Consider the following 56,989-nt stretch of genomic DNA (forward strand, 5'->3'; position numbering starts at 1 on the left):
CCGCGGCGAGTGAAACACGTGTCAGCGCCTGATGCCGGCGTCTCTCGGCGCCGGCGGCCACGCGATGTCGACCGGAGGAGGGCACGCTGGGACCTCTCGCTTCAGGGGAATGACAATTCTCCCAACACCCCCCTTACATAGCGCAAGTCAACAGAGAACTTGTTATAGACGCTCAAGCGGCACGAAGTTACGCACACTTTGACAAACGCCGTCACTGGCCGCCGCGGCGGCCAGCCGTTCCGCGCCCGGCACACCGTACGAGGTGGTCCGCTGCCGCACCGGCCGACCGGTCGGGGCGACCATGGCGGTGAGTTCGGTGATCGTCTTGAACGAGCCGTTCTCCGATCCGGCCATCCGGCTGATCGTCTCCTCCATCAGCGTGCCGCCCAGGTCGTTGACCCCGCCGGAGAGCACCTGGCGGCACAGGTCGTCGCGGAGCTTCACCCAGGAGCACTGGATGTTGCCGATCGCGCCGTGCAGCAGGATGCGGGCCAGTGCGTGCACGGCCCGGTTCTCCCGTGCGGTCGGCCCGGGGCGGGCGATCCCGGCCAGGTAGATGGGCGCGCTGTGGTGCACGAACGGCAGCAGCACGAACTCGGAGAACCCGCCGGTCTCCTCCTGGATGCGGCGGATGAGGCGGATGTGCCGGACCCAGTGGGCGTGGGTGTCGACGTGGCCGTACATCATCGTGGAGGTCGTCGGGATGCCCAGCCGGTGGGCGGTGGTGATGACCTCCACCCACTCGGCGGCGGGCAGCTTGCCCTTGGTCAGCACCCAGCGCACGTCGTCGTCGAGGATCTCCGCCGCGGTGCCCGGCAGGGAGTCCACGCCGGCCTCCCTGGCCGCGGCCAGCCAGTCCGCGACGGACAGGTTCGTCCGGCTGGCGCCGTTGACGACCTCCATCGGGGAGAAGGCGTGCACGTGCATCTCCGGCACCCGCGCCTTGACCGCGCGGGCGATGTCGAAGTAGGCGGTGCCCGGCAGGTCGGGGTGGATGCCGCCCTGCATGCACACCTCGGTCGCCCCGGCCCGCCAGCCCTCCTCGGCCCGGTCGGCGACCTGGTCGAGCGAGAGCGTGTAGGCGTCGGCGTCGGTACGGCGCTGCGCGAAGGCGCAGAACCGGCAGCCGGTGTAGCAGACGTTGGTGAAGTTGATGTTCCGGTTGACGACGTAGGTCACCTCGTCGCCCGCGGCCTCGCGGCGCAGGCCGTCCGCGATCCGGCAGAGCTCGTCCAGCCCCGCGTCGTCGGCTCCCGCTCCGTCGGGCCCCCCGGCCAGGCCGAGCAGGGCCAGTGCCTCGGCCTCGGTCAGCCCCGCGGGGTCGGCCTCCGCCCGGCGCAGCGCCCGCAGCACGTCACCGGAGACGGCGCGACCGCCTCCGGAGCCGTCCGACTGCGCGGTGGCGGGCAGGCGCTCCTTCAGCGCCTCCCAGTCCCCGTAGACGTGGTCAAAGTCGTCGCGGCGGTCGGCGGTGCGCCCCTCGGCGTCGACGGCGGTGTGCAGGTCGGTCCGGCCGGAGGAGGCGAAGCCGCCGTCGGGCTCCTGCCAGGGGCGGCCGGTGATCTCGGCGCCCTCCCTCGCGAGCCCCGTGGCCGGGTCGGCGAGGGCCGCGACGTGCGCGGCAAGCCGCGGGTCGAGCCAGGGCTCCCCGGCGAGCACGTACTCGGGGTAGATCGTCAGCCGCTCGCGCAGGGTGAACCCGGAGGCGGCCGTGCGTGCGGCGAGCTCGTCGATCTGCGGCCAGGGGCGCTCGGGGTTGACGTGATCGGGAGTCAGGGGCGACACCCCGCCCCAGTCGTCGATCCCGGCCCGGATCATCAGGTCGTACTCGGCGTCGACCAGGTTCGGCGGGGCCTGCAGGCGCGTCTTCGGCCCCAGGACCAGGCGGGCCACCGCGATCGTGGCGGCCAGTTCCTGCAGGTCGGCGTCCGGCATGCCGCGCATCGCCGTGTCGGGCTTGGCGCGGAAGTTCTGGACGATGACCTCCTGGATCCCGCCGTACTCGCGGGCCGTCTTCCGCAGCGCGAACAGCGACTCGGCCCGGTCCTGCACCGTCTCGCCGATGCCGATCAGGATGCCGCTGGTGAAGGGCACGTTGGAGCGTCCGGCGTCCTCCAGCACGCGCAGCCGTACGGCGGGGTCCTTGTCGGGCGAGCCGTAATGGGGCTGCCCCTTCTCCTCGAACAGGCGGCGCGAGGTGGTCTCCAGCATCATGCCCATCGACGGCGCGACCGGCTTGAGCCGCTGCAGGTCGCGCCAGGTCATCACGCCGGGGTTGAGGTGCGGGAGCAGGCCGGTCTCCTCCAGCACCCGGATCGCCATGGCCCGCACGTAGGAGAGCGTGTCGTCGTAGCCGTGCGCGTCCAGCCACTCGCGGGCCTGGTGCCAGCGGTCCTCGGGCCGGTCGCCCAGGGTGAACAGCGCCTCCTTGCAGCCCGCGGCCGCGCCCTGCCGGGCGATCTCCAGGACCTCGTCGGGGCCGAGGAAGGCGGACTCCAGCTTGTGCGGGGCGGTGGCGAACGTGCAGTAGCCGCACCGGTCCCGACAGAGCCGGGTCAGCGGGATGAAGACCTTGCGGCTGTAGGTGATGATCCCCTGCCGCCCGACGGCCTCCAGCCCCGCGTCCCTGACCCGTCCGGCGTGGCCGAGCAGGGTCTCCAGGTGGGAGTCCCTGGCGTGCAGCAGGACGGTGGCTTCGGACGGGTCGAGGGCTTTGCCGTCGCGCGCCCGGGCCAGGGCCCGGCGCATCGCGGTGTCGGTGGGAGTGACGCTCATGTACGCACATTAGGTCAACGCCGCAGGACCGGAGTCCCTGGCCTCCGTCCACCGATCCCCGGCCGGGCCGGAGACCGGCGGCACCACACGGTTTCCTCTAAAAATAATAAGAATTGACATAGAAGGCGCAGAGATGGTCTGCTGGTGTCATGCCGCCGCCGGGCGCACCCCGGCCGGGCGTGCAGGGACCCGGGGCGCCACCCCGGCGGGCGTCCCGGGTCCCGGCGGCCGCCCCGGCGCCGGAACGGCCGGGCACCCGGACACGGGAGCGACCGGGCGCCCGAGCACTCCAGCACGGAAAGTTGAGCATTGCTAAACGACCAACGCAAGCAAGTATCGATGGACGTAAATGCTTGTGCTTGCATAGATTAGAGACATCGCACCGGAACCTCCCACAGGAGCAGGAAATGATCTGGTTCTTCATCGCCCTCGCCGCCGTCGCCGTCCTCGCCCCGCTGATCGGAGCCGACACGCGCGACGGTCGTGACTGGAGACCGTCCGACCCCGAGCCCTACGGACCCGGAGCCCGCGGCTTCAGAATGAGCGGTAGTCCCGTGCCGGCATCCGCGGCCCGCGAGCGGGCGGCCGCGCACCGGCCAGCCTCAGCAGTCGGCTGACCCGGTGGCGGTGCCCCCGGTAGGGGGCCAGCAGCCGGAGCATGCCCGCGTCGTCGACCTTCTCCCCCGCCAGCGACCACCCCACCAGCGACGGCAGGTGGTAGTCGCCCACCGAGACCGCGTCGGGGTCGCCGTGGGAACGCTGGCGCACCTCGGCCGAGGTCCACGCCCCGATCCCGGGCAGCGCCCGCAGCAGCCGGTCCAGCTCCGCGCTGTCCCCCGCCGCCTCCAGCTTCACCGCGTGCCGGGCGGCGTTCGCGATCGTCCTGGCCCGTACGGCCTCCGCGCCGGCCCGGTGCCAGTCCCACGACGGGATCGACCGCCAGACCTCGGGCTCGGGGAAGACCCGCATGCCCTCGGGGGCGGGCCCCGGCGCGGGCCCGCCGTACTTCAGGAGCAGCCACCGCCACGCCCGCCGGGCTTCGGCCAGCACGACCTTCTGCTCCAGCACGGCGGGCACCAGCGCCTCCAGCACCCGGGAGGTCCGGCAGATCCGCAGACCGGGGTGGCGCCGGGCCGCCTCGCGCAGCACGCGGTGCCCGGGGACGAACCCCGACGGGTCGTCCTCGGCCCCCAGCAGCGCGGGCAGCGTCTCCAGCAGCCATTCGGCCCCCGGCCCCCAGGCGGTCCCCACCACCTCCCCGCCGCGCCGGGCCACCCGGAGCGTGCCGGGGCCGCCGGGCGTCCGGCAGGTCCGCCAGACCGCCCCGTCGGGCGTCCTCCGCCAGGCCGGGTCGCCGCTCCCGCGCCGGCACGGCCGCAGGACCAGCTCGAGGTCGAGCGGCCCGTCCCAGCGCAGGCACCGCTCGGTCGCGGTGACGCTCACCGGCGGCCTCCGGGCGTCGCCGGGGAAGCCGCGCCGCCCGCCCGCGGCGCTCCGGCACCGCCGGTGAAGCGGTGACGCCCGTCCATCCCGCTCAGACGTCGCTGGAGAAGCGGACCGCGCACTCGGGGAGCACGACGCCGGGCCAGACCCGGCTGCCCGCCAGGAGCTCGTTTCCGGCGCCGACCACGGCGCCGTCGCCGATGACCACGTCGCGCAGGACCGTCCCGGACGAGACGCGGGCCCCGATGCCGACCACCGAGTCGACCACCTCCGCGTCGGCGTGGACCACGCAGTCGTCGCCGAGCACGCTCCCGGTGATCCGGGCCCCGGACTCCACGACCGCGCGGGCGCCGACCACCGACCCGCCGGAGACCTTGGCCTCGGGCGAGATCATCGCGCCGGGCAGCGCGAGGAAGTCACCGGGCGGACCGGGCAGCGCGGGCGAGGCCAGGCGGCCGAGGACCAGGTCGCGGGAGCCCTTGACGAAAGCGGCCGGGGTGCCCACGTCCAGCCAGTAGGACGCGTCGGCGTAGCCGAGCACCAGGGCCCCGTCCTCGATCAGCCCGGGGAAGGTCTCCCGCTCGACCGAGACGACCCGGCCCGCCGGAATGGAGTCGATCACCGAGCGGGTGAAGACGTAGCAGCCCGCGTTGATCAGGTTGGTCACCGGGTTCGGGGTCTTCTCCAGGAAGGCGGTGACCCGGCCCTCCTCGTCGGTCGGCACGCAGCCGAAGCGCGAGGGGTCGTCGACCTCGGTGAGGTGCAGCGTGACGGCGGCCCCGCGGGACACGTGCCGGGCGACCTGCTCGCCGATGTCGTGCCCGGACAGGATGTCGCCGTTGAGCACCAGCACGGGCGCGTCCGGGCCGCAGGTCAGCGCCTCGGCGGCGTTGCGGATCGCGCCGCCGGTGCCGAGCGGGGTCTCCTCGGTCATGTACTCGATGGAGAGCCCGAACGCCGAGCCGTCCCCGAACGCCTCGGAGAACATCTCCGCCCGGTAGGACGTGGCGAACACGATGCGGCCCACGCCGAACGAGCGGGCCCGCGCGAGCTGGTGCGCCAGGAAGGGGACCCCCGCCGTGGGCAGCAGCGGCTTGGGGGTGCCCAGCGTCAGGGGACGCAGCCGCGTCCCCTGTCCTCCGACGAGGAGGATCGCCTCAAGATCCGACAAAGGGGTCTCCGCCATTCCGAGAGGTTAGCCCACTGTTCGACAGGCCGTTGGTAGGGATCGCTCCCCCGACCGGCCGCGTGGAACCCGACGTTCCCACTTCGCCTCACCCTACGGGGAGAGTCCCCGGAAGCGTGGGATCAACCACGTGTCTTTTCACCGGCCGCCGTCACGCCCGGATGCTCCGCCCGCCGCGCCGCCAGCCCGGCCGCGCCCGCGCAGACCAGGTCGCCTAGGACGATCACGATCCGCGAGCAGAGCGCCGCGGTGATGGCCGACCCCCGGTCCAGCACGGGCGCCAGCACCGCGACCATCGCCACCTCGCGCACCCCGGCCCCGGCCGGGACCACGAACGTCATGATCCCCAGGCACCAGGACAGCGCGAAGGCCCCGACCGAGAAGACCGCCACCGACGGGCCGGACGGGCCCAGCTCGTACAGGATCGCGGCCAGGTGCAGGCCGTACGCGGTCCAGCCGAGCAGCGCCCAGCCCAGGGCGGTGAGCATCCCGCGCCGGGTGAGCGGGCGCTCCAGCGGCTCGCGCCCGAGCCGGCGCAGCCCGAACCCGATGACCGCGTTGACCACCCGCGGTTCGAGCGCCACCGCGAGCACGGGCACCAGCAGGAACGCCCACGCGTACGGCGCCGCGGAGCCCGGCAGGGCGGCGAGCAGCGTCACCGCCGAGACCAGCAGCCCGCTGCCGAGCTGGACCGGCATCGTCAGGAAGAACGCCGCGGCGCTGCGCGGCCGGGGCACGCCCAGCTCGCGGCCCATCTCCATCTGGGCGACGACCGGCCAGAGCGAGCCGGGGATGTACTTGCCGAGCTGGCCGACGAAGAAGACCTTCGCCGCGGGGCGGAGCGGCAGCGGCGAGCCGAGGTCGGCCAGCAGCGCCCGCCACGTCATCATCCCGCCGCCCAGCGCCGCGACCACCGCGGCCACCGAGAGCGCAAGCGCCGGCCACGACAGCCGGGCGAACCCGGCCCGCACGGCCTCCCACTGCCCCGCCACCGCCCACGCGCCGAAGCCCAGCGCGACGAGCAGGAACCCGATCCGGACCAGCCGCTTCACAGCGGGACGACCGGGTCCGGGGGCTGCGGCAGGCGCACCCCCGCCGGGCGCCGGGTGCTCTTGGTGGCCACCCACAGGTAGGTCGGCACCACCGGCAGCAGGGCGCGCAGCACGGCGCGGGGCAGCCGGGACAGCACGGCCTCGGCGGCGCGGCCGACGGCGCCGGGGAACAGCTCGGAGCCGGCGAAGGCCGCCGGGGTGGCCAGCACCGGGAACGTGTAGTCCCAGACCCGCAGGCCGCGGACCATCCTGCGCAGGCCGCGCCGGGTCCGGTAGCGCTCGTAGTAGCTGTCGGCCCGGCCGGACAGGCGCACGTAGCGGTCGGCCAGCGCGGGCGGCAGGTAGGACAGGAACGGCAGCTTGTAGTGCGGCTCCATCACCCCGAGCCGGTTGCCCAGGCCCAGGTAGAGCACGCCCTCGTCGGACAGCACCCGGCGCATCTCCGCCATGATCGCGTCGGGGTCGACCACGTGCTCGTAGATGTGGTTGAAGACCAGCACGTCGATCGAGCCGTCCGGGAAGGGCAGCGCGGTGCCGTCCGCGCAGACGAACTCCACCCGCTCGCCGAAGCGCGCGGCCGCCTTGCGCAGGCCCGGCACGTCGATGTCCACGCCGAACGTGCGGGCGGCGCCCGCCTCCGCCAGCTCGTCGGCGATGAACCCCGCCGAGCAGCCGATGTCGGCGACGGTCAGCCCCTTCAGCACGTCGGTGTCCCGGCCGAGGAAGTGGCCGAGCACGGCCACGATCTTCGCGGCCTTCCTGCGGCGCTTCTCCTCGTCCAGCATCGCCGCCTGGAACTCGGAGTACTCCAGCTGCGCCTGCCGCTCCGCACCCGCCCTGCCCGTCGCCATCCGCTCCACCGTTCCTCGTCCGCCTGCTTGCGCGCGGTGCCCAAGGCTACCGGCGAGCCGCGACCCTACCGCCGGGTAACCTCCACGTCGTACCCTGAGCGGATGCTCAGCCGTCTGCTCAGCCGCCTGCGGACCAGCCGCCTGCTCCGGGTCCTGCTGGCCCTGGTCGCCCTGGCCTTCGCCGGGTACGGCCTGCACCGCAACTGGGACGGCACCGTCTCCGCGCTCGCCCGGCTGTCCTGGTGGTCCCCCGCCGGGGCGTTCACGGCGGTGATGACCGGGGCCGGCCTCATGATGGTCGCCTGGCAGCGGGTCGTCGCCGGGCTCGGCTCGCCGTTCCCGCTCGGGGTGGCCGCGCGGGTGCTCTTCGTCGGCCAGCTCGGCAAGTACGTCCCCGGATCGGTCTGGGCCTACGCCGCGATGATGGAGCTGGGCCGCGACCACGGCTGCCCGCCCCGGCGCACCTTCAGCGGCACCTCGATCGCCCTGGTGGTCTCGCTCGGCTGCGCGGTCGCGCTGGCCGCCGCCACGCTCCCGTTCACCGCCCGGTCGGTGGCCGAGCAGGCGTGGTACCTCGCCCTGGTCATCCCGGTGATCGTCGTCTGCCTGCACCCGAGGGTCCTGACCTGGGGCCTGAACCTGGTCCTGCGCCTGGCGCGCAGGGACCTCCTCGACGAGGTGCTGCCCGGCCGCGCCCTGCTGGGCGCCGTGGCGTGGACGGTCTGCGGCTGGCTGGTCTACGGCCTGCACGCCTGGCTGGTCATCGGCGACCTGACCGGCGACTTCTCCCCGTCCGCCTACCTGCTCGGCGCCGGGGCCTACGCGTTCGCCTGGGCGAGCGGCCTGCTCGCCGCGTTCGTCCCGGCGGGCGTGGGCGTGCGCGAGGGCGCGATGGTCCTCGTGCTCGCGCCCTCGGTCGGCACGGGCAACGCCGTGGTCGTCGCCGTGCTCTCCCGCCTGGCCTTCACCTTCACCGATGTGGCCTGGGCCGGGATCGGCTTCCTGCTGGGCCGCCGGGCCGCTCAGCCGCCGGTTCCGGAGGCAGCCGAGACCAGCGCCTCGACGTACGCCGCCCAGTAGGGCCCGGGGTCCACGGGCTTCACCCCGGCGCGCAGCCGCTCCGGCTCGCCGGGCGCGTAGAACCGCGCCAGGACCTCGCGCAGCGACTCCACCGAGCCCGGCTCGGCCAGCAGGCCGTCCACCCCGTCGGTGACGTGGTCGCCGAGCGTGCCCACCCTGGTGGCGATCACCGGCACGCCCTGCTCGTGGCCGAGCCACACCTGCTGGCTGGCCGTACCGCTGCGGTAGGGCAGGACCAGCGCGTCCACGTCCTCGAACAGGCCCGGCACGTCCTCAGCGGCCACGTAGCCGGGCCGCAGCTCCACCCGGCCGGTCAGCCCGAGCTCGGCGACCAGCGCCTCCGTCTCGGCCTGCCCGCCCCAGAACTCGCCCGCCACCCGCAGCGCCACGCCCTCGGGCAGCGCCCGGATCAGCACGTCGAGCCCCTTGTACGGCCGCACCAGCCCGAAGAAGAGCAGCCGCCGGTGCACCCGCCGCCCGGCGTCCGGCTCGGCCCGCTCCCGCGCCCCGACCCCCGCCCCCGCGGGCAGGTGCGGCGCCATCTGCGCCGTCGTCACCGGCGCGGGCGCCAGCCCGCGGGCCAGCTCCGCCTGCGCCCGGGAGTGGACCAGCGCCCCGTCCACCCGGCGCAGCAGCGCCCGCATCAGCGGCGTGTCGTACGGCTTGCGCTCGTGCGGCAGCACGTTGTGGCACAGCGCCACCACACGGGGGGCCACCGCCTTCGCCCCGCGGCGCAGGCCGTACAGGATGCCCAGGTACGGCGGGACCTGCACCGGGCTGAGCACGGCCAGGACCACCAGGTCGGCCGAGCGCAGCCGCCGCCCGCAGGCGACCCAGCCGTCCGGGCGGCGCCAGTCGAGCACCCGGCGGACGTTCCCGAACGGCTCGCCGTCGGGGGTGTCGGCGGTCTGCCGCCCCGGATAGAGGAACGAGGGGTACTGCGCCCGCCACGACTCGATCACCACGTCGTGCCCGGCGGCCCTCAGCCGGTGGGCGAGCTCGGTGGTGTGCGCGGCGCCGCCTCCCTTGTAGGGGTAGGTCGGCCCGACGATCGCGATCCGCATGCCGCTTCCGCCCCTACTCGCTGCGGGAGCGCACGATGAGGTCGGCCAGCAGCGCCAGCGAGCCGATCAGCAAGCCCGTCACGAAGATGATGATGGTGTTGTTGGCCAGGTAGAACGGGGTCTTGACGTTGTCGTAGACGCCCTTCGCCAGGCCGATGCAGACCAGCCAGATGGCGGGCGGCATGAGGACCTTGAGCGGGTTGAAGTACATGACCATCCGCAGCACCTGCAGGATGTAGCGGTAGGCGTCGGAGACGAAGCTGAACTTCGACTTGCCGGCCCGCTTGCTGTACTCGATCGGCAGGTAGTAGACGTCGTGCTGGTTCGACAGGAACGACAGCGTGATCGTCGTGACGCAGGAGAACCCGGGCGGCAGCAGCCGCAGGTACGGCTTGGCGACCGACTTGCGGAAGGCCCGCAGGCCCGAGTTGAGGTCGGGGATCCGCTGCCCGGCCAGCCATTCGGCGATCTTGCGGATGACCCACTTCGCCGGGACCCGCAGGAACTTGTGCGAGCCCTCCTCGGTAGTGCGCGCGCCCACCACCTGGTCGATCCCGGGGTCCTTGTCGAGGATCTGGACCAGCTCGGGGATGCGCTCGTTCGGGTAGGTCATGTCAGCGTCGGTCCACACGACGATCTCGCCGCGCGCCTCCTGGCTGCCGATCCGGCGGACCGTGCCCGACCCGCCGTTGCGGTGGAACGCCCTGATCCGCATGTGCGGGAAGCGCGGCGCCGCCTCCTTCAGCCGGGCCAGCGTCTCGTCGGTGGAGCAGTCGTCCACGGCCACGAGCTCGTAGGTGTAGCCGCTGCCGTCCATGGCCCGGCAGATGCGCTCGACCTCGTCGATGACGTGGTCCTGCTCGTTGTAGCAGGGCAGGACGATCGTGACGTACGGCGTTGCGTCCACAGCTGGTCCACTCTCGGGGGTCTCGGGCGTGCTCACGGCAGGCGAGGATACTCTGCCCGGCCGCACCCCGGACCCACATCACCCGCTTCGGGCGCTCCCGGCGCCGTCGCCGGCGGGCCGCTACTCCCTGGGCTCGACGCGGTACACCGCGCTGACCCCGGGCAGGGACTTCAGCGCCTTGGCCGCGGCGGGGAAGGCGGCCGGGTCGGAGAGCTTCACGTAGAAGGCCTCCCTGGACAGGTCGACCCGGAACAGCCTGCCGCCGGCCGGTTCCTCCGGGTAGTAGTGGCGCATCAACCGGGCGTGGTGCTCCCGGTCCTGGAGGTAGACCGTCTCGGCCTCCGGCAGCGTCCAGATCCGGTCGAGGACCGCCTGCCGCTCCGCCGCGCTCACCGCGCCGGTCACCCCGGCGGGCCGGTTCTCCGGGCACGCGTACCGGGACCAGTCGTCCGTCCCGCACAGGGCGACGGCGAGATCGGCCCTGCCCCACCAGAAATCCGTGGGATCGCGCTCGACCCGGTCGACCTCGGGCATCGCCTTCACCCGCCGGGCCACCGCCGCGAAGTCCCCGCTCCGGCGCAGGACGGCCCTGACCGTGGGGAAGGGGACCACCTCCCCCGAGGGCTCCTCGCCCAGGTCCGCGTAGTGGGCCAGCGTCTCGCGGCGGTTCTGCTCACCGCTCACGAAGACGACCTCGGCCAGCTCCGGCATCGCCCGCATGCGCTCGGCGAGCGCCCGGCCCTCCGCGTCGGTGGCCTTCCGCCGTCCGGGGCAGCGGCCCCCTCCTCCGGGACCGTAGCCCTCGCACAGGACGACCGTGAGCCCCCGTTGCTCCGGGAGCGCCGCCTCGGGCGGGGGCAGCGGCTCGAAGGAGCGCTCGTACAGGTACCGGCCCCCGAATCCGGCCGCGCCGAGCACCAGCAGCACCGCGGCGCAGACGGACAGGATCCTGACCAGCCCGGCGTGCGCCCGCACCCACGCCTGGAGCCGCGGCTCCCGGTCCGGGTCACCGCCGCCGAAGGAGAGCTCTTCATGACCCGACGACATCGCCGCCCCGCCCCGCCGCGAGCGAGTGCCCCTCGGGGTGCCCCTCGGCGCGGACCGGGGCCACCGACCGGACGCCGGGCAGGGACTTCAGCGCCGCGGCGGCCGCCGGGAGGTCGGCCGGGCCGGAGAAGCGGACATAGAAGGTCTCGTAGGACCTGTCGAACCGGAACAGCGGGTCGCTTGCCGGGCGCTCGGGGTGGTAGTGCCGCAGCAGCCGGATCCGGTGGTCGCGGCTCTCCAGGTAGACCGTCTCGGCGCCGAGCAGCGCCCAGATCCGGTCCAGGACCGCCCGCTTCTCCGCCGCGCTCGCGGAACCCGTGGCCCCGGCGGGCCGGTTCTTCGGGCACGCGTACCGGGACCAGTCGTCCGTCCCGCACAGGTGCACGGCGAAGTCGGCCCTGCCCGCCCAGAAGTCGGTGGGGACGCGGAGCACCCGGTTGACCCCGGGGAGCTCCCTGAGCCGCTCGGCCACCGCGGCGAAGTCCGCACTCCGGCGGAGCGTCCCCTCGACCCGCGCGTGCAGGAACGCGAGGTCGATCTTCTCCGGCTCGCCCGCGTCGGTGTAGTAGGCCAGCGTCCTGCGGCGGTCCTCCTCCTTGCTGACGAGGACCGCCTCGGCCAGCTCGGGCATCGTCCTCATCCGCTCCTCGACCGCCCGGCCGTCGGCCTCCGTCGCCTCGCGCCGCTCCCGGCACGCCCACGCCTCCGCGCCCAGGCCGCACAGGTGGGCCGCGATCCGCACCTGGGCGGGGAACGGCGCGTCCGGCGGGGGCAGCGGCTCGCGGGACCGCTCGTACAGGTGCCGGCCCCCGGCTCCCGCCGCCACCAGCACGGCCACCACCGTGAAGCAGACCGCCAGCGCCCGGACGTGCGCCCGCGCCCACGCCTGCAGCCACGGCTCCCGATCGGGATCACCGCTGCCGAAGGAGATCTCCTCATACCCGGACGACATTTCCCTGACTATGCCAAATACCTCACATTCCGGCCATACATCACCGCCGGCACATCAGGGCACGGCCGTCCAGACGTCGACCGACAGGGACCAGGTGCCGTTCGGCGCCTCGGTGAGGGAGCGCTCGTCCTGGCGGGTGCGCAGCGCCATCACCCGGACCGGCGTGCCGTACGGCGCGAGCTGGCCCGCCTCGGCGGCCAGGAGGACCGGGGTACGGCCCGCCGCCCGGATCCGGCCGATCAGCCGGGTCACGTCGGCCGGGGACGGCAGGTCGGTGCCCGGGACGACCTCGGCCCGGGCCGCGGGCACACCGCAGACCCCCCGGACGAGCTGGGTGAACCGGTCGGCGGTGACCCGCTCCACGATGAGCGCCGAGGCCTCCGGCGGGAGGGAAGCGCACAGCGCCTCGACCGCCGCGCGCTCCCCCCGCCCGACCGGCGTGAACGCGGTCCCGATGGAGGTGACGGCGGCGGGCGCGACCAGCAGCACCGCGCCGAGGACGGCGGCGCCCCTGCGCGCGCCGGGGCCGTGCCCCCGCTCCCGGACCGCCCGGAGGATCCGCTTCAGCCCCCAGACCGCGAGCAGGATCAGGCCGGGCAGCACGACCGGGACCAGCCTCCGGGCGGCCCACGGGTGGTCGGGGGTGATCGCCGGGCGGTAGAGCGTGGTGACCGTGGTCCAGCCGATCACCGCCAGCGGGAGCAGCCAACCGCCCGCCCTCCCCCGCACCAGCCTGCGGGCCAGTACGGCGGCGGCCAGCGTGGCCAGCAGCACGGCCGGGACCCCGACGTACCAGGCCGCCCAGTGCAGCGAGTCCTCGTAGTAGAGCCGGGTGCCGTCGACGGCGAGCCCGTTCGCCGCCTGCGTCTTCTCGATGAACTCCGCGGTCGTCCGGTCCTCGCGCGTGACCGCCTCACGGGTCACGGTCTGCAGCCACGGCCGGACCGCGAAGGCCGCCATGACCGCCGCCACCAGCCCGGCCGCGGCCTCCGGCAGCCACCGGACCCGCGCGGCCCGCCGGAACGGGCCCGCCAGCCGGGGCGCGAGCGCGGCGGCGGCCAGGGTGAGGAGCAGCACGGCGCCGCAGACGGCCAGCAGGGGCTTCCACGACGCTTCGAGATAGGCGAGGTACGGCTCGGCCAGCAGGAACGCGGCGGCGAAGCCGAGCCCGGCCCCCGCCAGCAACCCGCCGAGCAGCGGCGGGCCGAGCCTCCCGCCCGGCGCGCCCGCCCGGCGCAGGGCGATCAGCAGGCCCGCGTAGGCCAGCACCGGCAGCACGTCCCGCAGACCGTCGATCCGGACGAGCACGGCCAGCCCGAAGACCAGCCCGGCCGACGCGGCCCCGAGCCGGGAGCGCGCGTCCAGCAGCAGCGACAGCCCGCCGAAGAGCAGGATCAGCGACGGGATCTCGCTGAAGGTGGTCCGCGAGGTGTAGAGCACCGGCAGGCAGACCGCGAGCGCCAGCGCGGCGAGCGGCGCCCACCGGGCCCCGGCCAGCCGGGCGGCGGTCCCGGCGAACACCAGCACGGCCAGCGCCCCCAGCACCGGCGGGGTCAGCAGGAGGCCGGGCAGCCCGCCCAGCCAGTGGCCGATCGCGTAGAGCATCGGCGGGCCCGGCATGAACTGCGGCACCACCGCGCCGCCGTGGTCGAAGAAGCCCACGCTGTCGAAGCGGAGCGCCGCGTCCGGCCCGCCGAAGGCCGCCTCGCCGTACGGGATCGGCAGCGCGCCGCGGGTGGCCAGCCAGACGGCGTACTGCGCGTAGGTGGCGGGGTCGCGGCGGACGACCAGCTGCTCGCTGTGCAGCAGCGCGTTGAGGACGCCCGAGCCCGCCGCGACGGCGAGCACCCCCGCCACCTGCCACCGGGTCGCCCCCTCGATCCCGGACGCCCTCCCCGGCCCGGACCCGCTGCCGGACGCGGACCCGGGCGTGACCCCGGCCCTGGACGCGGCTCGGCTCCCGGGTCCGGACCCGGGCGGGCGGCGCAGGCCGTACTGGCACAGCAGCGCGGCGGCGGCCAGGCCCAGCGGGACCGCGGCGGGCGGCCGGAACCAGCCGAGCAGCAGCAGCGGGAGCCCGGCGAGCAGCCAGCCCGCCAGCACGAGCGCGGGCGCGGCCGAGGCCACGGCGAGCACCCGGCCCGCCGAGGGCCTGCGCACGCGTTCCGGCCAGGTGGTCCTCATGATCCTCTCCGCAGGGTAGTCGCGACCCGCCGGTACGGCCCCGCCCGCCGGAGCCGATAGCGTACGCGCAACGCGCGAAGGGGGCGGTGGGTGGCCGGAGTGGCACGGGGACGTCGGTGGCTCACGGACGGACGCGCGGCCCGGGAGCACGAGCCGGTCCCGGAGGCGCCCGACCGCTCCCGGAGACGCCGGTGGTCCCCATGGGCGCCGGGCCGCGTGCGGGAGCGCCGGTGGTCGCCGGAGGTCCGGAACCGCGCCCGCGAGCACCGCTGGTTCCCGGAGGTCCGGAACCGCGCCCGCGAGCACCGCTGGTTCCTGGGGGTGCTGGGCCTGGGCGCCGTCCTGCGGGTGATCACGATGCTCGGCTACCGGCCGGCGATCTGGTTCCCCGACTCCTACACCTACGTCGTCACCGCGCTGAAGCCCCGCCCGGACCTGGTCCGCCCCGCGGGATACTCCATGTTCCTGCGCCTGCTGGAGCCGCTGCACAGCTTCGCCCTCGTGGCCCTGGTCCAGCACCTGGTCGGGCTCGGGATCGGGGTCCTGGTCTACCTCGCCGCCCGGCGGCTGCGCGTCCCCGGCCGGGCGGCGGCGCTCGCCTCCGCGCCCGTGCTCCTGGACGCCTACCAGATCGAGCTGGAGCACCTGCTGGTCTCCGACACCCTCTTCGCCGCGCTGGTCGTCGCGGCGGTCCTCCTCGCCCTGTCCCGCGAGGTGACGCGGCGTACGGCGTGCGGGATCGGCCTGCTGGTCGCGGCGGCGACGCTCACCCGGACGGTCGGCCTCCCGCTGGCCGCCCTCTTCGCGGCCTGGCTGCTGTACCGGGCGCGGGGCCGCACGGTGGTCGCCGGGGTGATGCTGGCGGCGGCGGTGCTGCCGGTCCTGGGGTACGGGGCGTGGTTCCACGCGACCTACCAGCGGGTCGGCCTCGTCGGCGCGAACGGCGTCTTCCTCTACTCCAAGACGATGGCGTTCGCCGACTGCGCGGTGATGAGGCCCCCGCCGGACCTGGCGGTGCTCTGCGACCCCCGGCCCCCGGCCGAGCGGCCTCCCTCCCAGGAGTACATCTGGAGCGCCGACGCCCCGCTGGTCCGGCTGCCCGGCATCACCTTCAGCCGGGAGAACGACGCCCTGGCCGGGCGGTTCGCCTCACTGGCCCTGCGCAGCCAGCCGCTCGACTACCTGGGCTCGGTCGCCGGGGAGCTGGCCCGCTCCTTCACCTGGGACCGCCCGGTCTACCCGGACGCGGAGGTCTACGGCTACTACGAGTTCCCGGCCGAGCCGCCCCCGCCGCCGGGCCGCTACCCCGCCACGGTGGGCGCCGAGTTCGCGCAGCGCTACGAGCGGGGGCCGATCGGCACGGAGATCGTCGAGCCGTACGCCGGCTGGATGCGGGCCTACCAGGACGCGGTCCGGCTGCCCGGCACGGCGCTGCTGGCGATCCTGGTCGCCCCGCCGGTCCTGGCGGGCCTGCGGCGGTGGCGGCGGTGGCGGCGGAGGGCGGCGCGGGAATCCGGGCGGGCGGCCTGGGCGTTGCCATGGGCGGTGGCGCTGCTGCTGCTGGTGATGCCCGCGGCGACGGCGGAGTTCGACTACCGGTACGTGCTCCCGGCGGTGCCGGTCGCGTGCCTGGCGCTGGTTCTCGCGGCCGGTAAACCTAATTTGCCAAACATTCCATGAAATGTCCGAATTTGAGTATGCTGGGCGACCGGATCATCACGGTGGCGAGCAAGAGGATGGGCATGACCAAGTTCAGCCCATCACAATCCCTCGCACCGGCCGTGTGTCCTACTCTTTGGGCGCGATGAGCGAGCAGAGGCAGCACGACGCGTTGCCGCCAGTCGAGGAGGGTGCATGAGCGACCACCGGCATGTCGCCGTGAAGGACCGGACGCCTCCGTCCGGCCCGGGTCCCCGCCGCTCCCGGCGCGGCGGCGACGACGGCCCTCCCCCGGCGGAGACCTCGCCGAGCGCCGCGCCCCCCCGCGGCAGGAGCCGGTCCGCCCGGCGGATCGGCGCGGGCGGCTGGGCCAGCATCGGCCTGACGGGCCTGCTGGTGCTGGGCACCCTGGGCGGCTACAAGGTCTACCGGGACACCTTCGGCGGCATCTCCACGGTCGACGTCAACAAGAAGCTGGGCGAGAACCGCCCGGTGAACGCCACCGGCGCGCTCAACGTGCTGCTGGTCGGGTCGGACACCCGCGAGGGCGACAACCTCAAATACGGCCAGAAGATGCTCAACGCGGGCAAGCGCACCGACACGATCATCCTCATGCACATCTCCCCCAACCGCGACAAGGCGACGCTCGTCAGCTTCCCCCGCGACTCCATGGTGGACATGCCCGCCTGCGAGGGCGACAGCGGCAACCAGGTCGCCGCCCGGCACGCGATGATCAACACCGCCTACAACGACGGCGGCATCACCTGCACCATCGCCGCGATCGAATCCCTCACCGACATCCGCATCGACCACTTCGTCGAGGTGGACTTCACCGGCTTCAAGAACATCGTCGACGCCCTCGGCGGCATCCGGGTCTGCCTCAAGACCCCGGTGGACAGCAAGAAGGCCAAGCTCACCCTGCCCGCGGGCTGGTCCAACCTCAACGGCGAGAAGGCCCTGGGCTACGTCCGGCTGCGCGACTACGGCGACAACAGCGACATCCAGCGGATCAAGCGCCAGCAGGTCTTCCTCACCCAGGTCGTGAAGAAGGCCACCAGCAGCGAGCTGCTCACCGACGTCGGCAAGCTCACCGGCTTCATCTCCGAAGCCACCAAGTCGGTCAAGATGGACCCGGAGCTGGCCGACGACCAGCAGGCCCTGATCGACATCGCGATGAGCGCCAAGGCGCTGACCGCCAGCGGCGTCAAGTTCATCACCGTGCCCTGGGGCGCCGACCCCGCCGACAAGAACCGCGTCGTCTGGCGGCAGCCGGCGGCCAGCGAGCTCTTCGAGTCGATCAAGAACGACACCGAGGTGACCCCGACCGCCTCCCCCACGGCCTCCGCCAAGCCCGCCGTCAAGCACGAGCAGGTCCGGGTCCAGGTCCTCAACGGCACCGACAAGCCGGGCCTGGCCTCGGAGGTCGCCGGCAAGCTCGCCGCGCAGGGCTTCGTGGTGACCCAGGTCGGCAACGCCCGCCCGGCCACCGGCAACGTGCCGAACACCTCGGTCCGCTACGCCAAGAAGGACACCGCCGAGGGCCCCGCCTACGCCGACGCGCTGGCCGCCCGCCTGTCCGGCGAGAAGCTGCCCGCCACCGCGGGCAAGGTCAAGCCCATCAGCGCCGACAAGTACTCCCCGGCCACCGCGATCACCCAGTCGCCCACCGGCCCGGTCGTCCAGCTCGTCATCGGCGACGACTGGAAGGGCGTCCGGGTCCCCACCAAGATCCCCGACTCCCTCAAGGACCAGGTCGTCGACACCAAGACCAACCCCTGCCAGTGACGGGCGGGGCCGTACCGGAAAGCGCGGATTCCTCCGTCTCGGGAAGGGTCACGATTTCCCGCGAACCCCGGGGAACCCCGTTCCTCGTGCGACAGGTGGCGCACGGTCGGTTTATGGTGGGCAGGTCGGCGAGGCGAACCCACGGGGCCCACGCGGCCGCATCCTCCGGGGCGTCCCCGCCAGCGTGCCCGACCCCCGTCTCCGACAGATAGCTGAGCGTTTCCCCCGTGAGCGACACCCGATCCTCCTTCCCGGTTCCGGCCTCCAGGGACGACGGCGCCCAGGGCGCCGCCCCCGCGGGGCCCGCCGACGGACGTGGCCGGACCCCCGCCCCGTGGCCGATGCCCGGACACGCGCAGCCGTCTGCGGCGCCCTTCCCGCCGTCCGACGCCTCCTGGCCGGATCCGCCGGACTCCGGGCAGCCCGCCTCCGGCTGGGGGAGCCGCCGCAGGCCCGCCGAGGAGGAGCCCGGCGAGGTCACCGCGTGGGGCTACCCGCCGTACCGCGAGGCCCGGCCCGGACCCCGCGAGCCCCAGCCGCCCGCGCCGCGCGACCCGCTGGACGTCGGCACACCCCTGCCCGCGCCCCCGGGCCCGCCCGCCCCGCAGGCCGCGGGACGCGCTCCCGCCCGGGGTCAGCAGCACGACGCCTGGGGACAGCAGCACGACACCGCGCCGGACCCGCACGCCCTTGCCCGGGGGCAGGAGCACGACGCCGTACAGGCCTCCGGACGGGCCGTTCGTGGGCAGGAGCACGACGCCCTGCAGACCCCTGAGCGCGCGCCCGCGTGGGCTCCGCAGCCGTCCCCCCGGCAGACTCCTCCGGACCGGCCCTTCTCGGCCTGGGAGACCTCTCCCGGGCGGGATCCGGCCGCCCCGTTCGCGGGCGCCGCCACGGTGACGGAGCGGCCCCCCGGCGGGGAGGACCTGCCCGCCGACGAGCCGGCGGCCCCTCCGGCGAGGAAGAAGCGCGAGCCGTACCTCGACAACGTGAAGTTCGTCCTGATCGCCCTGGTCGTGGCCGGGCACTCGCTGGTCCCGACGATGGACGCGCACTCGGCCAAGTCCGCGTACATGTTCATCTACACGTTCCACATGCCGGCGTTCGTGCTGATCAGCGGCTACCTCGGCCGGAACTTCTGGAACTCCAACGCGAAGATCAACAAACTCGTCGACACCATGCTGGTGCCGTACGTGGTCGTGGAGATCGGCTACGCGGTGCTCCGCTACGCGCTGGGCCAGAAGTGGACGCTGACCATCATCGACCCGGCCTGGCTGAACTGGTATCTCCTGGCCCTGGTGCTCTGGCGGATCTCCACCCCGATCTGGACCCGGATGCGGCAGCCCCTGCTGGTCGCGGTGGTCATCTACATGGTCGCCGGCTTCTCCGAGATCTCCGGCGACTTCAGCATCGACCGCTTCTTCGGCCTGCTCCCGTTCTACGTGCTCGGCCTGATGCTCAAGCCCGAGCACTTCGACCTGCTCAAGCCGCTCTGGGTCAAGATCGTCTCCGGGGTCGTGGTCGCCGGCGGCGCCGGGGTTGCGATCTTCCTCGCCCCGCACGTCAACCTCAAGCCCGTCTACTTCCGCTACAGCTTCAAGTCGATGGACATGAGCTGGTGGGTCGGGCTCGGCGTGCGCGGGGCCATGCTGGTCGCCGCGCTGGCGCTGTCGGTCGCGCTGCTGGCGCTGGTGCCCCGGCGCGAGACCTGGTTCTCCGACCTCGGCACCCGCACGCTCTACGCCTACCTCCTGCACGGCGTCGTGGTGCTCGTCGCCAAGGACCAGGGCTGGCTGGACGTCTCCTGGCTGCACGGTCCCCTGGGCGTGCTGGCCATCATGTCGAGCTCCGTCGCCCTGGCCATCGTCCTGTGCCTGCCGGAGACCCGTACGGCCTTCAAGTGGCTGCTGGAGCCGCGCCTGGTCTGGCTCTACCGGCGGCCCGCGGAGTCCAGGGGCACCGGCGGGGAGCCTCCGGCGCCCCGGGAGAGTTCAACCCCGGTTCCCCGGTAGTTCACGCGACGCACCCGGTGACGACGGAACCACCGCTCAACATCGGGATATGCGGGTATGTTTCGGGACGGTCGTCCATCACCCCGAAGACGCCCGGATCATGCATCGGCAGATCCGGGCGCTCCTCGACGCCGGGCACGAGATCACCTACGTCGCGCCCTTCAGCGACTGCAACGTCACCCCCGATCCGCGGATCCGGGCGGTCGACGTGCCCCGCGCGGCCGGCCGCCGCCGGCGGCGCGCGCTGGGAGCCGCCCGCGCGGCGCTGGAGCGCGGGGTCGAGGGCGCCGACCTGCTGGTCGTCCACGACGTCGAGCTGCTGCTCCGGCTGCCCCGGCGCCGCCCCGCCACCGTCTGGGACGTGCGGGAGGATCCCCGGGACCTCGCCGCCGACCTGGCCGCCGACGCCCGCCTCCCGGCGGGCCTGTTCCGGTCCCTGCCCGCGCTGGTGCGCCGGATCGAGTCCCGTGCGGAGCGCCGCCTCCACCTCGTCCTGGCCGGGGAGTCCCACCGGGAGCGCTTCGGCGGCCCCCATCCGGTCGTCCCCGACACCGCGCGCGTGCCCAGGCGGCCGCCGCTGCCGCCCGGGCACCAGAGCCGGGTCGTCCACCTCGGCCGGATCTCGCACTCCAGGGGCGCGGCCGAACTCGTCGAGCTCGCCCGCCGACTCGCCCCGCACGGGATCAGGCTGGACCTGATCGGCCCCGCCGACGGCGGGACCCGGCCGCTGCTGCGCGACGCGCAGCGCGAGGGCCTGCTCGACTGGTACGGCCACGTCCCCGACCGGCACGCCCTGCGGATGGCCGAGGGCTCGATCGCCGGGCTCTCGTTCCGGCACGACTCCCCCGGCCGGGAGCGTCCGGCACCCACCAAGATCATTGAATACATGTCCCGGGGGATCCCGGTGGTCACCACCCCGGTCCCGGCCGCGGCCGCCCTGGTCGACCGGGTCCGCTGCGGCGCGGTCGTGCCCTTCGGGGACGTCGGCGCCGCGGTGCGGGCCGTGCTGGCGCTGCGGGACGACCCCTCCGGCGCGGCGGCTACAGGCGCCCGCGGGCGCGCCGAGGCGGCGCTGCACCACGACTGGTCGGCCCACGCCGCGGCCTTCGTCAACCTGCTGGAGGAATGGGCCGGGGAACCGGTGACGGCGGGCCGGGAGCTTGGTTCACTGGAACCATGGCACGCCATCTGATCCAGGGACGCGACGTGAGCATGCCCGTGCGCGTCCGGGACGCCACGGTCTGCAGCGCTTCCTATCTGGTGCGGGCCGACGCGGCCCGGGCGGTGCTCGCCTACTCGGGGCTGGACGCCGCCGAGGTCCTGCCCGGCAGGGCCCTGTGCACGCTGGCGTTCGTCGACTACGCCGACGGGGACCTGGACGCCTACCACGAGTTCGGCGTCGCCTTCATGATCCGGCCGCCCGAGGCGGGCCCGCCGCCGCGCCGGGGGCTGCGCGCCAACCTGGCCGAGCTGCGCCGCTCCGGGGCCGGGTTCTTCGTCCACTGGCTCCCGGTCGACCAGGGCTTCACCCTGGAGGCGGGCCGGTCGATCTGGGGGTTCCCCAAGGAGCTCGCGGACATCGACCTGCGGCTGGCCTCGCCGTACAAGCGGTGCATCGTCCGCAAGGACGGCCGCCTGGTGCTCGACCTGCTGGTCAGGCCGGGGTTCCGGGTGCCGGCGCCCGGCGCCGCGACGCCCGCCGACGCCTACAGCCACCTCGACGGCGTGACCCGGCGCATCCCCTGGTCGGTCTTCCCGCGCGGGGTGCGGGCGCGCCCCGGCGGCGCGCTGGTCCGCCTGGGCAACCACCCCGTCGCCAGGGAGCTGAGCGAGCTCGGCCTGCCCAAGCGGGCTCTGATGACCCTCACCGTCGACCACACCGCCATGGCCTTCGGCGAGGCCAAGGCGCTCTGAGGCGGGTCGGGAGGCGGGTCGGGGCCTCCTGGGCGTCCGAGCCCTCCGCAGGCGAGGCACGTCCGGGCCCTCTGCGGGCTCCGCAGGCCGGGAGTCGGATCCGGGCGCTCCGCGGTGGTCCCGGGAGGCCCTGGCCGCCCAGGGGGCTCCGAGCGCGCCGGGGACGACCCGGTGTCGGCAGGACCGGACAGGTCAGACGATGGGCGGGCGGCCCAGGCGGAGCATGCGCCAGGCGGTCTTCCAGCCCATGGGGCGGCGCTCGCCGGCGGGCTCCCGCAGGCCCTCGCGGAACCCCTGGAACCAGGCTTTCAGCGCCGGGCGGGAACGCTCGCGGACCAGCGTGAGGACGACCCAGTTGAGCAGGTAGAGGAACGCCAGGGGCCAGGGGAGGTTGCGGCGGGCCAGCCAGACGCGGTTGCGCGCGTTGAGCCGGTAGAAGTCCGCGTGGCGGGTCGGCGGGACCTGCGGGTGGTACATGACGGTCTGCGCGTCGTACTCGATGCGGTAGCCCTCGCCGAGCAGCCGCCAGGCCAGGTCGGTCTCCTCATGGGCGTAGAAGAACCGCTCCGGCAGGCCGCCGACCTGGAGGAACGCCGAGCGGCGGATCGCGCAGGCGCCGCCCAGGAAGGTGGTGACCGGGGAGGACCGCTCGGGGTCTCCCGCCCGCAGGCGGGGGACGTGGCGGCGCTGCCCGGCGCCGCCGTCGGGGTCCATCACCCGGAAGGAGACGACCGCGAGGTCGTGCTCGGTGGAGAAGCGCTCCCGCAGATGGGAGACGAGGGTCCGCTCGCCGTACCAGCCGTCGTCGTCGAGGAAGAGCACCACGTCGCCGGAGCACTCCTCGACGCCGCGGTTGCGCCCCGCCGGGATGCCCGCGTTGTGCGAGAGCCGGACCGTCTTGATCGTCGCCGACGAGCCGGGGGGCACGCCGACCGAGAGCTCGGGGACGTCCGCGCCGTTGCCGACGATGACCACCTCGACGTCGCCGTCGTCCTGGTTCAGCGCGGACTCGACCGCCCGGTCCAGCTCGGGGATCCGGTTGCCCATGGTGAGGATGACGCACGAGATCTTCAACGGGTCATCGCCTTGACGCGTCGAGAGCACGTGCGGGACATACTTTCATGATCACCGAGTCTGCTGGGGCGGACGATTGTGGCTGAACCGCGGTCTGGCGATCCACCAGGGGACAAGCGTATCGGAAGCGTCGGCGAACACCCACCGAACGGCAAGGTGTCCGCACCTACGACGCACCGGGACGCCGTCCGGTTCCTCATGACAGCCGCCGGGACGCCAGGATGCTGACCAGGTGCAGGACCATCTGCAGGGCGGCGACCGCCACGCAGGCCACCGCGAGCACCCGCGTCGCGGCCAGGCCGCCGCTCACCAGGTCCCAGACCGCGGCCACCACGACCAGCAGCGAGAGCTCGACCGCCTGCACGACGCGGTGGAACTTCAGCGCCGCCGCCGCCTTGCGCGCCAGGCCCAGGCCGCGCGACCGGAACTGCTCGGCCGAGGACTCCGTCGCCGCCACCAGACCCGAGCGGGCCCGCGCGACGTCGACCAGGTCGGTCTCCGCCTTGATCAGGATCGCGCCGAGCGCCGCGCCGAAGCCGGCCACGGTGTACCAGTCGGGGAGGGTCTCCGAGGCCCGGAAGCCCAACCCGATCAGCAGGGCCGCCTCGGCGAAGTAGTGGCCGACCCGGTCGAGGTAGACCCCGGTGATGGAGGTCCGCCGCGTCCAGCGGGCCAGCTCCCCGTCGGAGCAGTCGAGCAGCAGGTAGACCTGGACCAGCAGGGCCGCGCCCACCGCCGCCCCGAGACCGGGCAGCGCCAGGACGGCGCCCGCCGCCAGGCCGCACAGGATCATCAGCCAGGTGGTCTGGTTGGGCGTGATCGGCGTCTTGGCCAGCACCCAGGTGACGTAGATCGACAGTTTGCGCATGTAGAGCACGCCGGCCCAGTGCTCGCCGCTGTTGCGCTCCATGGTCGAGTGCGGCTGGGCCACCGCGCGGAGCTCAGCGACCGACGGCCCGGACATAGTCCTCCACCCGATCCCTGATCTCCGACTCCGACAGGCGCAGGTGCTCCAGGATCGTGTAGCGCCCGGGGCGGGTCGAGGGCGCCAGCTCGACCGCCGCCGTGAACTGCTCGGCGCTCAGCCCCACGTCGCCGGGGGTGACCGGGAGGCCGTGCCCGCGCAGGCAGTCGACGACCTGGGTCAGCCGCACGGGGTCCTCACGCAGGAAGAAGCAGAAGGCCGCTCCGATCCCGGCGAGTTCGCCGTGATTGGAGGTGCCGGGATAGAGCTGGTCCACGGCATGAAGGATCTCATGGTCTCCGCCGCTCGAGGGACGGGACGACCCGGCGACGACCATCGACATCCCGGACAGGATGAGCGACTCGGCCAGCACGGTCAGGAACGCGTCCGACTCGATCGAGTCGCGGCGGCCGATGACGGCCTCCGCCGAGGTGCGGGCCATCGAGCAGGCCAGGCCGTCGATCGGCTCGCCCCGCTCGGTGCTGCCCAGCTGCCAGTCCTCGATCGCCGAGAGGTTGCTCACCACGTCGCCGACCCCGGAGCGGACCAGCGCCGGGGGCGCGTCGTGCACGAAGTCCAGGTCCACCATGATGGCCAGCGGCATGGGCACGCCGAAGGAGCCCTTGCCGCTGTCGTGGGTGAGCGAGGCCACCGGCGAGCAGATCCCGTCGTGCGACAGGTTGGTGGCCACCGCCACCATCGGGATGCCGGCCAGCGAGGCGGCGTACTTCGTCGCGTCGATCGTCTTGCCGCCGCCGATGCCGACGACGGCCTCGTAGGCGCCCTTGCGCAGGTCCGCGCCGAGCGTCACGGCGGCGTCGACGGAGCCGTCCGGCACCCGGAAGACCTGGGCCTCGCCCAGGGAGGGCGCGATCACCGAGGCGATCCTGTCCCCCTGGCCGGCGCCCACCGCCACCGCCACCCGCCCGGAGGTCGCCACCCGGCTGTCGGCCAGCAGCGAGCCGAGCTCCGCGATGGCGCCCCGCCGTACCTCCATGGTCAGCGGGGCGGGGAGCATCCTGGCTAGTATCGGCACGCGATCTCCCGCGCCTTCGCCAGGTCGTCGTGGTTGTCGACCTCGACCCACGGGACGTCGCCGATGGGGGCGACCGCGATCTTCTCGCCGCGGGCGACCAGCTCCTGGTAGCCGTCCTCGTAGTACAGCTGCGGGTCGCGCTCGAAGGTGGCCTGCAGCGCGTCGGCCAGGCGCGCGCCGACGCCCGGGCGGATCAGGGTCGCGCCGATGTACTCTCCCGCCGCGGAGGCGGGGTCCATCAGCTTGGTGATCCGCTCCAGGTGGCCGTCGCCGTCGAGGACGACCTTCATCTCCTCGTCGGCCAGCTTCTTGACGTCGTCCACCGCGAGCAGGATGTCGCTCGTGGCCGGGGCCGACAGCAGCGTGTGCTCGACCGAGACCGGGTGCACGGTGTCGCCGTTGACCAGCAGCACGCCCTGATCGAAGTAGTCGCGCGCGCACCACAGGGAGTAGGCGTTGTTCCACTCCTCGGCCTTGTCGTTGTGCACGAGGGTGAGCTTCACACCGTGCCGCCGCTCCAGCTCGGCCTTGCGCTCGTGTACGGCCTGCGCCTGGTAGCCGACGATGACCACGACGTCACGGAGGTCGGCGGCCGCGAGGTTCCGCAGCGAGATGTCCATGATCGTGGTGTCACCGTCGACCGGCACGAGCGCCTTGGGCAGCGTGTCGGTGTACGGCCGCAGGCGTCGTCCGGCCCCGGCGGCCAGCACCATTCCCAGCAACGTGCACTCCTCATCCAAGTGAGACCCTCGGCGGGTTCTCCTGGCCCCAAAGGTTAGTTCCCTTTGACCCCTGATCGTGTAATCCGGGGTTCACCAGGCATTCTCCTCCCGGCGCCCGGCCTCCGCGGGGCCCGTTCCGGGGCGCGGGACCGCCGCCCAGTAGGTGAGGCTCTCCCAGCAGAACAACCCCCACAGGTAGAGCGAGAGGAGCACCAGGAACGGCGTCGCCTGGCCGATGAGCCCGCCCAGGGCGACCAGCAGCATCCGCCCGTCCCAGCCGAGGCCGGCCGCGGCCAGCCAGGGCGGTGGATGGGCGTCCTGGCGCACCCGGTTGACGACGTCGTAGTGGTGGAAGGCCACCGCGCCGAGCAGCGCGAAGACCAGCCACGGCGGCACGTCGTGCGCGAACCCCACCGAGGCGGTGAAGCCGTACTCGGTCAGCCGCAGGATCGGCGGGACCAGCCAGTCGAGCCGCCCGTCGTGCCGGTGGGAGCTGCCCGGCCCGGCCAGCAGCAGCACCACGACGGGGGCGAACACCGCCAGGTCGTCGCTTCCGGCCACGCCGATGCTCAGCAGCACGCCGGTCACGAACATCCCGACGAGCGCGGGCGGCAGCGGCGGGATCTGCCCGGACACCAGGGCCCCCATCCCCCGGGACGGCACGCCGTCGTCGCGGTGGGTCGCCACGGTGCCGCGCGGCGGGGCCGCGCGCGGAAGCGGTCCCGGAGCGGGGCTCGCGGGGGAGGCGTTCATCGCGCCATCGACCTGCCCATCCGGCCTCCGAGCATGTAGAGGGTGGCCAGGCCGCCCCAGGCGAGCAGGGACAGGAAGGTCACCCGGGCGTCGAACACCGCCGCGGTCACCGCGATCAGTGCCATGCGCTCCCCGATCGGGAGGACGATCGCCCTCTTGAGCCAGCGGGCGAAGGCGTCCCGCTCCAGGCGGCGCGAGAGCCCGGCGACGCCGCCCGCGTCCCGTCCGGCGTCCGGCCGTCCGGCGCCCCGTCCCGTGTCGGCGTCCTCGTCCCCGGGCGCACCGGAGGGCGGGCCCGGGGCCGGGGCCTGCGCGGGGACCAGCGGCGGTCCCGTCCCGGCGCGGACTCCCGGCAGGGCCCGGCCGGCGGCCGTGCGGGCCGCCGCGTCGGCGCGGGCGCCCGAGTAGGCGGAGTCGACCATGTGCCGGAGCACCTGCAGGATCAGCGCGGCCACGGCGAGCGTCCAGATGTCGCGCACCGCGGCGGCCCGGGCGGCCCCGCCGGCGGCCACCGTACCCGCCACCGTACCCGCTGCCGCGCCCTCCACCGTGCCGCCCAATGTGCCTCCCACTGTGCTCACTGCCGTGCCCGCGGCGTATCCGGCGGCGAGACCCGCGTAGACGGCGTACTCCTTGACCCGGTCGAAGGTGGCGTCCAGCCACGAGCCGAGCGGGGAGAACGCGCGGGTGTAGCGCGCCAGCTGGCCGTCCACGCAGTCGAGCACGAACGACAGGTAGAGCAGGACCGCCCCGGCGACCCGCGCCTCGCGCGTCCCCGCCGAGAACCAGACGGCCGAGAGCGCGGCCAGGCCGACGGAGAACCCGGTGACCGCGTTCGGCGTCAGCCGCAGCCCGGCGGCCAGCCGGACCAGGTGCGGCGACCAGGAGCTCACGAAGTAGGTGGTGAAGAAGCCGTCGTCGCCCTTGACCGCCGCCTCCAGGCGGGCGCGGTCCTCGTCCACCTCGGTCAGGCGCCGCACGGCGGCCTCGGCCGCGATCCTGCCGGCCACCCGGTCGCAGTGGAGCCGTCCCGGCCCGGCCGCACGCACGGCGACGCCCGAACGGACCAGACCGGCCAGGAGCAGCTCGCCCGCCCCCGCGCCGCCGGGCCCGGACCCGCCGGGACCCCCGGGTCCCTCGGCCTCGGCCCGCGCGGCCAGCTCCTCCGCGACCTCGGCGAGGCTCGCCAGATCGCCGTCGCCCACCTGGAGCACCCCGCGGAAGGTGCCGTTGGCCCCGGCGACGCGCCGCCCGGGGAGGCCCGCGGCCACCACCCGGCCGTCCTCGACCCGGACGGGCGGGTGCAGCGGGCCGTCGCCGTCCTCCTCCACCGCCACCACCGCCCCGGTGCCGCGCGCGGGATGGTCCAGCAGCACGGCCAGCGACTCGGTGTGGGCCACCAGGTCACCCGCCAGCACGGCCACCGGCCCCGTGGCCTCACGCGCCACCCGGGCGATGCGGCGCAGGTCGTCGGCGAGCCCCGCCGAACCGTGCGACCCGATCAGGTGGGTGCCGTCGGAGGCGCGGATGACGGCGCCGGACCGGCCTACCACGTGCACCTCCCGGACCGGGAGCGTGCCGAGCTGGGCGGTCAGCCGGTCGACCAGGGTGCCGTCGCCGCAGCGCAGCGATGCCGCCGCGGTGGTGGCCAGGATGACGGCGGTCGTCGGGGAGGTGCCGGAGGGGGGTGGCGGAGACGGGGGGACAGGGGTGGAGTCGCGCAAGCCGGGCTCCTTCGCATCCGACGGGGTCACCGTGCGAATCGGGGAGAGCGCACCCAGCGTAGCGAGATCCTGACGGGATATCACGGGAGCGCGACCGGCGCGCCCAACCGCTAACCTCGCTCTACGCGCATCATCGGAGGATTGCCGCCTTGACCGTTCCTGAACCACGCCGCCCGGCCGTCGCAGTCGTCCTCGCGGGCGGGGTCGGCCAGCGGGTCGGCCGGGGCACCCCCAAGCAGCTCATCGAGATCGCCGGGCGGACGATCATCGAGCACGCGATCGCCGTGTTCGACGCCGCTCCGGAGATCGACGAGGTCCTCGTGCTGATGACCCCCGGCTTCACCGCGGAGGTGGAGCGGCTGGTCGCCCGCAACGGCTTCGGGAAGGTCGGCCGGGTGCTGGAGGGCGGCGCGAGCCGTACCGGGACCACCTGGCGGGCGCTGGAGGCGCTGGGCGACCGGGACTGCGACGTGCTCCTGCACGACGCCGCGCGCCCGCTGCTGGAGCCGCGCATCATCACCGCGTGCGCGGAGGCCCTGCGGGTCCATCCGGCCGTGGAGGTGGCCGTCCCGAGCTCCGACACGATCGTGGTGACCGCGCCCGGGCCGTACGGCGAGACCGTCGGCGACGTCCCGGACCGGTCGCGGCTGTGGCGGGCCCAGACCCCGCAGTGCTTCCGGCTGCCGGTGATCCGCGAGGCCTACGAGCGGGCGCTGGCCGACCCCGGCTTCGCGGACCGGCCGGCCACCGACGACTGCGGCGTGCTGCTGCGCTACCTGCCGGACGTGCCGATCCACATCGTGCCCGGCAGCGAGCTCAACATGAAGGTCACCCATCCCGTGGATGTGCTCGTCGCCGAGACGCTCCTGCGCTTCGCCGCGGGGACCCCGGGCTCTTGAGGCCCGGGGCCCGGACCGCGGATCAGCGCTCCGGCCTGGCCAGGCTCGCCGGGCTCGTCAGGAAGCCCCAGCCCCACGAGACGTGCATGGTGGCGTAGACGAGCGGGAGCCGCAGGAGCGCGCCCGGCGGCAGGCCGCTTCCGGTCACCGCCGAACCGGCCACGATCGCCGCGACGTAGCCGCCGGGGATCAGCAGGCCCGGCCAGAAGAACGGCGAGACCAGCAGGCCGGCCAGCATGGCCAGCACCGCCATCGGGGGCGCCAGGTAGCGCAGGTTGATCGTGCCCTCGTGGGTGCGGGCGACCACGCGCCGCCAGCGGCCGTAGTGGAAGTACTGCTTGGCGAGGGCCCTGATGTCCGGCCGCGGCCGGTAGGAGACGCGCATCCGGGGCTGGAACCAGACCAGGCCGCCGGTGGAGCGGATGCGGTGGTTCATCTCCCAGTCCTGGGCGCGCTGGAAGTGCTCGTCGTAGCCGCCCACCCGGTCCAGCGCCTCGCGCCGGAACACGCCCAGGTAGACCGTGTCGGCCGGGCCCGCGGTGCCGCCGGTGTGGAACCGGGCGCCGCCCACGCCGATCTTGGAGGTCATGGCCCGGGCCACGGCCTGCTCGAAGGGGGTGATCCCCTCGGCGGCCATCACGCCGCCCACGTTGTCGGCGCCGGTCTCCTCCAGCGTCTCCACCGCGACCTGGAGGTAGTCCTCCGGGAGCATGGCGTGGCCGTCCACCCGGGCGATGATCCCGTTCCTGGACGCGGCGATGGCGGCGTTGAGGGCGTTGGGGGTGCGTCCGGTCGGGTTCGGGACCACGGTCACCCGGGGGTCCTCGGCCGCGATCGCGTCGGCGACCTCCTGGGTCCGGTCCCGGGACGGGCCGATCGCCAGGACGACCTCGATGGGTCCTCCGTACTTCTGCGAGAGGACCTGGTTCACCGCCTCCCGTAGGTGGCGCTCCTCGTTGAGCACCGGGATGACGACGGAGACGGGGGGCCAGACGCGTGTCTCGGGAGACGACGCCGGCGCGGGCGAGTCGGGGAACTGCTTCATGGCGTCGCTCACGCTACTGTACGAACGGGTACCTCATCGACCCAGTCGGAGCTTAGGGGGGCTGATGCGCGACCCGGAGGACGAGGACTCGGGTGTGCACGTGGGCGGCGACGCCTACGGAGGCGTCCGGGTGGCTCCGAGGCGCGACCGCAGGTCCGCCAGGGGCGCTCGCTCCCGGCGGCGCAACCTGGTCGCGGCCGGGGCGCTCTCGCTCCTGGTCCTCGCCGGCTCCGGGGCCGCCTGGGCGCTGACGGACTTCACCACGAGGAAGATCACCCCGGTCGACGCGGGCGTCCCGGGGGCGCGCTCCACCGGCGCGATGAACATCCTGCTCGTCGGCGTGGACCGGCGCGACGACCTCACCCGCAAGCAGCAGAACCAGCTCAAGCTGGGCCGCGAGTCCGGGCAGCGGACCGACACCATGATGGTGATCCACCTTTCGGAGGACCACCGCAGGGTCACCGTGGTCAGCCTCCCCCGCGACACCTGGACGACGGTCCCCGGCAAGGGCGAGCACAAGATCAACGCCGCCTACCAGCTCGGCGGCCCCAAGCTCGCCGTGCGCACGGTGCAGAACGCCACCGGCCTGACGATCCACCACTACGTCGAGGTCAACGTGCTCGGCTTCATCAACGTGGTCGACGCGCTCGGCGGCGTCTCGGTGTGCACCCCGGTCGCGATCAACGACCCGAAGACCGCCCTCGCGCTCCAGCCGGGCACCTACGAGCTCGACGGGGTCAAGGCCCTCGCCTACGCCCGCACCCGGGCCACCGCCCGCTCCGACCTCGACCGCATCGACCGCCAGCAGCAGGTCATCTCCGCCCTGCTGAACCAGGCGCTGAGCAGCGACACGCTGACCAACCCCGCCAGGCTCGCCGGCTTCCTCGACACCGCGCTCTCCACGATCCGCGTCGACGACGCCCTGCGCCAGGACCTGCTCGGCCTGGCCGAGCAGCTCAAGGACGTCTCCACCGACGACGTCGCCTTCGCCACCGTGCCCATCGCCGACGTGGACCACAAGACCCCGACCGGCGAGTCCGCCGTGCTCTGGGACACCGCCGCCGCCCGTGCGCTCTTCCGCCGGATCGCCGCCGACGAGCCGCTCACCGAGCCGTCCGGGCCCGCCAAGGCGGCGACGCCGAAGCCCACCCCGGCCGCCACCCCCTCGGCCGGCGCGCTGACCGTGCCGCCCTCGCGGATCTCCCTCAAGGTGCTCAACGGCACGACGGTCACCGGTCTGGGCGGGCGGGCCAGGGACGCCCTCCTCAAGGCCGGCTTCCTCGTCCCCCAGGCCGCCGGGAACACCCAGCGCAGGGACCACGACGCCCCGGTCGTCCGGTACGGCCCCGGCCGCGAGGACTCGGCCCGGACCGTGGCCGCCGCCCTCCCCGGCGCGGAGCTGCGCCTCGTCGAGGAGCTCGGCGACGGGATCGAGGTCATCGTCGGCCGGAAGTACTCAGGCGTCCGGGAGGTCGCCGTCACCGAGGCCCCGACCGCCCCGGCCAGCGCCGCCCCCACCGCCTCGCCCACCGCCAGGACCGCGACGCAGAACATCTGCAAAAAGTGACATACGACGCATAGCAGCCCTGATCTCGGGCAGTGGGAACCCGGCGGAGGTGATGATCGTGGTTCCTGCACTCAACGTCCGGACATGGCGCGACGACTCCTGCACGGTGATCAAGGCGGAGGGCGAGCTCGACATGGCGTCCGCCCCCCGGTTCCGGGCCGCGATCGACGAGGTGCTCGATCCTCCGGGCAGGCCCTGCCTGGTGATGGACCTGACCGAAGTGCCCTTCTGCGACTCCGTGGGGCTCGGCGTCCTGGTGGGGACGCTCGCCCGGGTACGGGACGCCCGGGGCCGCCTCGTCCTCGTGACCGCTCCCGGGATGATCACCCACCTGCTGACGATCACCAATCTCGATCGCCACTTCGAGACGTGCGGCAGCCTGCACGAGGCCCTCGCGACCTTCGACGCCGCGGCCTGACCCCTCCGCCCGCGGAGCCCCCGCTCTCCGGGGCAGCGGTGCCCTCCAGTACGGTCCCGCCGTCCCGCCCTGCCGACATCGGACCGGGACGGACGGCCCCGTCCGGCAGGACTCGCCTCCCCGCCCCCTTCAGCGGATACGGGCCCCTGTTCCGTCCCCGCTCCGCGTCGCACGGATCGGGGACGGAAGAGAACACTTCGGAGACCGTCCCGAGGCCGGGGAACGATCCCGGCGGGAAACGCGCTTCCGCCGCTCAGCCGCCTACTTCAGCAGCTGGCGGGCCATGACCATGCGCTGGACCTGGTTGGTGCCCTCGTAGATCTGGGTGATCTTGGCGTCGCGCATCATGCGCTCGACCGGGAACTCGCTGGTGTAGCCGTACCCGCCGAGGAGCTGGACCGCGTCGGTGGTGATCTCCATGGCGGCGTCGGACGCGGCGCACTTGGCGGCGCTGGAGAAGAAGGTGAGGTCGGCCTGGGGCTCGCCGTGCATGGCCAGCTCGGACTTGGCGGCGGCGGCGTAGGTGAGCTGGCGGGCGGCCTCGAGCTTCATCGCCATGTCGGCGAGCATGAACTGCACGCCCTGGAACTCGGCGATGGCCTTGCCGAACTGCCTGCGCTCCTTGACGTAGCCGACCGCGTAGTCGAGCGCGCCCTGGGCGATGCCGAGCGCCTGGGCGGCGATCGTGATGCGGGTGTGGTCCAGGGTGGCCAGCGCGGTCTTGAAGCCGGTGCCGGGGGCGCCGATCATCCGGGACGCCGGGATGCGGACGTCCTCCATGATGACCTGCCGGGTCGGGGAGCCCTTGATGCCGAGCTTCTTCTCCTTCGGGCCGAAGCTGACGCCCTCGTCGCCCTTCTCCACGACGAACGCGGAGATGCCCCGCGCGCCGGCGCCGGGCTCGGTCACGGCCATCACCGTGTAGTACTCCGACACCCCGGCGTTGGTGATCCACATCTTGGCGCCGTTGAGCACGTAGTGGTCGCCGTCGGCCACCGCGCGGGTCTTCATGGCGGCCGCGTCGCTGCCCGCCTCGGCCTCGGACAGGGCGTAGGAGAACATCGCCTCGCCGCGCGCGACCGGCGCGAGGTAGCGCTGCTTGAGCTCCTCGGAGGCCGACAGCAGCAGCGGCACGGTGCCGAGCTTGTTGACGGCGGGGATCAGCGAGGACGACGCGCAGGCACGCGCCACCTCCTCGATGACGATGACGGTCGCGAGCGCGTCGGCGCCGGCGCCGCCGTACTCCTCGGGCACGTGCACGGCGTGCAGATCGGCGGCGGCGAGCGCCTTGTAGGAGTCCCAGGGGAACTCGCCCGTCTCGTCGGCCTCTGCGGCCCGAGGGGCGATCTTCTCGTCGGCGAGGGCACGGACGGTCTCCCGGAGCATCTGGTGCTCCTCGGGCAGCGCGTAGAGAGGGAAGCTCATGGGAAAATACTAGGACGTCCAACAAAGTGGGCACCGACCGGACGCCTGTGATGTGCGCCGCTGCGCCCCGCAGGTCGGGCGGCAAAATTCCGGTCAAGGATGCCGATACCCTGTCCGGGTCGGATTGGGCAGAACCGAAAGGATCCACCGTGGCCTATCGCCTGACCGTGCTGGGGACCGGATACCTGGGTGCCACGCACGCGGCGTGCATGGCCGAGCTCGGCTTCGAGGTGCTCGGCCTGGACGTCGACGCCGCCAAGGTCGCCAGCCTCCAGGCGGGGAACCTGCCCATCCACGAGCCGGGACTGGAGGACATCCTCCGCCGCAACCTGGCCAACGGACGGCTCCGCTTCACCTCCTCCTACGAGGAGGCCGCGGACTTCGGCGACGTGCACTTCGTGTGCGTCGGCACCCCGCAGAAGAAGGGCGAGTACGCCGCGGACGTCTCCTACCTCGACGCCGTGATCGAATCGCTCGCCCCGCACCTGAGGCGCGACTGCCTGGTCGTGGGCAAGTCCACGGTGCCGGTCGGCACCGCCCAGCGCCTGTCCGACAAGCTGGCCCGGCTCGCCCCCGCCGGCGAGGCGGCCGAGCTGGCCTGGAACCCGGAGTTCCTGCGCGAGGGCTTCGCCGTGAAGGACACCCTGCACCCGGACCGCATCGTGCTCGGCGTGCACTCGGAGAAGCCCGAGAAGATCATGCGCGAGGTCTACGCCTCCATGCTCGAGCACGGGACCCCGCTGGTGATCACCGACTACCCGACCGCGGAGCTGGTCAAGGTCGCCGCCAACGCCTTCCTGGCCACCAAGATCTCCTTCATCAACGCCATGGCCGAGGTCTGCGAGGCCGCGCACGCCGACGTCAAGCAGCTGTCGCTGGCGCTCTCCTACGACGAGCGCATCGGCGGCCGGTTCCTCAACCCGGGCCTGGGCTTCGGCGGCGGCTGCCTGCCCAAGGACATCCGCGCCTTCATGGCGCGCGCCGGGGAGCTGGGCGCCGACCAGGCGCTGACCTTCCTGCGCGAGGTGGACGCGATCAACATGCGCCGCCGGGCCCGCATGGTCGACCTGGCCCGCGAGCTGTCCGGGGGCTCCTTCCGCGGCTGCACGATGGCCGTGCTGGGCGCGGCGTTCAAGCCCAACTCCGACGACATCCGCGACTCCCCCGCCCTGGACGTCGCCGTGAAGATCGCCGAGCAGGGCGGCAAGGTCACCGTCTACGACCCCGTCGCGCAGGAGAACGCCCGCCGCGCCCACCCCGAGCTGAACTACGGCGCCTCCGCCCTGGAGGCCGCGCGCGGCGCCCACGTCGTGCTGCTGCTGACCGAGTGGCAGGAGTTCGTCGACCTCGACCCCGAGGAGCTGGGCTCCGTCGTCGCCTCCCGGAAGATGGTGGACGGCCGCAACGCCCTGGACGCCGAGACCTGGCGCGCCGCCGGCTGGCACTACCGCGCCCTCGGCCGCCCCTGACCCCGGCCCGTTACGCCCCTCGGGCCGCCCCGGCCCGCACCCCGACCTCTCGCCCCTCGGCCCCCACGAGGGAGGACCCCGCGTGTTCGTCCTGGAACTGACCTACCTCGTCCCCGCCGAGGAGGCCGACGCCCTGCTCGAGGCGCACGTCGCCTGGCTGGACCGGCAGTACGCCGCCGGGTTCTTCCTGGCCTCGGGCCGCAAGGTGCCGCGGGACGGCGGGATCATCCTCGCCACGGGCCTCGACCGGGCCGGGGCGGAGGCGCTGGTCGCGTCGGACCCGTTCGTCACGGCCCGGATGTGCGCCTACCGCGTCACCGAGTTCGTCGCCACCAGGACCGCCCCCGCCCTCGAGCCGTACCGCGAGCCGCCCGCCTGACGGCGCCCGGACGAGAGCTCACCGGGTATGCCGCGGCGGGGAAACAGGAGGCGTCCTACTTCCCCGCCCCGGGCCCGTACCACTGGAGCGCCTGGCCGGTGACCGCCGCGATGCGGTCGAAGTCGTGATCGCGGTGCAGCAGGGTGAGGCCGCGCAGCTCGGCCGTCGCCGCCACCACCAGATCGACCGGTCCGGCACTGCGATGCCACCCCTGCGTCGTGAGCATGCCCTGGACCTGCCACGCGCGGTCGTAGGCACGATCGTCGACGGGCACCCGGCCGAACAACTGCCGCATGTCCTCGATCCCGCGCTCGCGGTCCGCCTGTGATCGTGCGCTGTAGAAGAACTCGAGCTCGGTGATCGGACACACGGCGACCAGCCCTGCCGCGACCGCCTGGTCCCAGCCGTAGCTCTCGGCTTCCTTCCGCATGAGCCCGGCCAGCGCGCTGGTGTCGATGAGGAACTGCGCGGGACTCACCGCCGGTAGTTCCCCTTCTCTTCGAAGAGTTCCAGATCGAAGCCGCCCTCGGCCGCGGCGCTACGCAGCCGTGCCAGTGCCAGCGCGCGCCGCCGGTTCTCCAGCACCTCGCGCAGGGCGCTGTTGACCGTCTCCTTCTTCGTGCTGGTCCCCAGAGCCTTCGCGACCTCGGCCACCAGCTCGTCATCCAGGTCGATCATCGTTCGGCTCACGACAGCCCTCCAGGCATATTGGAATGCATCCAAGGTACATCGGCATATGCCTAAGTGGCCCGCTCTTCCCCAGAACACTCCTCGCGGCGTCCGAGCATGCCGGATCCCTCGGGTGAGGCCCCTCCCGACCGGCGAGGCCGCCCCGCGGTCAGCCGCCGAGCCGGGCGGCCTCCTCGCGGAGCCGGGCGCCCTTGGCGTGGGCCTGGTCCCGCAGCTCCCCCTGGAAGCGCTCCATCTTCGCGCGCAGCTCCGCGTCCGCCGCCGCGAGGATCCGTACGGCCAGCAGCCCCGCGTTGCGCGCGCCGCCGACGGCCACGGTGGCGACCGGGACGCCCGCGGGCATCTGGACGATCGAGAGCAGGGAGTCCATGCCGTCGAGGTACTTCAGCGGGACGGGGACGCCGATCACCGGGAGCGGGGTCACCGAGGCGAGCATGCCGGGCAGGTGGGCGGCTCCCCCGGCCCCGGCGATGATCACTTTCAGGCCGCGCTCCGCCGCCCGGGCGCCGTAGGCGATCATCTCGTCGGGCATGCGGTGCGCGGAGACCACGTCTGCCTCGAACGCCACCCCGAACTCCGCGAGCGCCTCGGCGGCGAGCCGCATCACCGGCCAGTCGGAGTCGCTGCCCATCACGACGCCGACGGTCGGAACGGCCGCGCCGTCCTGTGCGGTGCTCACGTGTAGGTCCCTTCGCAGAGGTAGACGGCGGCGTGCCGGGCGCGGGCGCGGACCTCGTCGAGGTCGGTGCCGAGGGCGGTGACGTGCCCGATCTTGCGGCCGGGCCGTACCTCCTTGCCGTAGAAGTGGACCTTGATCCCGGGGTCGTGGGCCATGACGTGCTCGTAGCGGGAGAAGACGTCCGGGTCCTCGCCGCCCAGCAGGTTGGCCATCACCACGACCGGCGCGGTCGGCGCGGGCGAGCCGAGCGGGAGGTCGAGCACGGCGCGCAGGTGCTGCTCGAACTGGGAGGTGCGGGCCCCCTCGATGGTCCAGTGACCGCTGTTGTGCGGGCGCATGGCCAGCTCGTTGACCACGAGCCCGGAGGCGGTGGCGAACATCTCCACGGCCAGCAGCCCGGTGACGCCGAGGTCCTTGGCGATCCCCAGGGCGATCCGCTGGGCGGCCGCGGCCGCCTCCGGGTCGAGGCCGGGCGCGGGCGCGAGCACCTCCACGCAGATGCCGTCGCGCTGCACGGTCTCCACCACCGGATAACTGACGCCCTGCCCGTGCGGGGAGCGCGCGACCAGCACGGCCAGCTCCCGCTCGAACGGCACGAACGCCTCGGCCAGCAGCGGCACCCCGCTCGCCAGGACCTCCGCGGCATCGGCGGCCGACCGGCAGATCCAGACGCCGCGGCCGTCGTAGCCGCCGCGCACGGCCTTGAGCACCACGGGCCAGCCGTGGTCGGCGGCGAATCCCTCCACGTCGGCGGCGGTGGCGACGCGCCGCCAGGCCGGGCACGGGGCGCCGATCGCGGTCAGCCGCTCGCGCATGACGGCCTTGTCCTGGGCGTGCACGAGCGCCTCCGCGCCGGGGTGCACGGCGAAGCCGTCCGCCAGCAGCGCACCGATGTGCTCGGTGGGCACGTGCTCGTGGTCGAAGGTGACCGCGTCGCACCCCTTGGCGAAGTCGCGCAGGTCGGACAGGTCGCGGTGGTCGCCGAGGCGCACGTCGGCGACCACCCGGGCCGCGCTCTCGTCCCGGGACCCGGCCAGCACCCGGAGCTCCACGCCCAGGGCGATGGCCGCCTGCTGGGTCATCCGGGCCAGCTGGCCCGCTCCGATCATGCCGACGACGGGCCCGCCGGGACCGCTCAAGGAAGGGCTGCTCACGTCCGCCGAGCTTACCGGCCCCCGGTACGCCGCCGGGCACGGGCAAGGGCCCACGCGGGCGGCACCCCGGCACCGATGCCGCCGGTCCGGGGTGTGCGGTGCGGAAAGGGTCCGGGCGGGCGGGCCCCGGTACGGCTCCACCTGGTCCCGCCGCTTCCGTGGTCGGGCCGGGCGCCCGGGCCGGGCCCGTCACTTCGCGGTCAGGTCGGCCAGCGCGCGCCGGGAGGCGACGGTCGAGACCTCGCCGTCGTCCCCGACCTCGGTGACGAGGAGGACGATCTCGGTGCCGGTCAGTTCGGCGGCCCTGGACCTGCCGGTGAAGGCCCGCAGTTCCGCGCCGCCGTGAACCGGCCGGGAGAGCGAGGAGCGGCCGGGCCGGGGCCGCTGCCGGTACTCGATCTCCAGCGCGTGGACCACCAGCGCGCCCTCGCTCAGCGGGAGCACCCGGCGCGGGCCGACGACCAGCCGGACGTCGGTGGTGAGCCGGTCGGGGGCGGCCTCCGTCCGGCGCGCCCCGAGGTCCGCACGCAGGACGGCGGCGGCGTCCCTCTTGGGGAAGGTCACCCCGCTCACCCCCGCCGGGTCGGTGAGGTAGGTCAGGTAGCGCTGCGGCACCAGGCGGGCCCTGACCCCGGTGCCGGAGGCGACGGCGGTGGACCCGGGGGAACCGGCGGCCTCGGGGACGGTGTCGGAGGCGGCCTCGGAGGCGGTGTCCCCGGTGGCCGGGATGGGCCCCGCGCCGAGCCGCCAGCCGTCGCCCTCGTCGACGAACAGGAAGTAGGCGGGGTCCGGTTCGCGGGCCAGGGCGACGAACCAGCGGTCCTCGCCTCCGGAGGCCGGCAGCAGGAACTCCGGTCCGGCGTACTTCCCCACGGTCCCGGCGGAGGCGGGGGCCGGGCGGCCGTTCCGGGTCGCCTCGCAGGCACGGCCGCCCAGCGTCTTCTCCGCCCAGGCGGTCAGCCTCCCGACCGCCGCGCAGTCCCGGTCCCGCCAGGCGTCACCGAGCCCCTGGAGCAGCTCGAACGCCTGGGCCGCCTCGGCGGCGCCGACCGCGCCCGCGGACGCCTCGGCCGACGGTCCGCTCCCGGAGTCCCGGTAGGCCGGGGTCCGCCCGTCGCTCCGCGCACCGCAGCCGGTCAGCAGGGACAGCCCGAGGATCAGGGCGAGCAGTCGGCGAGGCACGGGAGGTCCTGGGGAGTCCGAGAGGGCCGGCGGCCCGGTGGTCCGATGAGCCATGCCGTGTACGGCGGGCCGTACACGGTGATCACGGAGAGCGGACCTCCCCCGGGGGCTCCCCGCGATCGACGGGATCAGCGTAGCCTCAGCCTTACGGATTTATCCGATTTTACATGACATTTGCGGAAACGTTCTTTGGGTAATGGGATGTCCGTCCGGCCGACCGCCGGGCGGGCCCCCGAGGGCTCCCGGTAGCCTGAGGGAAGCGCCCGAGGTCTCGCCGTGTGGCGGATCCGCAGCCGACCTGAGAAAGGATCGTGCAGAGAACGTGCGGTTTCTTCGACACGCCTACGAGCGGTTCGCCGATCTGTTGCACGAGCTCGCGAAGTTCGGGACCGTGGGTGCCTTCGCCTTCGTCATCGACGTCGGCGGCTTCAACCTGCTCCACTACGTCCTGGGCTGGTGGGGGCCGCTGACCTCCAAGGTCGTCGCCACCGCGGTCGCCACCACCTTCGCCTACTTCGGCAACCGCTACTGGACCTACCGGCACCGGGAGCAGAGCGGGCTGACCCGCGAGTACTTCCTGTTCTTCCTGCTCAACGGCGTCGCACTGCTGATCGGCCTGCTCGTCGTCGGATTCACCCGCTACACCCTGGAACTGGCCGACCCGCTCAGCATCAACGTCGCCAACCTCTTCGGCATCGGCCTGGGCACGCTGTTCCGCTTCTTCTCCTACAAGAAGTGGGTCTTCCTGGCCGCCACCGAGGACCTCGACACCCCGCGCGAGCTGCCCGAGACCGACGGCGCCCGGACCCGCGAGACCCGCTGATCCGGGGCCCGCGCCCCCGCCGGAGCCGCAGGCCGCCCCGGCTCCGCAGGATCCGGCGCCGGGTCCGCGTGGTCCGCCCGCCCCGCCGGCTCACGCCGGCCCGCTGACCACCCGGTTCCTTCCGGGGTCGCCGACCGGGCGCAGGAAGATCGCGAAGGCCGCCGGGCGGGGCCGTACCAGCTCCAGGCGGCCGCCGTCGGCGGCGGCCAGCGCCCGGGCCAGGGTCAGCCCCAGGCCGGTGCCCCCGGCGCCGCTCATGTTCCGCTCGAAGACGCGGGGCGCGAGGTCGTCGGTGATGCCGGGCCCCTCGTCCGCGACCTCGATCACGATGGACTTGCCGGTGTTGCTGGTGGTCACCGTCACCGGACCGCCGCCGTGCCGCAGGGAGTTCTCCAGCAGCGTGGAGACCACCTGGCTGATGCCGCCGCCGGTGCCCAGGGCCCGCAGGCCGCGCGTGCCGGACAGCACCAGCTTGCGGCCGTCCCGGCGGAAGGCCGGACCCCACTCGATGAACTGCTGGTCCAGCAGGGCGTCGAGGTCGACCACCGCGGTCTGGGCGTGGCGCTGCCGCCGGGCGGCGGCGAGCAGCTCGTCGATGACCGCGGTGAGCCGCTCGGCCTGCACGATCGCCGCCTCGCCCTCCTCCTTGACGACGCTGGGGTCGTCCGCGGCCGCCACGATCTCCTCCAGCCGCATCGTCAGGCCGGTGAGCGGCGTCCGGAGCTGGTGGGAGGCGTCGGTCGCGAACTCCCGCTCCCTGGCCAGCAGGTCGGCGATGCGGGTCGCGCTGCGGTCCAGTACCTCGGCCACCCGGTCGAGCTCCTGGATGCCGTAGCGGTGCTTGCTCGGCCGGGCCTCACCGGAGCCGAGCCGCTCGGCGATCATGGCCAGATCGCGGAGCGGGAGCGTCAGGCGGCGCGACTGGACCACCGCCAGCCCCACCGCCACCGCCATGGCGGCCGCCGCGAGCGCCAGGATGAGCAGGAGCCAGGCGCGGACCTGCTGCTCGACCTGGGTCTTGTCCCGGCTGACCGAGACGTAGACCCCGCTCTCCGACTGGGCGTCCGCACTCATCTTGCGGTCCTCGGGAGGCTCCGCGCCCACCGTGGTCACCTGAGGAGGGGTCCCCCGGGCGTAGATCTGCACGTAGCGCTCGGGATACTTCCTCCCCAGCTGCTCCCGGGTGATGGGCTGCTCCTGGATCCGGGCGTACTCCACCTCGTTGAGCAGGCTCTTCGCCTCCCCCGACAGCTCCTGGATGGCCTCCTCCTGGATCAGGCGGTTGACCGCCACCCCCAGGGGGATACCGAGCAGGAGCACCGCGATGACCGCGACGAGCAGGGTCGAGGAGAGCAGGCGGCGGCGCATTCCCTACTCGCGTTCGAACCGGAAGCCGACCCCTCGAACCGTCGTGATGTAGCGCGGCTTGGCCGCGTCGTCGCCGAGCTTGCGGCGCAGCCAGGAGATGTGCATGTCCAGGGTCTTGGTGGAGCCCCACCAGTTGGTGTCCCACACCTCGCGCATGATCTGCTCGCGGGTGACCACCTTGCCGGCGTCGCGGACCAGCACCCGCAGGAGGTCGAACTCCTTGGTCGTCAGGTGCAGCTCCTTGTCGCCCATCCACGCGCGGCGGGAGTCGGCGTCGATGCGCACGCCCTGGACCACGGGCGTCTCGGAGGTGCCGCGCCGCAGCAGGGCGCGGACCCTGGCCAGCAGTTCGGCGAGGCGGAACGGTTTGGTGACGTAGTCGTCGGCCCCGGCATCGAGGCCCACCACCGTGTCCACCTCGTCCACGCGGGCGGTGAGGATGAGCACGGGCGTGCCGTGCCCTTCGGCGCGAATGCGCCGGGCCACTTCGAGGCCGTCCATCTCGGGCAGGCCGAGGTCAAGAACGATCAGGTCGATGCCACCCGATAGAGCTCGCTCCAGGGCCTGCGGGCCGTCGGGGCTCACCTCCACCTGATAGCCCTCGCGGCGCAGCGCACGCGCCAGTGGCTCGGAGATCGAGGTGTCATCCTCGGCGAGAAGTACGCAGGTCATGTTGAGGATCGTAGGACCTTAAGCGATCGTTTCCCGGGCACAGCGCGCGGTTTGACTCGCCGTTGACCTATCTATTGACCTGGGCAAACACTGATAAATCCCGGACAGACCTCCGGCAGCGCGGCACGACAGGGGAGTACGGCCCCGCCCGGGGGGCCGCCGGAGGGGGATGCGCCCCGGGAGGACCCCGCGGGCTCGGGGACAAAACAGAACACGCCCGACCTGAGTGAACTTGACGGGCGTGTTCCGGCGATTCGCCTCAGGAGGCCGACGGCGGCTCCGCGTAGCGGGCCAGGTAGAGCTGCTCGCCGAGGCTGTCGATCAGCGACAGCTCGGTCTCCAGGTAGTCGATGTGGTGCTCCTCGTCCTGGAGGATCTCCTCGAAGAGGCGGGCGGAGGTGATGTCGCCCTTCTCCCGCATCAGGGCGATCCCCGGCTTGAGCCGCTGGACGACCGAGAGCTCGATGTCGAGGTCGGCGCGGAGCTGCTCGGCGACGGTCTGGCCGATGTGCAGCGTGCCCAGCCGCTGGTAGTTGGGCAGGCCTTCGAGGAAGAGGATGCGGTCGGTCAGCTTCTCCGCGTGGCGCATCTCGTCGATGGACTCTTCGCGGGTGTACTTCGCGAGCTTGGTGTATCCCCAGTTCTCCTGCATCTTGGCGTGCAGGAAGTACTGGTTGATGGCGGTCAGCTCGGCCGTGAGCTGCTCGTTGAGAAGTTCGATTATCTGCTTGTCGCCCTGCATGGCGGGCTCCTCGTGCTATGCGGTCGGCATCAGGTCTTCAGACCGTTTCAGGATCGCACAGATCCTCCGGACGCAAGAAGCGCAGTCCCCTCCCGCGCCCGTGGTGTCGCGGATCTGCCTGGCGCTCCTGGCGCCGGCGGCGATGCAGTCGTGCACCTCGTTCTCCGTGACCGCACGGCAGACGCATACGTACATGGCGGGCGAGGCACCTCTCGGGAAGACGGTCGCATAGGTAAGGCATGCCTAAGGTAACTCACTTTGGTTAGGCTTGCCTACCTGACGGCCGACATATTTTCGTACCTCTTCATGCCAAGAAGGCGTGGATCATCCGTTCCACGCCTTCCAGGAGCACTCCGTACCTTTTCGCGAGGGTCCAGCAGCCCGCGGCCGCCGTCAGCGCTTCAGCCACTCCTCCAGGTGCGGGGCCTCCGCGCCGATCGTGGTGGAGTCGCCGTGCCCGGTGTGCACGACCGTGCGCCCCGGCAGCGTCAGCAGCCGGTCGCGGATCGAGTCGATGATCGTCTCGAACGAGGAGAAGGACCGCCCGGTCGCGCCGGGACCGCCCTGGAACAGGGTGTCGCCGGTGAAGACCGCGCCCACGTCCGGCGCGTGCAGGCACACCGCGCCCGGCGCGTGACCCGGCGTGTGCAGCACGGTCAGCTCCACCCCGCCCGCCGTCAGCACCTGGCCGTCGTGCAGCGGCGTGTACGGCGCGCCGGGATGGACCATCTCCCACAGCACCTGATCGGCCGGGTGCAGCAGGATCGGCGCGTCCACCCGGGCGGCGAGCTCGACGGCGGCGTTGACGTGGTCGTTGTGCGCGTGGGTGCACACGATCGCCGTCACCGACCGGCCGCCGATCCGCTCGGCGATGGCGCCGGCGTCGTGGGCGGCGTCGATCACGACGACCTCCTCGGCGGAGCCGACCAGCCAGACGTTGTTGTCGACGTCCCAGGTCCCGCCGTCGAGCGAGAACGTCCCGGAGGTGACGACCCTGTCGATCACAGGACCACCACCGAGCGCAGGACCTCGCCGCGGTGCATCTTGGCGAACGCGGCCTCGACGTCGCCGAGCCCGACCGTCTCGGTGACGAACCCGTCCAGGTTCAGCCGCCCCTGCAGGTACAGGTCGATCAGCATGGGGAAGTCACGGCTGGGCAGGCAGTCGCCGTACCAGGACGACTTCAGCGCGCCGCCGCGGCCGAAGACGTCCAGCAGCGGCAGCTCCAGCGTCATCTCCGGGGTCGGCACCCCGACCAGGACCACCGTCCCGGCCAGGTCGCGGGCGTAGAACGCCTGTTTGTAGGTCTCCGGCCGGCCGACCGCCTCGATGACCACGTCCGCGCCGAAGCCGCCGGTCAGCTCCCGGACCGCCTCCACCGCGTCGGTCTCGCGGGAGTTCACCGTGTGGGTCGCGCCGAAGCCCTTGGCCCACTCCAGTTTGCGGTCGTCGACGTCCACCGCGATGATCCTCGCCGCACCGGCCAGGGAGGCGCCCAGCACGGCCGCGCTCCCCACGCCGCCGCAGCCGATCACCGCCACGCTGTCGCCCCGGCTCACGCCCCCGGTGTTGATCGCCGCGCCGATGCCCGCCATCACCCCGCAGCCGAGCAGGCCCGCCACCGCCGGAGCCGCCGCCGGATCCACCTTGGTGCACTGCCCGGCCGCCACCAGCGTCTTCTCCGCGAACGCGCCGATGCCCAGGGCCGGGCTCAGCTCGGTGCCGTCGGCCAGCGTCATCTTCTGGGTGGCGTTGTGGGTGGCGAAGCAGTACCACGGCCGGCCGCGCAGGCACGCCCGGCACTGGCCGCAGACCGCCCGCCAGTTGAGGATCACGTGGTCGCCGGGCTCCAGGCCGGTCACCCCCGCGCCGACCGCCTCGACCGTCCCGGCGGCCTCGTGGCCGAGCAGGAACGGGAACTCGTCGTTGATCCCGCCCTCCCGGTAGTGCAGGTCGGTGTGGCAGACCCCGCAGGCCTGCACGTTCACCACCGCCTCACCGGGCCCGGGATCGGGCACCGTGACCGTCTCCAGCGAGACCTCCTGCCCCTTGCCGCGTGCGACCACGCCCTGCACGGTGTACGGCATACGCACCTTGCCCTTCGAGTCTTGATCCCGGCTACCGGCGACAGCCTTTTTCATGGCCTGCCCCGAGTCAATCCCTATCAGACCCGGCCCCGCGCACCCGGCTCCCGGACGCTCCTCAGGGCCGCCGCAGGACGTACGGCTGCACGACGCCCAGCCCCCGGGCGGGCCTGCGCCGGATGCGGCGCACCTCGATCCCGGCGGTCCCCTCGACCGCTCCGGCCAGGGCCTCGTCGACGACGACCGAGCCGGGGCGGGCGATGGCCGTCAGCCGGGCGGCCAGGTTGACCGTCGTCCCGAAGACGTCGCCCATCATGGGCAGCACCGGCCCGTAGGCCAGCCCCACCCGGACGTCGGGTCCCTCCCGCCGGACCGCCTCGCCGAGCTCCAGCGCGATCTCGGCGGCCGTGGCGGGCTCGGCCGCGGTGAACAGCACCTCGTCGCCGATGGTCTTGACCAGCCGCCCGCCGTGCGCGGCCACCACGTCGGCGGCCCGGGACTCGAAGCCCTCGACCAGCTCGGCGAGGCCGTACTCGTCCAGCTCGCGGGAGACCCGGGTGAAGGAGACCAGGTCGGCGAAGCCCACGGCGAGCGTCAGCCGGGTGGGCGGGGCCGGCTCCTCGGCCAGGTCGGCGATGGCGAGCAGCCGGGTGCCCGCGGCGGCGAGCTGGGCGCGCCAGACGTGGACCAGCACCCGCTCGAAGTCGGGCAGCAGCTCCCGCGCGAGCTCCATCACCGCCGCCAGGTCGGCGTCGGCGGGCGGCCGGTCCGGGTCGAGCATCGCGCCGATCACGATCTCGGCCTGCCACTGCGCGAGCCTGGCGGTGGTCTGGCCGAGCGCCCGGGTCATCCGGATGACCGTGGTCTCGTCCAGCAGGCCGCTCTCCATCATCGCCCGGACCCGCGTGAGGACGGCCACGTCGGCGTCGGTGAAGGCCACCTCGTCGTCGGGGAGCGTGGCGAACCCCAGCGCTCGCCAGATCCGCTCGGTGAACGCCTGGGGGATCCCGGAGATCTCGGCGACCTGGATCCTGGTGTAACGGGGCGGCGGGCCGACGAACAGACGCTCGATCTGCTCGGCCGTCGGACGGCCCGTCACCTCCGCCGCACCTCGTCGTCCGGCTCGCCGTCGGCGGCGTCGTCCAGCGCCTGGAACAGCTCGGCCCGCACCTCCTGGATGCGCGGGATGTCGCGGAGCGTGATGCGGCCCTGCTCGCCCGCCGACTCGACGTTGAGGGTGCCGCAGCCGAAGAGCCGCTCCCCGAGGGTCTGGTCCGCGCTGACCGTGTTGACCTTGCTCATCGGGATGTCGTCGTGCGACTTGCTCAGCACGCCCGTGCTGATCGTGAACCGGTGCGAGGTGAGCACATACGAGGTGTTCCGCCACTGCAGGTACGGCACGAACGTCCACACGGTGAGCAGGCCGACGGAGACGACGGCCACGGCCGCCCGGGCGTACCCCTCGTACTCGAAGGCGGGCATGAAGTACATCGCGGCGCCGGAGGCGGCGGCGATGAGGAGCAGCGCCAGGAACGGGACGGCCAGGCACTTCCAGTGCGGGCGGAACGACCGGATGCGCCGCTCCCCCTCCGTCAGGTGGTGATCGGGGAGACCCATGGGACGAATCGTGGCACGACCTGAGGCTCCGCGTCAGGACTCCCGGGGGCGGACGTGCACGACGTCGCCCGCGCTGAGCGTGTGCTCCCGCCCGTCCGACTCCACGACCAGGTGCCCGGCCCGGTCGACGCCGACGGCCAGGCCGGTGAGCACCCGCTCCCCCGGCAGCTCCACCCTGACCTGCCTGCCGACCGTCGCGCTGACGCCCAGGTAGGCGGCCCGCAACCCGCACGCGTCGGCGTCGCCGTCCGCCTCGGACCACTCGCGGTAGTGCGTCTCGACCTCCCGCAGCACCGCCCGGACGAGGGGGTCCCGGTCGGCGCAGACGGCGTTCTCCAGGGCGAGCGAGGTGGCCGTCTCCACCGGCAGCTCGTCGGCGCGCAGGCTCACGTTGAGCCCGACGCCGACGATCACCGCGTCGCCGACCCGCTCGGCGAGCACTCCGGCGAGCTTGCGCTCCCCGACCAGCAGGTCGTTGGGCCACTTCAGGCGGACGTCGACCTCCGCCACCCGGCGCACCGCCGACGCCGCGGCCAGGCCGACGAGCAGCGGGAGCCAGCCCTGACGGGCCGGGGACGGGTCGGGCCGCAGCAGCATCGAGAAGGTCAGGCCCGCGCGCGGCGGCGCCGACCAGACCCTGCCGAGCCTGCCGCGCCCGGCCGCCTGCGACTCCGCGATGACCACGGTCCCCTGCCGGGCGCCGTCGCGCGCGGCCTGCGCCAGGTCGGCGTTGGTCGAGCCGGTCCTGCCGACGACGGTGATGCCGGACCAGAGCCCGCCGGGACGGACGAGCGCGCGGGTGAGCGCCGCCTGGGAGAGGGGCGGGCGGTCGAGGTCGGTGAAGGGGGACGCCGGAGACGCCGGGGACGCCGGGGACGACCAGGACGACGAGGACGACGAGGACGCTGTCACCTCTCCATCTTCCCTCCCCGCACGACCGCCCGGGGCCCGCCGAGGGCGGCGGCCGGTGGACGCCGCGAACGTATATTGGGCCGGCGGACGGGTCCCGGCCGCCCGTACCGGCCGGAAGAGGGCGAAGAATGGAACGCATGAGGAACGCGCGCACGCGGAGACGTCTCGACCCGCGCAACTGGGCGAGCTGGAAGCCCTTCGGGATCGGCGAGCGCAAGCCGAACAACTACCTGGAGCTGGTCAAGGCGTTCCGGTCGGTGAAGGGCAACCGCCGCTACGCCTGGCGGCTCCTCACTCAGGGGACCTGCGACGGGTGCGCGCTGGGGACCAAGGGCATGCGCGACTGGACCATGGACGAGGTCCACCTGTGCAACATCCGGCTCCGGCTGCTCAAGCTGAACACCATGCCCGCCCTCGACGTCTCGCTGCTGGCCGACGTCTCCGGTCTGGAACGGATGCGCAGCGCGGAGCTGCGCGACCTGGGGCGCCTGCCGTACCCGATGCTGAGGCGGGCGGGCGAGCCCGGCTTCACCAGGATCGGCTGGGACGAGGCGCTGGACCTGGCCGCGCCGCACCTGCGCGACGGCTCCCGGTTCGGGGTCTACCTGACCAGCCGGGGCGTGCCGAACGAGAACTACTTCGCCGCGCAGAAGGCGGTGCGGGCGCTGGGCTCCAACTCGGTGGACAACGCGGCCCGCATCTGCCACTCGCCCTCGACCGTGGCGCTGAAGCAGTCGATCGGCGCGGCGGCCACCACCTGCTCCTACACCGACTGGATCGGCTCGGATCTGATCGTCTTCATCGGCTCCAACCCGTCGAACAACCAGCCGGTCGCGATGAAGTACCTCTACCACGCCAAGAAGGCCGGGACGAAGGTCGCGATGGTCAACGCCTACCGCGAGCCCGGCATGGACAAGTACTGGGTGCCGTCCAACGCCGAGTCCGCGCTGTTCGGCACGAAGATCACCGATCACTTCTTCGGGGTGAACGTCGGCGGCGACATCGGCTTCCTGAACGGCGTGCTCAAGCACCTGATCGAGACCGGCCGGGTGGACGAGGCCTGGGTGGCCGAGCACACGACCGGCTTCGAGGAGGTGCGCGAGGCCGTCGCCGGGCAGTCCTGGGAGGAGTTGGAGGCGCTGTCGGGCGCGACCCGGGAGCAGATGCGCGAGCTGGCCGGGCTGCTGGGCGAGGCGAGGTCGGCGGTGCTGGTCTGGTCGATGGGCATCACCCAGCACACCTACGGCGAGGACAACGTCCGGGCGATCGTGAACCTGGCGCTGTCCAGGGGCTTCGTCGGCCGCGACCACTGCGGCCTGATGCCGATCCGCGGCCACAGCGGCGTGCAGGGCGGCGCCGAGATGGGCGCCTACGCGACCGGCCTGCCCGGCGGCCTGCCCGTCACCGGGGAGAACGCCCGGCGCTTCGCCGACCTGTGGGGCTTCGAGGTGCCCATCGCGCCCGGCCTGACCGCGACCGACATGATCGACGCGGCCCACGCCGGCGAGCTGGACGCCCTCGTCTCCAGCGGCGGCAACTTCCTGGAGGTCCTGCCCGACCCGGCCTACTGCCGCGAGGCCCTGTCGCGCCTGCGGCTGCGCGTGCACGTCGACATCGTGCTGTCGTCGCAGATGCTCGTCCCCGCCGACGACGGCGACGTGCTGCTGCTGCCCGCCCAGACCCGCTACGAGATGGCCGGCGGCGTCACCGAGACCTCCACCGAGCGGCGGATCATCTTCTCCCCCGAGGTCGAGGGCCCCCGGATCGGCGAGGCCCGGCCCGAGTGGCGGATCTTCACCGAGCTGGCCGCCCGCGCCCGGCCGGAGCTGGCCGACCGGCTCCGCTACTCCGGCACCCCGGAGATCCGCGCGGACATCGAGCGGGCCGTGCCGTTCTACCAGGGCATCGCCGGGCTGTCGGAGTTCGGGGACAACGTCCAGTACGGCGGGCGGCACCTGTGCCCCGGCGGCCGCTTCCCCACCCCCGACGGGCGGGGCCGCTTCGCCCCCGTCGCCCTGCCGGCCCTGGAGCGCCCGGACGGGTCGTTCATGGTCGCCACCCGGCGCGGCAAGCAGTTCAACAGCATGGTCCACGAGCGGCGCGACGGCTTCAACGGCGCCACCCGCGAGGCCGTCCTGATCAGCACCCACGACGCCGACCGGCTCGGCCTGGCCGACGGCGACGCGGTGGAGCTGCGCTCGGTCACCGGGGAGCGGGCCTTCCGCGGCCGGGTGCTGCGGGCCCCGCTGATGCCCGGCAACCTGCAGATCCACTGGCCGGAGGGGAACGTCCTGCTGGACGCCTCCCGCCGCTCCCCCGACGCCCGGATCCCCGACTACAACGCCCTCGCCACGATCACGAAGCTCCCCGCGTGATCGCCGGCGACGGCGCCGTCCGGGGCGGGCCGGACCCGTCGTCCGGCGGGGCGGGTGCCCCGCTCGGAGGGCGGGAGCCGTCGGCGGAGATCGGACGCCCGGCCTGGGAGCGGGAGCCGCCGGTGGAGGAGGCCAGGCCGCCGGGGCCGACCACCCGGGTGCGGATCCGGGAGTTCTCCGGCGGCGCCGTGCGGGACCGGCGCGACGACCTGGCCACCGAGGAGCCGCTGGAGATCCGCCTGGCGGCGGGCGGAGAGCGCCGTACCGTCGCCGTCACCATGCGCACCCCCGGCCACGACTTCGAGCTGGCCGCCGGGTTCCTGTACGGCGAGGGCGTCGTCCCCGCCGGAGGATCCACTGAGGGATCCGCCGGCGAGTCCGGCGGCATCGCGTCGATCTCCTACTGCACCGACGCGGACGTGGCGCCCGAGGCGCGCCGCAACACGGTCACCGTACGGCTGCGCGGCGCGCGCCTGCCTGCGCTGCCGTCGCTGGAGCGGCACTTCACGACCTCCAGCGCCTGCGGCGTCTGCGGCGCCGCCGGCCTCGACGCCCTGCACTCCCGGTGCCTGGCGCCGATCGCGGAGCCCGGCCCGCCGCTGGCCCCGGAGACCCTGTACGGCCTGCCGGACGCGCTCCGGCGGGCCCAGGGGGTGTTCGGCAAGACCGGCGGCCTGCACGCGGCGGGGCTGTTCACCCCGGACGGCGCGCTGGTGGCGCTCCGCGAGGACGTGGGGCGGCACAACGCGGTGGACAAACTAGTCGGCCGGGCCCTGCTGGACGGCCGCCTGCCGCTGACCGGGCACGTGCTGATGGTGAGCGGCCGGACCAGCTACGAGATCCTGCAGAAGGCCCTGGCCGCGGGCCTGCCGGTGGTCTGCGCGGTCTCCGCGCCGTCCTCCCTGGCGGTGGACCTGGCCCGCGAGTTCGGCATCACGCTGGTCGGCTTCCTGCGCGGCGAGCGCTTCAACGTCTACTCCCGCCCCGACCGCGTCCGCGCTCCCGCGCCCGGCCCCTGATCCGCCCGGTTTCCCCGACCGAGGCCGGTTGACTTCCTCCATCATGACGCCTCTGAGAGAAGTGCAGTTCTGATAACTGCACTTCTCTCAGAAGGTGAGCGGATGCGGAAGCCGGAGGACATGTTCGACCGCGACCGCGAGTGGGCGGCGCTGGTGAAGTTCGCGACCGACGAGCAGCCGGGGGCCACGCTGGGCGTCGTCTCGGGCCGCCGCCGCCAGGGCAAGAGCTTCCTGCTGGAGACGCTCTGCCAGGAGCTCGGCGGGTTCTACTTCTCGGCGCAGGAGGCGACCGACACCGAGTCCCTGACGCTCATCGGGGACGCCCTGACCAGGCATCTCGATCCGGTGATCCCGTTCACGCCGTCGAACTGGTCCATGGTGATCGATGTCCTGCTGCGGATCGGGCAGGACCGCCCGGTTCCGGTGGTGATCGACGAGTTCCCCTACCTCGCCCGCGCCAACCCGGCGCTGCCCTCGATCATCCAGGGCGCCTACGCTCCGCGCCGGGCCGAGCGCACGTCCTCGAAGACGCGCCTGCTGCTGTGCGGCTCGGCCATGTCGTTCATGGGGAGGCTGCTCTCCGGCAACGCGCCGCTGCGCGGCCGGGCATCGCTGGACCTGCCGGTCAACACCCTCGACTACCGGCTCGCCGCGCGGTTCTGGGAGCTGGACGACCCCCGGCTCGCCCTGATGGTCCACGCCGTCGTCGGCGGCACGCCCGCCTACCGCACCGAGATGATCCGTTATGACGCGCCCCGCGACACCGCCGACTTCGACGACTGGGTCGTCCGTGCCGTCCTGTCTCCGGGCAGCCCGATGTTCCTGGAGGCGCGCTACCTCCTCGCGGAGGAGCCCGATCTGCGGGACGGTGCCCTATACCACTCGGTGCTGAGCGCCATCGCTGAAGGCAACAGCGGACGGGGCGGAATCGCCGGGTACGTGGGCCGCAAGAGCAACGAGCTCTCCCATCCGCTGACCGTCCTGGAGGACGCAGGACTCATCGAGCGCGAGACCGACGCCTTCCGCGGCAACCGCACCGACTTCCGGATCAAGGAGCCGCTTCTCGCCTTCTACCACGCGATGATGCGCCCCTTCTGGCCGCAGCTCCTGCGCGGCACCGCCACCGAGCGGATCTGGCAGCGCGCCCGGCAGCGGTTCACCGGGAACGTGCTCGGGCCGCACTTCGAACGGGTGTGCCGGGAGTGGACGCTGTACTTCGCCGAGGAGCGCTTCGGCGGCTGGCCCTCCCAGGTGACCGCCGGAACCGTCAACGATCCGGCCGCTCGGACCACGCACGAGGTGGACGTCGCGGCCGTCGGCCACGCCGAGGACGGCAGACCCCCACTGCTCGCCATCGGCGAGGTCGAATGGGGTGAGACGATGGGACTCGGGCACCTGGCGCGGCTTCGGAACATTCACGGGCTGATCCGCCGCAACGACAGATACGACAGCTCACAGACCCGGCTGGTGTGCTATTCCGGGGCCGGATTCACCGAGGAACTCCTCCAGGCGAGGGACCGCGGAGAGGTCGACCTGGTCGGGCTCGACGACCTGTACGGCTCGGCCTGAGCCTGCTCGGATCTCGTCGGCGGCCCTCCGTGGTCCTCACGGCGCCACCCGACCGGATCGACGGTAGCCGTGGTTTCCCATGCTCAACGGACCAGACAAGAACTAGACTAAGTCTAGCCAAGCCTGATCGGCAGGGGGAATGCGGTGGCGGAGCAGTTCAACATCCACGAGGCGAAGACCCAGCTCTCCAGGATCCTGGAGCGGGTGGAGCACGGCGAGGAGGTGGTCATCTCCCGGGCGGGCCGGCCCATCGCGAAGGTCGTGCCGCTCAGGACGTCCGTCCGCCGCCGCGGCCGGGGGTCCCTGCGGGGAACGCTCGCCATGGCCGATGACTGGGACGCACCACAGGTCAACGAGGGCATCGCCGAGGAGTTCGGGCTCTGACCATGCGGCTGCTGCTGGACACCCACGTGATCCTCTGGTGGCTCTCGGACGACGAGACGCTGTCCGGCGAGATCAAGGACCTGATCGACACGGAGAGCGATGTCTTCGTGAGCGCGGCCACCATCTGGGAGGTGGGCATCAAGCAGGCTCTCGGCAAGCTCGCGCCGGCGGATCTCCCGGAGAGGATCCTCGGCTGCGAGCTGCGTGAGCTCGTGATCACGCCCACGCACGCCCTCACCGCGGCCCGGCTGCCGCCCCTGCACCGCGACCCCTTCGACCGCATGCTCATCGCGCAGGCCCGCTGCGAAGGGCTGACCCTGGTCACCCGGGACGAGGAGATCCAGAAATACGACGTCATGCTGCTCCGCGCCTGACACCGCCGGGCCTGACATCGCCGGGTCCTGCGGCCTGCACGGCCCCGGCCCGAGCCCGCCCGGCCGGGCGCCGTACGGCCCTGTGGCGGGGGCCGTACGGCGCGGTCCGGGTCAGCCGGTGTTCTGCAGGCCGGCGGCGACGCCGTTGACCGACAGGAGCAGGAGCGTGGACAGGCGGTCGCGCTCCTCGTCCGGCAGGTCGTCGGCGCGGAGCCGGGACAGGGCGCGCAGCTGCAGGTGCGAGAGCGCGTCCACGTACGGGTCGCGGAGCTGGACCGCGCGCGACAGCACCCGGCGGTTCTCCAGCAGGCGGGTGTGCCCGGTGACCTCCAGGACCAGGCGGCGGGTCAGGTCGTACTCGGTGAGGACCTGCTCCAGGAAGTCCTCCCGGCCGCCGAGGGCCAGGTAGCGGGAGGCGATGTCCCGGTCGGTCTTGGCCAGCGACATCTCCGCGTTGTCCAGCAGGGCGGCGAACAGCGGCCACTCGCGGTAGGCGGCGCGCAGCTCCTCCATGCCGGTCTCGGAGGCGACCGCCGCCAGGCCGCTGCCCAGGCCGTACCAGCCGGGCAGGTTGACCCGGGTCTGCGCCCAGGCGAACACCCACGGGATGGCCCGCAGGTCGTCCAGCGACTTGGGGGCGCCCAGGCCGCGGCGGGCCGGGCGGGAGCCCAGGCGCAGCGAGCCGATCTCCTCCAGCGGGCTGACCAGGGAGAACCACTCGGGGAAGCCGGGGGCCTCGGTGAGCGAGCGGTAGGCCTTCTCCGAGGCGGAGGCGACCTGCTGGGCCAGCGTGCGGAAGCGGCCGGCGGCCTGCGCCGTGCGGGCCTCGACGGTCGGGGTGGAGGCCAGCAGCACCGCCGAGGTGACCTGCTCCAGGTGGCGGCGGGCGATGGCCTCGTGGCCGTACCGGGCGAAGATGACCTCGCCCTGCTCGGTGACCTTGAACCGGCCGCCGACCGAACCGGGCGCCTGGGCGAGCACCGCCCGGTTGGCCGGGCCGCCGCCCCGGCCCAGGGCGCCGCCCCGGCCGTGGAAGAGCGTCAGCTTCACGTCGTGCTCCGCGGCCCAGGCGGCCAGCGCCTCCTGCGCCTCGTACAGCTTCAGGGTGGCGGCGGCCGGGCCGAGCTCCTTGGCGGAGTCGGAGTAGCCGAGCATGACCTCCAGCCGCCTGCCGCTCGCCGCGAGGCGGGCCTGGACGGCGGGGATCTCCAGCATCCCGGAGAGCACGGCGGGCGCGGCGGCCAGGTCGGCGCCGGACTCGAAGAGCGGCACCACGTCGAGCACCGGGGCGCGCTCGCCGAGGGCGTGCGCGGCCAGCTCGTAGACGGCGGCGATGTCGGCGGCCGAGCGGGTGAAGGAGACGACGTAGCGGGAGCAGGCGGTCACCCCGAACCGCTCCTGGATCCAGCCGATCGTCCGGATGGTGGCCAGGACCTCCTCGGTGCGCTCGGAGGTCTCGCCCTCGGCGATCTCGGCCAGCGCGGCGGCGTGGACCTGGGAGTGCTGGCGCACCTCCAGCTCGGCCAGGTGGAAGCCGAAGGTCTCCGCCTGCCAGATCAGGTGCTGCAGCTCGCCGTAGGCCTGCCGCCTCGCCCCGGCGGCCGCCAGGGAGTCCTGGACCAGGCGCAGGTCGGCCAGGAACTCCTCCGGCGAGCGGTAGGCCAGGTCGAGGCCGCGCTGCCGGGTGGCGGCGATGCGGGCCGCGACGAACAGCAGCCACTGGCGGTGCGGCTCCCGGGGGGAGCGGGTCGCCATCTCCGAGACCAGCTCGGGGTGGTCGTGCTCGGCCTGGGTCAGCGCGGCCCGCAGCTCCGGCGAGGCCGGGGTGTACTCGGCGGTCACGGTGAGGGTCCGGCCGATCCGCGAGGTGGCGTTCTCCAGCGCGATCAGCACGTGCTCGGCCTGGATGAGCACGGCGTCGCGGGTGACCCGGGCGGTGACGTTGGGGTTGCCGTCGCGGTCGCCGCCGATCCAGCTGCCGTAGCGGATGAAGGGCCGGGCCAGCGGCTCGCGGGTGCCGCTGCCCTCGCCGAGCGCGGCGTCCATCGTCCGGTAGACCTGCGGGACCATCCGGAACAGGGTCTCGTCGAAGGCCGCCATGGCGGTGCGGACCTCGTCCAGCGGGTCGAGCTTGGTGTGCCGGAGCTGGGCGGTCCGCCAGAGCAGGTCGATCTCCTCCAGCAGCCGCCGCCGGGTCTCGGCGCGCTCGGCGGCGCCCCGCTCGGGGCTGTTGTAGGCGGCGAGCTGGGCGCTGATCCGCTGGATCGCGGTGACCACCGCGCGCCTGCGCGCCTCGGTCGGGTGCGCGGTCAGCACCGGGTGCAGCCGCAGATCTCCGACCAGCTCGGCGACGCGCTCGCCGCCGAGTTCCTGGACGGCCTGGGCCAGCGACTCGGGCAGCGGCTCCTCGCCGGTGTCGCGGACGCGGAGCGTGCGGATGCGGAAGTGCTCCTCGGCCAGGTTCGCCAGGTGGAAGTAGCAGGTGAAGGCGCGGGCGATCTTGACCGCCCTGCTGACCGGCCATCCGGCGACCATCGAGGTGATCTCGTCGACGGAGATCTCCCCGCGGCGGGCCGCGATGACGGCCTTGCGGAGGCGTTCGACATCGGCGAGCAGGTCGTCGCCGCCGTGCTCGGCGATGACCTGGCCCAGCAGCCCGCCGAGCAGCCGCACGTCCGCGCGGAGCTCGTCGGGCATCTCGGTGACAGCGGAAGAACGTTCTGCCTGGTTGGGCGCGCTGGCGGACATGCCGACAGGGTATCGAGTCCGTTTTCCCCTGCGACGACCGGTCTCACCTATTGGACTAGACCAATCGCGAGCCGCTCAGCCGGGCTGGGAGATCGACCCCAGGATCTCCGGATAGCGGGCGAAACCGAGGTTCCCGGCGATCCTGCGGCCCACCGCGGCGACCAGCACGCCGTACGGCACGGCGACCGCGCAGACCCAGGTGACGCCGAGCAGCACGGGCAGCGCGACGGGCAGCGCGAGCAGGGCGGTGCCGATCATCGTGGCGAACGACCCCGCGAAGGCGATGCCGCCCTGGCCCGGGGCCGCGCCGGTGAAGGCGTTGAGCCGCTCGGGCACCGTGTACGGCAGCAGCACGCTGCTCAGCGCGCCCACGCCCAGCCCCACCCCCAGCACGCCCCAGGCGGTGAGCACCGCGGGCACCGCCCAGACCGGGTCCCCGGCCAGGAAACCCGCGACCACGGCCAGCACGGCGAGCGCGGGGACCGCGATCACCGCCACGGCCAGGTGCCGCCCGGCCAGGTCGGTCCGCCAGTCCCGGGCCGTGCCGTACACCATGGAGTTCATCCACAGCGAGCGGCCGTCGATGCCGAAGGAGTTGCACGACTGCAGGCCGATCATCAGCGCGCCCAGGCAGGCGGGGCCGATGGCGAGCGCCGGGCCGGGGGTCGTGCCCTCACCCCCGTTGTTGAGGGAGAAGGCCATCACGCCGGTGACCGCGAGGGCGGCGAACCAGCCGACCCGGCCGCGGGGGTCGCGGCGGGCGTACCTGAGCTCCTTGGTGGCGACCGCGGCGAGCGGGCCGTCGGGCAGGAAGCGGGCCAGCAGGCCGCGGGAGTTGCGGACGGAGGCCCCCTCGGTGGAGGCGTCCGTGGTGACCATGGCCCGGCGCAGGGCGGCGATCCACAGGAAGCCGAGCCCGGCGGTCAGGAGGGCGAGGAAGGCGACCTCGGCCAGGGCCGCGGGCCCGCCGTCGGCGACGGCGTGCGCGGCCATGCCGGGCGGGGTCCAGCGCAGCACCGAGGCGATCCCGTGCAGCATCTCCCGCGGCTTGCCGGCGAAGCCCTGGTTGAGCAGGAGGTTGGGCAGCTGGGCGGCCAGGATGAAGAAGACCACCGAGACCGCGAGCACGTCCCGGCCGCGGCGGGTCCGCAGCACCCCGGAGAGCGAGGTGGTGACCAGCCGCGAGGTGACGATGCACAGGGCGAACTGGA

General features: G+C 73.3%; 52 protein-coding genes (2 of these 52 running past the window's edge). 17 read left to right on the plus strand and 35 right to left on the minus strand.

All coding sequences use genetic code 11. The features are described from left to right. From IEZ07_RS08795 to IEZ07_RS08820, 6 genes are all read right to left on the minus strand, one after another. Position 1, minus strand: partial view of a substrate-binding and VWA domain-containing protein gene (locus tag IEZ07_RS08795; protein WP_239319713.1) — a 1-nt sliver only. 1,670 nt of this gene lie to the left of the window's left edge; a 1-nt sliver of its 1,671-nt coding sequence is all that appears in the window; its start codon straddles the left edge of the window (only 1 of its three bases is visible, at position 1); the stop codon falls past the left edge of the window. 161 nt (positions 2-162) lie between these two features. After that, complete coding sequence (locus tag IEZ07_RS08800; protein ID WP_239319755.1) at positions 163-2,748, minus strand: bifunctional FO biosynthesis protein CofGH; 2,586 nt, start codon at positions 2,746-2,748, stop codon at positions 163-165. 561 nt (positions 2,749-3,309) lie between these two features. Further along, positions 3,310-4,218, minus strand: coding sequence for a DNA-3-methyladenine glycosylase family protein (locus IEZ07_RS08805; protein ID WP_191894281.1), 909 nt, complete (start codon positions 4,216-4,218; stop codon positions 3,310-3,312). Positions 4,219-4,309: 91 nt separating this feature from the next. Then, entirely contained in the window at positions 4,310-5,404 is a 1,095-nt protein-coding gene (manB, locus tag IEZ07_RS08810; protein ID WP_191894282.1) for a mannose-1-phosphate guanylyltransferase, read from the minus strand. Positions 5,405-5,526: 122 nt separating this feature from the next. Further along, positions 5,527-6,456: a lysylphosphatidylglycerol synthase transmembrane domain-containing protein gene (locus tag IEZ07_RS08815; RefSeq protein WP_191894283.1), complete on the minus strand. Its 930-nt coding sequence runs from the start codon at positions 6,454-6,456 to the stop codon at positions 5,527-5,529. Beyond that, a complete protein-coding gene (locus IEZ07_RS08820) occupies positions 6,453-7,307 on the minus strand; it encodes a class I SAM-dependent methyltransferase (RefSeq protein ID WP_204054317.1) in 855 nt (284 codons plus the stop codon). Before IEZ07_RS08820 ends, IEZ07_RS08815 begins: the two co-directional genes overlap by 4 nt. A 102-nt stretch (positions 7,308-7,409) precedes the next feature. Between IEZ07_RS08820 and IEZ07_RS08825 the strand changes: the two genes are divergently transcribed. Next, entirely contained in the window at positions 7,410-8,387 is a 978-nt protein-coding gene (locus IEZ07_RS08825) for a lysylphosphatidylglycerol synthase domain-containing protein (RefSeq protein WP_239319714.1), read from the plus strand. On the opposite strand, the gene IEZ07_RS08830 is transcribed toward IEZ07_RS08825, so the two are convergent. The 5 genes from IEZ07_RS08830 to IEZ07_RS08850 form a co-directional block, all read right to left on the minus strand. Further along, positions 8,330-9,451 (minus strand): glycosyltransferase family 4 protein, encoded by a 1,122-nt coding sequence (locus IEZ07_RS08830; protein WP_191894284.1) that lies wholly within the window; start codon positions 9,449-9,451, stop codon positions 8,330-8,332. The genes IEZ07_RS08825 and IEZ07_RS08830 overlap by 58 nt on opposite strands. A 13-nt stretch (positions 9,452-9,464) precedes the next feature. Further along, positions 9,465-10,358: a glycosyltransferase family 2 protein gene (locus IEZ07_RS08835; RefSeq protein WP_301549313.1), complete on the minus strand. Its 894-nt coding sequence runs from the start codon at positions 10,356-10,358 to the stop codon at positions 9,465-9,467. 120 nt (positions 10,359-10,478) lie between these two features. Next, entirely contained in the window at positions 10,479-11,405 is a 927-nt protein-coding gene (locus tag IEZ07_RS08840; RefSeq protein WP_191894285.1) for a permease-like cell division protein FtsX, read from the minus strand. Then, positions 11,389-12,357 carry a permease-like cell division protein FtsX gene (locus IEZ07_RS08845; protein ID WP_191894286.1) on the minus strand — a complete coding sequence of 323 codons (969 nt, stop codon included), beginning with the start codon at positions 12,355-12,357 and terminating at the stop codon, positions 11,389-11,391. Before IEZ07_RS08845 ends, IEZ07_RS08840 begins: the two co-directional genes overlap by 17 nt. Before the next feature lie 54 nt (positions 12,358-12,411). Further along, entirely contained in the window at positions 12,412-14,541 is a 2,130-nt protein-coding gene (locus IEZ07_RS08850; RefSeq protein WP_191894287.1) for a hypothetical protein, read from the minus strand. A 216-nt stretch (positions 14,542-14,757) separates the two neighbouring features. Here IEZ07_RS08850 and IEZ07_RS08855 point away from each other — a divergent pair, with 216 nt between their 5' ends. The 5 genes from IEZ07_RS08855 to IEZ07_RS08875 all read left to right on the plus strand — a co-directional run bounded on the left by IEZ07_RS08855 (position 14,758) and on the right by IEZ07_RS08875 (position 21,911). After that, positions 14,758-16,221: a hypothetical protein gene (locus tag IEZ07_RS08855; RefSeq protein WP_239319715.1), complete on the plus strand. Its 1,464-nt coding sequence runs from the start codon at positions 14,758-14,760 to the stop codon at positions 16,219-16,221. A gap of 174 nt (positions 16,222-16,395) precedes the next feature. Then, entirely contained in the window at positions 16,396-17,985 is a 1,590-nt protein-coding gene (locus tag IEZ07_RS08860) for an LCP family protein (protein ID WP_191894288.1), read from the plus strand. 227 nt (positions 17,986-18,212) lie between these two features. Beyond that, complete coding sequence (locus IEZ07_RS08865; protein ID WP_191894289.1) at positions 18,213-19,997, plus strand: acyltransferase family protein; 1,785 nt, start codon at positions 18,213-18,215, stop codon at positions 19,995-19,997. Positions 19,998-20,097: 100 nt separating this feature from the next. After that, positions 20,098-21,189, plus strand: coding sequence for a glycosyltransferase (locus IEZ07_RS08870; RefSeq protein WP_239319716.1), 1,092 nt, complete (start codon positions 20,098-20,100; stop codon positions 21,187-21,189). Beyond that, complete coding sequence (locus tag IEZ07_RS08875) at positions 21,174-21,911, plus strand: acetoacetate decarboxylase family protein (RefSeq protein ID WP_191894291.1); 738 nt, start codon at positions 21,174-21,176, stop codon at positions 21,909-21,911. Before IEZ07_RS08870 ends, IEZ07_RS08875 begins: the two co-directional genes overlap by 16 nt. Positions 21,912-22,103: 192 nt before the next feature. Here IEZ07_RS08875 and IEZ07_RS08880 read toward each other — a convergent pair whose 3' ends face one another. From IEZ07_RS08880 to IEZ07_RS08905, 6 genes are all read right to left on the minus strand, one after another. Then, a complete protein-coding gene (locus tag IEZ07_RS08880) occupies positions 22,104-22,985 on the minus strand; it encodes a glycosyltransferase family 2 protein (protein WP_084007994.1) in 882 nt (293 codons plus the stop codon). 196 nt (positions 22,986-23,181) lie between these two features. Then, positions 23,182-23,949, minus strand: coding sequence for a CDP-alcohol phosphatidyltransferase family protein (locus IEZ07_RS08885; RefSeq protein WP_068894537.1), 768 nt, complete (start codon positions 23,947-23,949; stop codon positions 23,182-23,184). Beyond that, positions 23,927-24,967: an iron-containing alcohol dehydrogenase family protein gene (locus IEZ07_RS08890; protein WP_191894292.1), complete on the minus strand. Its 1,041-nt coding sequence runs from the start codon at positions 24,965-24,967 to the stop codon at positions 23,927-23,929. Before IEZ07_RS08890 ends, IEZ07_RS08885 begins: the two co-directional genes overlap by 23 nt. Before the next feature lie 5 nt (positions 24,968-24,972). Next, positions 24,973-25,707 (minus strand): phosphocholine cytidylyltransferase family protein, encoded by a 735-nt coding sequence (locus IEZ07_RS08895; RefSeq protein ID WP_068895200.1) that lies wholly within the window; start codon positions 25,705-25,707, stop codon positions 24,973-24,975. Positions 25,708-25,797: 90 nt separating this feature from the next. After that, entirely contained in the window at positions 25,798-26,460 is a 663-nt protein-coding gene (locus tag IEZ07_RS08900; protein ID WP_275413793.1) for a DUF5941 domain-containing protein, read from the minus strand. Then, positions 26,457-28,184: a CDP-alcohol phosphatidyltransferase family protein gene (locus IEZ07_RS08905; protein WP_191894293.1), complete on the minus strand. Its 1,728-nt coding sequence runs from the start codon at positions 28,182-28,184 to the stop codon at positions 26,457-26,459. The genes IEZ07_RS08900 and IEZ07_RS08905 overlap by 4 nt, the downstream gene beginning before the upstream one ends. A 149-nt stretch (positions 28,185-28,333) precedes the next feature. Here IEZ07_RS08905 and IEZ07_RS08910 point away from each other — a divergent pair, with 149 nt between their 5' ends. Further along, a complete protein-coding gene (locus tag IEZ07_RS08910) occupies positions 28,334-29,083 on the plus strand; it encodes an IspD/TarI family cytidylyltransferase (protein WP_239319717.1) in 750 nt (249 codons plus the stop codon). 22 nt (positions 29,084-29,105) lie between these two features. Here IEZ07_RS08910 and IEZ07_RS08915 read toward each other — a convergent pair whose 3' ends face one another. After that, a complete protein-coding gene (locus tag IEZ07_RS08915; protein ID WP_191894362.1) occupies positions 29,106-30,128 on the minus strand; it encodes a glycosyltransferase family 2 protein in 1,023 nt (340 codons plus the stop codon). A gap of 64 nt (positions 30,129-30,192) precedes the next feature. On the opposite strand from IEZ07_RS08915, the gene IEZ07_RS08920 reads away from it, so the two are divergent. Both IEZ07_RS08920 and IEZ07_RS08925 read left to right on the plus strand, forming a co-directional pair. Then, positions 30,193-31,695, plus strand: a complete 1,503-nt coding sequence (locus IEZ07_RS08920; RefSeq protein WP_191894294.1) for an LCP family protein — start codon at positions 30,193-30,195, stop codon at positions 31,693-31,695. 52 nt (positions 31,696-31,747) lie between these two features. Further along, positions 31,748-32,113 carry an STAS domain-containing protein gene (locus tag IEZ07_RS08925; protein ID WP_068894532.1) on the plus strand — a complete coding sequence of 122 codons (366 nt, stop codon included), beginning with the start codon at positions 31,748-31,750 and terminating at the stop codon, positions 32,111-32,113. Positions 32,114-32,374: 261 nt separating this feature from the next. Here IEZ07_RS08925 and IEZ07_RS08930 read toward each other — a convergent pair whose 3' ends face one another. Next, positions 32,375-33,538: an acyl-CoA dehydrogenase family protein gene (locus IEZ07_RS08930; RefSeq protein ID WP_068894531.1), complete on the minus strand. Its 1,164-nt coding sequence runs from the start codon at positions 33,536-33,538 to the stop codon at positions 32,375-32,377. A 149-nt stretch (positions 33,539-33,687) separates the two neighbouring features. Here IEZ07_RS08930 and IEZ07_RS08935 point away from each other — a divergent pair, with 149 nt between their 5' ends. Then, positions 33,688-35,007 carry a UDP-glucose dehydrogenase family protein gene (locus tag IEZ07_RS08935; RefSeq protein WP_191894295.1) on the plus strand — a complete coding sequence of 440 codons (1,320 nt, stop codon included), beginning with the start codon at positions 33,688-33,690 and terminating at the stop codon, positions 35,005-35,007. 82 nt (positions 35,008-35,089) lie between these two features. Beyond that, entirely contained in the window at positions 35,090-35,386 is a 297-nt protein-coding gene (locus IEZ07_RS08940) for a YciI family protein (protein WP_191894296.1), read from the plus strand. 55 nt (positions 35,387-35,441) lie between these two features. On the opposite strand, the gene IEZ07_RS08945 is transcribed toward IEZ07_RS08940, so the two are convergent. The 5 genes from IEZ07_RS08945 to IEZ07_RS08965 form a co-directional block, all read right to left on the minus strand. Next, positions 35,442-35,864: a PIN domain nuclease gene (locus tag IEZ07_RS08945; RefSeq protein WP_191894297.1), complete on the minus strand. Its 423-nt coding sequence runs from the start codon at positions 35,862-35,864 to the stop codon at positions 35,442-35,444. Continuing rightward, positions 35,861-36,076: a type II toxin-antitoxin system VapB family antitoxin gene (locus IEZ07_RS08950; RefSeq protein ID WP_204054318.1), complete on the minus strand. Its 216-nt coding sequence runs from the start codon at positions 36,074-36,076 to the stop codon at positions 35,861-35,863. The genes IEZ07_RS08945 and IEZ07_RS08950 overlap by 4 nt, the downstream gene beginning before the upstream one ends. A 148-nt stretch (positions 36,077-36,224) precedes the next feature. Next, the gene (purE, locus tag IEZ07_RS08955) at positions 36,225-36,707 is read right to left on the minus strand and encodes a 5-(carboxyamino)imidazole ribonucleotide mutase (RefSeq protein WP_068895197.1); all 483 of its coding nucleotides are present in this window, start codon (positions 36,705-36,707) and stop codon (positions 36,225-36,227) included. Between the two features lie 44 nt (positions 36,708-36,751). Then, positions 36,752-37,909, minus strand: a complete 1,158-nt coding sequence (locus IEZ07_RS08960) for a 5-(carboxyamino)imidazole ribonucleotide synthase (RefSeq protein ID WP_275413794.1) — start codon at positions 37,907-37,909, stop codon at positions 36,752-36,754. Positions 37,910-38,098: 189 nt separating this feature from the next. Continuing rightward, entirely contained in the window at positions 38,099-39,091 is a 993-nt protein-coding gene (locus IEZ07_RS08965) for a hypothetical protein (protein ID WP_191894298.1), read from the minus strand. Positions 39,092-39,413: 322 nt separating this feature from the next. On the opposite strand from IEZ07_RS08965, the gene IEZ07_RS08970 reads away from it, so the two are divergent. Next, on the plus strand, positions 39,414-39,914 hold the full coding sequence (locus tag IEZ07_RS08970; protein WP_239319718.1) for a GtrA family protein: 501 nt from the start codon (positions 39,414-39,416) through the stop codon (positions 39,912-39,914). A 90-nt stretch (positions 39,915-40,004) separates the two neighbouring features. Here IEZ07_RS08970 and IEZ07_RS08975 read toward each other — a convergent pair whose 3' ends face one another. From IEZ07_RS08975 to IEZ07_RS09015, 9 genes are all read right to left on the minus strand, one after another. Continuing rightward, entirely contained in the window at positions 40,005-41,282 is a 1,278-nt protein-coding gene (locus tag IEZ07_RS08975) for an ATP-binding protein (protein WP_068894523.1), read from the minus strand. Positions 41,283-41,285: 3 nt separating this feature from the next. Next, positions 41,286-41,954 carry a response regulator transcription factor gene (locus IEZ07_RS08980; protein ID WP_012888073.1) on the minus strand — a complete coding sequence of 223 codons (669 nt, stop codon included), beginning with the start codon at positions 41,952-41,954 and terminating at the stop codon, positions 41,286-41,288. Between the two features lie 259 nt (positions 41,955-42,213). Beyond that, positions 42,214-42,696: a bacterioferritin gene (gene bfr / locus IEZ07_RS08985; protein ID WP_191894300.1), complete on the minus strand. Its 483-nt coding sequence runs from the start codon at positions 42,694-42,696 to the stop codon at positions 42,214-42,216. A gap of 15 nt (positions 42,697-42,711) precedes the next feature. Continuing rightward, positions 42,712-42,891, minus strand: a complete 180-nt coding sequence (locus IEZ07_RS08990) for a (2Fe-2S)-binding protein (protein WP_084007991.1) — start codon at positions 42,889-42,891, stop codon at positions 42,712-42,714. 198 nt (positions 42,892-43,089) lie between these two features. Next, entirely contained in the window at positions 43,090-43,701 is a 612-nt protein-coding gene (locus IEZ07_RS08995) for an MBL fold metallo-hydrolase (RefSeq protein WP_191894301.1), read from the minus strand. Next, positions 43,698-44,783: an S-(hydroxymethyl)mycothiol dehydrogenase gene (locus IEZ07_RS09000; protein ID WP_191894302.1), complete on the minus strand. Its 1,086-nt coding sequence runs from the start codon at positions 44,781-44,783 to the stop codon at positions 43,698-43,700. The genes IEZ07_RS08995 and IEZ07_RS09000 overlap by 4 nt, the downstream gene beginning before the upstream one ends. A 115-nt stretch (positions 44,784-44,898) precedes the next feature. Then, positions 44,899-45,879: an adenylate/guanylate cyclase domain-containing protein gene (locus IEZ07_RS09005; protein WP_191894303.1), complete on the minus strand. Its 981-nt coding sequence runs from the start codon at positions 45,877-45,879 to the stop codon at positions 44,899-44,901. Further along, a complete protein-coding gene (locus IEZ07_RS09010) occupies positions 45,876-46,397 on the minus strand; it encodes a PH domain-containing protein (RefSeq protein WP_191894304.1) in 522 nt (173 codons plus the stop codon). The genes IEZ07_RS09005 and IEZ07_RS09010 overlap by 4 nt, the downstream gene beginning before the upstream one ends. A gap of 33 nt (positions 46,398-46,430) precedes the next feature. Further along, positions 46,431-47,309 carry a biotin--[acetyl-CoA-carboxylase] ligase gene (locus tag IEZ07_RS09015; RefSeq protein ID WP_191894305.1) on the minus strand — a complete coding sequence of 293 codons (879 nt, stop codon included), beginning with the start codon at positions 47,307-47,309 and terminating at the stop codon, positions 46,431-46,433. Between the two features lie 137 nt (positions 47,310-47,446). Here IEZ07_RS09015 and IEZ07_RS09020 point away from each other — a divergent pair, with 137 nt between their 5' ends. The 5 genes from IEZ07_RS09020 (at position 47,447) to IEZ07_RS09040 (ending at position 53,030) form a co-directional block, all read left to right on the plus strand. Next, positions 47,447-49,684: an FdhF/YdeP family oxidoreductase gene (locus IEZ07_RS09020; RefSeq protein WP_191894306.1), complete on the plus strand. Its 2,238-nt coding sequence runs from the start codon at positions 47,447-47,449 to the stop codon at positions 49,682-49,684. After that, positions 49,681-50,703, plus strand: coding sequence for a formate dehydrogenase accessory sulfurtransferase FdhD (fdhD, locus tag IEZ07_RS09025; RefSeq protein WP_373868847.1), 1,023 nt, complete (start codon positions 49,681-49,683; stop codon positions 50,701-50,703). The genes IEZ07_RS09020 and fdhD overlap by 4 nt, the downstream gene beginning before the upstream one ends. 102 nt (positions 50,704-50,805) lie before the next feature. Further along, the gene (locus IEZ07_RS09030; RefSeq protein ID WP_191894307.1) at positions 50,806-52,272 is read left to right on the plus strand and encodes an AAA family ATPase; all 1,467 of its coding nucleotides are present in this window, start codon (positions 50,806-50,808) and stop codon (positions 52,270-52,272) included. A gap of 144 nt (positions 52,273-52,416) precedes the next feature. After that, the gene (locus tag IEZ07_RS09035; protein WP_204054319.1) at positions 52,417-52,656 is read left to right on the plus strand and encodes a type II toxin-antitoxin system Phd/YefM family antitoxin; all 240 of its coding nucleotides are present in this window, start codon (positions 52,417-52,419) and stop codon (positions 52,654-52,656) included. Positions 52,657-52,658: 2 nt separating this feature from the next. Further along, the gene (locus tag IEZ07_RS09040) at positions 52,659-53,030 is read left to right on the plus strand and encodes a type II toxin-antitoxin system VapC family toxin (RefSeq protein WP_191894308.1); all 372 of its coding nucleotides are present in this window, start codon (positions 52,659-52,661) and stop codon (positions 53,028-53,030) included. 111 nt (positions 53,031-53,141) lie between these two features. Here IEZ07_RS09040 and IEZ07_RS09045 read toward each other — a convergent pair whose 3' ends face one another. After that, positions 53,142-55,778, minus strand: a complete 2,637-nt coding sequence (locus IEZ07_RS09045; protein ID WP_191894309.1) for a phosphoenolpyruvate carboxylase — start codon at positions 55,776-55,778, stop codon at positions 53,142-53,144. 75 nt (positions 55,779-55,853) lie between these two features. Further along, positions 55,854-56,989: the 3' portion of a hypothetical protein gene (locus IEZ07_RS09050; protein ID WP_191894310.1), read on the minus strand. It continues 472 nt past the right edge of the window; only the last 1,136 of its 1,608 coding nucleotides appear in the window; its start codon lies off the right edge, out of view — the gene reads right to left on this strand; it ends in the stop codon at positions 55,854-55,856.

This window comes from Planomonospora parontospora (genome assembly GCA_014647935.1).
GTDB lineage: Bacteria > Actinomycetota > Actinomycetes > Streptosporangiales > Streptosporangiaceae > Planomonospora > Planomonospora parontospora.

Coding starts and splice junctions, on each gene's coding strand:
- IEZ07_RS08980 (WP_012888073.1), bottom strand. CDS start 41,954: ATGACCTGCGTACTTCTCGCCGAGGATGACACCTCGATCTCCGAGCCA.
- manB (WP_191894282.1), bottom strand. CDS start 5,404: ATGGCGGAGACCCCTTTGTCGGATCTTGAGGCGATCCTCCTCGTCGGA.
- IEZ07_RS08900 (WP_275413793.1), bottom strand. CDS start 26,460: ATGAACGCCTCCCCCGCGAGCCCCGCTCCGGGACCGCTTCCGCGCGCG.
- IEZ07_RS08845 (WP_191894286.1), bottom strand. CDS start 12,357: ATGTCGTCCGGGTATGAGGAGATCTCCTTCGGCAGCGGTGATCCCGAT.
- IEZ07_RS08860 (WP_191894288.1), top strand. CDS start 16,396: ATGAGCGACCACCGGCATGTCGCCGTGAAGGACCGGACGCCTCCGTCC.
- IEZ07_RS09010 (WP_191894304.1), bottom strand. CDS start 46,397: ATGGGTCTCCCCGATCACCACCTGACGGAGGGGGAGCGGCGCATCCGG.
- IEZ07_RS08850 (WP_191894287.1), bottom strand. CDS start 14,541: ATGAGGACCACCTGGCCGGAACGCGTGCGCAGGCCCTCGGCGGGCCGG.
- IEZ07_RS09030 (WP_191894307.1), top strand. CDS start 50,806: ATGCGGAAGCCGGAGGACATGTTCGACCGCGACCGCGAGTGGGCGGCG.
- IEZ07_RS08915 (WP_191894362.1), bottom strand. CDS start 30,128: ATGAAGCAGTTCCCCGACTCGCCCGCGCCGGCGTCGTCTCCCGAGACA.
- IEZ07_RS08870 (WP_239319716.1), top strand. CDS start 20,098: ATGCATCGGCAGATCCGGGCGCTCCTCGACGCCGGGCACGAGATCACC.
- purE (WP_068895197.1), bottom strand. CDS start 36,707: ATGGGCAGCGACTCCGACTGGCCGGTGATGCGGCTCGCCGCCGAGGCG.
- IEZ07_RS08825 (WP_239319714.1), top strand. CDS start 7,410: ATGCTCAGCCGTCTGCTCAGCCGCCTGCGGACCAGCCGCCTGCTCCGG.
- IEZ07_RS08830 (WP_191894284.1), bottom strand. CDS start 9,451: ATGCGGATCGCGATCGTCGGGCCGACCTACCCCTACAAGGGAGGCGGC.
- IEZ07_RS08920 (WP_191894294.1), top strand. CDS start 30,193: ATGCGCGACCCGGAGGACGAGGACTCGGGTGTGCACGTGGGCGGCGAC.
- IEZ07_RS08930 (WP_068894531.1), bottom strand. CDS start 33,538: ATGAGCTTCCCTCTCTACGCGCTGCCCGAGGAGCACCAGATGCTCCGG.
- IEZ07_RS08925 (WP_068894532.1), top strand. CDS start 31,748: ATGATCGTGGTTCCTGCACTCAACGTCCGGACATGGCGCGACGACTCC.
- bfr (WP_191894300.1), bottom strand. CDS start 42,696: ATGCAGGGCGACAAGCAGATAATCGAACTTCTCAACGAGCAGCTCACG.
- IEZ07_RS08890 (WP_191894292.1), bottom strand. CDS start 24,967: ATGCTCCCCGCCCCGCTGACCATGGAGGTACGGCGGGGCGCCATCGCG.
- IEZ07_RS08975 (WP_068894523.1), bottom strand. CDS start 41,282: ATGCGCCGCCGCCTGCTCTCCTCGACCCTGCTCGTCGCGGTCATCGCG.
- IEZ07_RS08875 (WP_191894291.1), top strand. CDS start 21,174: ATGGCACGCCATCTGATCCAGGGACGCGACGTGAGCATGCCCGTGCGC.
- IEZ07_RS09045 (WP_191894309.1), bottom strand. CDS start 55,778: ATGTCCGCCAGCGCGCCCAACCAGGCAGAACGTTCTTCCGCTGTCACC.
- IEZ07_RS09000 (WP_191894302.1), bottom strand. CDS start 44,783: ATGCCGTACACCGTGCAGGGCGTGGTCGCACGCGGCAAGGGGCAGGAG.
- IEZ07_RS08990 (WP_084007991.1), bottom strand. CDS start 42,891: ATGTACGTATGCGTCTGCCGTGCGGTCACGGAGAACGAGGTGCACGAC.
- IEZ07_RS08820 (WP_204054317.1), bottom strand. CDS start 7,307: ATGGCGACGGGCAGGGCGGGTGCGGAGCGGCAGGCGCAGCTGGAGTAC.
- IEZ07_RS09040 (WP_191894308.1), top strand. CDS start 52,659: ATGCGGCTGCTGCTGGACACCCACGTGATCCTCTGGTGGCTCTCGGAC.
- IEZ07_RS08840 (WP_191894285.1), bottom strand. CDS start 11,405: ATGTCGTCGGGTCATGAAGAGCTCTCCTTCGGCGGCGGTGACCCGGAC.
- IEZ07_RS08800 (WP_239319755.1), bottom strand. CDS start 2,748: ATGCGCCGGGCCCTGGCCCGGGCGCGCGACGGCAAAGCCCTCGACCCG.
- IEZ07_RS08885 (WP_068894537.1), bottom strand. CDS start 23,949: ATGTCCGGGCCGTCGGTCGCTGAGCTCCGCGCGGTGGCCCAGCCGCAC.
- IEZ07_RS09020 (WP_191894306.1), top strand. CDS start 47,447: ATGAGGAACGCGCGCACGCGGAGACGTCTCGACCCGCGCAACTGGGCG.